Annotated in this window: 46 protein-coding genes and 2 tRNA genes (1 of these 48 running past the window's edge); 21 read left to right on the top strand and 27 right to left on the bottom strand. The window is 68.4% G+C overall.

The features are described from left to right. The first annotated feature begins 123 nt into the window (after positions 1–123). The 8 genes from AC1RM6_RS16085 (at position 124) to AC1RM6_RS16050 (ending at position 10,047) form a co-directional block, all read left to right on the top strand. Positions 124–804 (top strand): DUF4159 domain-containing protein, encoded by a 681-nt coding sequence (locus tag AC1RM6_RS16085; protein ID WP_493102928.1) that lies wholly within the window; start codon positions 124–126, stop codon positions 802–804. A gap of 43 nt (positions 805–847) precedes the next feature. After that, positions 848–1,840, top strand: a complete 993-nt coding sequence (locus tag AC1RM6_RS16080) for an AAA family ATPase (RefSeq protein WP_493102926.1) — start codon at positions 848–850, stop codon at positions 1,838–1,840. 14 nt (positions 1,841–1,854) lie between these two features. Then, positions 1,855–2,751, top strand: a complete 897-nt coding sequence (locus AC1RM6_RS16075; protein ID WP_493102924.1) for a DUF58 domain-containing protein — start codon at positions 1,855–1,857, stop codon at positions 2,749–2,751. Further along, a complete protein-coding gene (locus tag AC1RM6_RS16070) occupies positions 2,748–3,893 on the top strand; it encodes a BatA domain-containing protein (protein ID WP_493102922.1) in 1,146 nt (381 codons plus the stop codon). Before AC1RM6_RS16075 ends, AC1RM6_RS16070 begins: the two co-directional genes overlap by 4 nt. Next, on the top strand, positions 3,890–6,031 hold the full coding sequence (locus AC1RM6_RS16065; protein ID WP_493102920.1) for a DUF4175 domain-containing protein: 2,142 nt from the start codon (positions 3,890–3,892) through the stop codon (positions 6,029–6,031). The genes AC1RM6_RS16070 and AC1RM6_RS16065 overlap by 4 nt, the downstream gene beginning before the upstream one ends. Beyond that, entirely contained in the window at positions 6,028–7,854 is a 1,827-nt protein-coding gene (locus AC1RM6_RS16060; RefSeq protein WP_493102918.1) for a carboxypeptidase regulatory-like domain-containing protein, read from the top strand. The genes AC1RM6_RS16065 and AC1RM6_RS16060 overlap by 4 nt, the downstream gene beginning before the upstream one ends. Before the next feature lie 72 nt (positions 7,855–7,926). Next, positions 7,927–8,670, top strand: a complete 744-nt coding sequence (locus AC1RM6_RS16055; protein ID WP_493102916.1) for an HAD-IIB family hydrolase — start codon at positions 7,927–7,929, stop codon at positions 8,668–8,670. A 153-nt stretch (positions 8,671–8,823) separates the two neighbouring features. Beyond that, complete coding sequence (locus tag AC1RM6_RS16050) at positions 8,824–10,047, top strand: dipeptidase (protein WP_493102914.1); 1,224 nt, start codon at positions 8,824–8,826, stop codon at positions 10,045–10,047. A 17-nt stretch (positions 10,048–10,064) separates the two neighbouring features. Here the strand turns inward: AC1RM6_RS16050 and AC1RM6_RS16045 are convergent. From AC1RM6_RS16045 to AC1RM6_RS15995, 11 genes are all read right to left on the bottom strand, one after another. Then, positions 10,065–10,141, bottom strand: a tRNA-Pro gene (locus AC1RM6_RS16045). A gap of 94 nt (positions 10,142–10,235) precedes the next feature. Further along, a complete protein-coding gene (locus AC1RM6_RS16040) occupies positions 10,236–11,063 on the bottom strand; it encodes an alpha/beta fold hydrolase (protein ID WP_493102912.1) in 828 nt (275 codons plus the stop codon). Positions 11,064–11,197: 134 nt separating this feature from the next. Beyond that, on the bottom strand, positions 11,198–12,223 hold the full coding sequence (locus AC1RM6_RS16035; protein ID WP_493102910.1) for an aspartate-semialdehyde dehydrogenase: 1,026 nt from the start codon (positions 12,221–12,223) through the stop codon (positions 11,198–11,200). A gap of 109 nt (positions 12,224–12,332) precedes the next feature. Then, positions 12,333–12,725 carry a 50S ribosomal protein L19 gene (gene rplS, locus AC1RM6_RS16030; RefSeq protein ID WP_493102908.1) on the bottom strand — a complete coding sequence of 131 codons (393 nt, stop codon included), beginning with the start codon at positions 12,723–12,725 and terminating at the stop codon, positions 12,333–12,335. A gap of 1 nt (position 12,726) precedes the next feature. Next, a complete protein-coding gene (trmD, locus tag AC1RM6_RS16025; RefSeq protein WP_493102906.1) occupies positions 12,727–13,467 on the bottom strand; it encodes a tRNA (guanosine(37)-N1)-methyltransferase TrmD in 741 nt (246 codons plus the stop codon). Beyond that, the gene (locus AC1RM6_RS16020; protein ID WP_493102905.1) at positions 13,464–13,844 is read right to left on the bottom strand and encodes a type II toxin-antitoxin system VapC family toxin; all 381 of its coding nucleotides are present in this window, start codon (positions 13,842–13,844) and stop codon (positions 13,464–13,466) included. The genes trmD and AC1RM6_RS16020 overlap by 4 nt, the downstream gene beginning before the upstream one ends. Further along, positions 13,837–14,124, bottom strand: coding sequence for an AbrB/MazE/SpoVT family DNA-binding domain-containing protein (locus AC1RM6_RS16015; protein WP_493102903.1), 288 nt, complete (start codon positions 14,122–14,124; stop codon positions 13,837–13,839). Before AC1RM6_RS16015 ends, AC1RM6_RS16020 begins: the two co-directional genes overlap by 8 nt. A gap of 61 nt (positions 14,125–14,185) precedes the next feature. After that, complete coding sequence (locus AC1RM6_RS16010) at positions 14,186–14,464, bottom strand: hypothetical protein (RefSeq protein WP_493102901.1); 279 nt, start codon at positions 14,462–14,464, stop codon at positions 14,186–14,188. 76 nt (positions 14,465–14,540) lie between these two features. Further along, positions 14,541–15,905: a PEP-CTERM-box response regulator transcription factor gene (prsR, locus tag AC1RM6_RS16005; RefSeq protein ID WP_493102899.1), complete on the bottom strand. Its 1,365-nt coding sequence runs from the start codon at positions 15,903–15,905 to the stop codon at positions 14,541–14,543. Next, positions 15,902–17,989, bottom strand: coding sequence for an XrtA/PEP-CTERM system histidine kinase PrsK (gene prsK / locus AC1RM6_RS16000; protein WP_493102898.1), 2,088 nt, complete (start codon positions 17,987–17,989; stop codon positions 15,902–15,904). The genes prsR and prsK overlap by 4 nt, the downstream gene beginning before the upstream one ends. Positions 17,990–17,998: 9 nt before the next feature. After that, entirely contained in the window at positions 17,999–19,387 is a 1,389-nt protein-coding gene (locus AC1RM6_RS15995) for a TIGR03013 family XrtA/PEP-CTERM system glycosyltransferase (protein ID WP_493102896.1), read from the bottom strand. Between the two features lie 100 nt (positions 19,388–19,487). Between AC1RM6_RS15995 and AC1RM6_RS15990 the strand changes: the two genes are divergently transcribed. Continuing rightward, positions 19,488–20,585 (top strand): mannose-1-phosphate guanylyltransferase/mannose-6-phosphate isomerase, encoded by a 1,098-nt coding sequence (locus AC1RM6_RS15990; RefSeq protein WP_493102894.1) that lies wholly within the window; start codon positions 19,488–19,490, stop codon positions 20,583–20,585. A 141-nt stretch (positions 20,586–20,726) separates the two neighbouring features. Beyond that, entirely contained in the window at positions 20,727–21,077 is a 351-nt protein-coding gene (locus tag AC1RM6_RS15985) for a response regulator (RefSeq protein ID WP_493102892.1), read from the top strand. 51 nt (positions 21,078–21,128) lie between these two features. On the opposite strand, the gene AC1RM6_RS15980 is transcribed toward AC1RM6_RS15985, so the two are convergent. From AC1RM6_RS15980 to AC1RM6_RS15955, 6 genes are all read right to left on the bottom strand, one after another. Further along, positions 21,129–22,433 carry an amidohydrolase gene (locus AC1RM6_RS15980; protein WP_493102949.1) on the bottom strand — a complete coding sequence of 435 codons (1,305 nt, stop codon included), beginning with the start codon at positions 22,431–22,433 and terminating at the stop codon, positions 21,129–21,131. An 8-nt stretch (positions 22,434–22,441) separates the two neighbouring features. Then, positions 22,442–23,050: a DUF4893 domain-containing protein gene (locus tag AC1RM6_RS15975; protein WP_493102890.1), complete on the bottom strand. Its 609-nt coding sequence runs from the start codon at positions 23,048–23,050 to the stop codon at positions 22,442–22,444. A gap of 80 nt (positions 23,051–23,130) precedes the next feature. Beyond that, entirely contained in the window at positions 23,131–23,796 is a 666-nt protein-coding gene (locus AC1RM6_RS15970) for a methyltransferase family protein (RefSeq protein WP_493102889.1), read from the bottom strand. A 13-nt stretch (positions 23,797–23,809) separates the two neighbouring features. Beyond that, positions 23,810–24,595 carry a 3-hydroxybutyrate dehydrogenase gene (locus AC1RM6_RS15965; RefSeq protein ID WP_493102887.1) on the bottom strand — a complete coding sequence of 262 codons (786 nt, stop codon included), beginning with the start codon at positions 24,593–24,595 and terminating at the stop codon, positions 23,810–23,812. A gap of 23 nt (positions 24,596–24,618) precedes the next feature. Continuing rightward, positions 24,619–25,755, bottom strand: a complete 1,137-nt coding sequence (locus tag AC1RM6_RS15960) for a patatin-like phospholipase family protein (RefSeq protein WP_493102885.1) — start codon at positions 25,753–25,755, stop codon at positions 24,619–24,621. Positions 25,756–25,903: 148 nt separating this feature from the next. Next, positions 25,904–26,812 (bottom strand): DUF2171 domain-containing protein, encoded by a 909-nt coding sequence (locus AC1RM6_RS15955; protein WP_493102884.1) that lies wholly within the window; start codon positions 26,810–26,812, stop codon positions 25,904–25,906. A gap of 239 nt (positions 26,813–27,051) precedes the next feature. On the opposite strand from AC1RM6_RS15955, the gene AC1RM6_RS15950 reads away from it, so the two are divergent. The 4 genes from AC1RM6_RS15950 (at position 27,052) to AC1RM6_RS15935 (ending at position 28,671) form a co-directional block, all read left to right on the top strand. Next, a tRNA-Ala gene (locus AC1RM6_RS15950) sits at positions 27,052–27,127 on the top strand. Between the two features lie 58 nt (positions 27,128–27,185). Then, positions 27,186–27,884: a uracil-DNA glycosylase gene (gene ung / locus AC1RM6_RS15945; protein WP_493102882.1), complete on the top strand. Its 699-nt coding sequence runs from the start codon at positions 27,186–27,188 to the stop codon at positions 27,882–27,884. A 73-nt stretch (positions 27,885–27,957) separates the two neighbouring features. Next, the gene (locus AC1RM6_RS15940; RefSeq protein WP_493102879.1) at positions 27,958–28,392 is read left to right on the top strand and encodes a pyridoxamine 5'-phosphate oxidase family protein; all 435 of its coding nucleotides are present in this window, start codon (positions 27,958–27,960) and stop codon (positions 28,390–28,392) included. Positions 28,393–28,452: 60 nt separating this feature from the next. Beyond that, complete coding sequence (locus AC1RM6_RS15935) at positions 28,453–28,671, top strand: hypothetical protein (protein WP_493102878.1); 219 nt, start codon at positions 28,453–28,455, stop codon at positions 28,669–28,671. Positions 28,672–28,680: 9 nt separating this feature from the next. Here AC1RM6_RS15935 and AC1RM6_RS15930 read toward each other — a convergent pair whose 3' ends face one another. The 3 genes from AC1RM6_RS15930 to AC1RM6_RS15920 form a co-directional block, all read right to left on the bottom strand. Beyond that, positions 28,681–29,283, bottom strand: a complete 603-nt coding sequence (locus tag AC1RM6_RS15930; RefSeq protein ID WP_493102876.1) for a permease — start codon at positions 29,281–29,283, stop codon at positions 28,681–28,683. 111 nt (positions 29,284–29,394) lie between these two features. Then, the gene (locus AC1RM6_RS15925; protein WP_493102874.1) at positions 29,395–29,952 is read right to left on the bottom strand and encodes a 2'-5' RNA ligase family protein; all 558 of its coding nucleotides are present in this window, start codon (positions 29,950–29,952) and stop codon (positions 29,395–29,397) included. A 2-nt stretch (positions 29,953–29,954) separates the two neighbouring features. Next, a complete protein-coding gene (locus tag AC1RM6_RS15920) occupies positions 29,955–30,506 on the bottom strand; it encodes a 2'-5' RNA ligase family protein (protein ID WP_493102872.1) in 552 nt (183 codons plus the stop codon). Positions 30,507–30,702: 196 nt separating this feature from the next. Between AC1RM6_RS15920 and AC1RM6_RS15915 the strand changes: the two genes are divergently transcribed. From AC1RM6_RS15915 to AC1RM6_RS15900, 4 genes are all read left to right on the top strand, one after another. Continuing rightward, positions 30,703–31,011, top strand: a complete 309-nt coding sequence (locus AC1RM6_RS15915; protein ID WP_493102870.1) for an alkylphosphonate utilization protein — start codon at positions 30,703–30,705, stop codon at positions 31,009–31,011. 238 nt (positions 31,012–31,249) lie between these two features. After that, positions 31,250–32,170: an intradiol ring-cleavage dioxygenase gene (locus AC1RM6_RS15910; RefSeq protein ID WP_493102868.1), complete on the top strand. Its 921-nt coding sequence runs from the start codon at positions 31,250–31,252 to the stop codon at positions 32,168–32,170. Positions 32,171–32,329: 159 nt separating this feature from the next. Then, positions 32,330–33,709 (top strand): DUF1800 domain-containing protein, encoded by a 1,380-nt coding sequence (locus tag AC1RM6_RS15905; protein ID WP_493102866.1) that lies wholly within the window; start codon positions 32,330–32,332, stop codon positions 33,707–33,709. Positions 33,710–33,711: 2 nt separating this feature from the next. Continuing rightward, the gene (locus AC1RM6_RS15900; protein ID WP_493102864.1) at positions 33,712–34,863 is read left to right on the top strand and encodes a DUF1501 domain-containing protein; all 1,152 of its coding nucleotides are present in this window, start codon (positions 33,712–33,714) and stop codon (positions 34,861–34,863) included. Here the strand turns inward: AC1RM6_RS15900 and AC1RM6_RS15895 are convergent. The 5 genes from AC1RM6_RS15895 to AC1RM6_RS15875 all read right to left on the bottom strand — a co-directional run bounded on the left by AC1RM6_RS15895 (position 34,860) and on the right by AC1RM6_RS15875 (position 42,449). Further along, the gene (locus tag AC1RM6_RS15895) at positions 34,860–35,639 is read right to left on the bottom strand and encodes an arginine deiminase family protein (RefSeq protein ID WP_493102862.1); all 780 of its coding nucleotides are present in this window, start codon (positions 35,637–35,639) and stop codon (positions 34,860–34,862) included. The genes AC1RM6_RS15900 and AC1RM6_RS15895 overlap by 4 nt on opposite strands. Before the next feature lie 22 nt (positions 35,640–35,661). Then, positions 35,662–36,648 (bottom strand): sulfotransferase, encoded by a 987-nt coding sequence (locus AC1RM6_RS15890; RefSeq protein WP_493102860.1) that lies wholly within the window; start codon positions 36,646–36,648, stop codon positions 35,662–35,664. Beyond that, complete coding sequence (locus AC1RM6_RS15885; RefSeq protein ID WP_493102858.1) at positions 36,645–37,811, bottom strand: glycosyltransferase family 4 protein; 1,167 nt, start codon at positions 37,809–37,811, stop codon at positions 36,645–36,647. The genes AC1RM6_RS15890 and AC1RM6_RS15885 overlap by 4 nt, the downstream gene beginning before the upstream one ends. Next, positions 37,804–39,006, bottom strand: coding sequence for a CDP-glycerol glycerophosphotransferase family protein (locus AC1RM6_RS15880; protein WP_493102857.1), 1,203 nt, complete (start codon positions 39,004–39,006; stop codon positions 37,804–37,806). Before AC1RM6_RS15880 ends, AC1RM6_RS15885 begins: the two co-directional genes overlap by 8 nt. Before the next feature lie 227 nt (positions 39,007–39,233). Next, entirely contained in the window at positions 39,234–42,449 is a 3,216-nt protein-coding gene (locus AC1RM6_RS15875; RefSeq protein ID WP_493102855.1) for an autotransporter domain-containing protein, read from the bottom strand. A 221-nt stretch (positions 42,450–42,670) separates the two neighbouring features. On the opposite strand from AC1RM6_RS15875, the gene AC1RM6_RS15870 reads away from it, so the two are divergent. From AC1RM6_RS15870 to AC1RM6_RS15860, 3 genes are all read left to right on the top strand, one after another. Continuing rightward, entirely contained in the window at positions 42,671–43,183 is a 513-nt protein-coding gene (locus tag AC1RM6_RS15870; protein ID WP_493102853.1) for an RNA polymerase sigma factor, read from the top strand. A 69-nt stretch (positions 43,184–43,252) separates the two neighbouring features. Then, on the top strand, positions 43,253–44,185 hold the full coding sequence (locus tag AC1RM6_RS15865) for a FecR family protein (protein WP_493102851.1): 933 nt from the start codon (positions 43,253–43,255) through the stop codon (positions 44,183–44,185). Next, the gene (locus AC1RM6_RS15860; RefSeq protein WP_493102849.1) at positions 44,182–46,617 is read left to right on the top strand and encodes a TonB-dependent receptor; all 2,436 of its coding nucleotides are present in this window, start codon (positions 44,182–44,184) and stop codon (positions 46,615–46,617) included. Before AC1RM6_RS15865 ends, AC1RM6_RS15860 begins: the two co-directional genes overlap by 4 nt. A gap of 110 nt (positions 46,618–46,727) precedes the next feature. On the opposite strand, the gene AC1RM6_RS15855 is transcribed toward AC1RM6_RS15860, so the two are convergent. Both AC1RM6_RS15855 and AC1RM6_RS15850 read right to left on the bottom strand, forming a co-directional pair. After that, entirely contained in the window at positions 46,728–48,095 is a 1,368-nt protein-coding gene (locus AC1RM6_RS15855) for an efflux transporter outer membrane subunit (RefSeq protein WP_493102948.1), read from the bottom strand. A gap of 177 nt (positions 48,096–48,272) precedes the next feature. Next, positions 48,273–48,774, bottom strand: the 3' portion of a protein-coding gene (locus AC1RM6_RS15850; protein WP_493102847.1) for an efflux RND transporter periplasmic adaptor subunit. 392 nt of this gene lie beyond the right edge of the window; the window shows 502 of its 894 coding nt (coding positions 393–894); the start codon falls outside the window, past its right edge; it ends in the stop codon at positions 48,273–48,275.

Genomic DNA, 48,774 nt, shown 5'->3' with positions numbered 1-48,774 from the left:
CCCCCCCCCCCCCCCCCCCCCCCCCCCCCCCCCCCCCCCCCCCCCCCCCCCCCCCCCCCCCCCCCCCCCCCCCCCACGAACGGATTTGGTTGCAGCGTGACTCGCGCTGAGTTTTTGCGCCTGATGGCGGGCGGACTGGCGAGCGCCCTGCTTGCCGGTTCCGCCCGCGCAGCCATTGCCAAAGGCGCCGCCTACGACTTCTGGTTCACCCGGCTCAAATATGATTCGGGCGACTGGGACGTCGACCAGCGCATGCCCGCCAACATCATCACCTCGCTGATCGACTATACGACGCTTCGGGTCGATCCGAAGGAGCATGTGCTGGCGCTGGCCGACAGCAAGATGCTGGCGGCCCCCTTCTGCTATCTGGCCGGGCACAAGCTGGTCGAGTTCAACCCCGCCGAGCGCCGCAATTTCGAGCTTTACGTTCGCAGCGGCGGCTTCGTGCTGGTCGACGACTGCAACCATGACATCGACGGGCTGTTCGCCAAGTCGTTCGAGGCGCAGATGGCGAAGATCTTCGGCGGCAAGGCGCTCAGGAAGCTGCCCGCCGGCCATCCGCTCTACCGCAGCTTCTTCACATTCGACGGCCCGCCCAACACCGGTTTCGAACTCAACGGCTGGGGCGACGATCTCGTCCACGACTATCTCAAGGGCATCGAGATCGATGGCCGGCTCGGGGTCCTCTACAGCAACAAGGATTATGGCTGCGAGTGGGACTATGACTGGCGCAACAAGCGCTTCCTCGCCGAAGACAATACGAAGTTCGGGGTCAACATCGTCATGTACGCGCTGACCTCATGATCCTTCCGACGCCCCCCATTCCAACCCGTCACAGCGAGTGTCCATGACCGACCTCTCCGAATCCGCCATCCAGGAAAAGCTCGCCGGGCTCGGCGAACTGCGCCGCGCGATCGCGCAGGCGATCGTCGGCCAGGAGGCGGTGGTCGAGCAATTGCTGATCGGCCTGCTCGCCGGCGGCCATTGTCTGCTTGAGGGCGTGCCCGGGCTCGGCAAGACCCTGTTGGTGCGCTCGCTCGGTCAGGCGCTCCATCTCCAGTTCCGGCGGGTCCAGTTCACCCCCGACCTGATGCCCAGCGACATCCTCGGTACCGAGCTGCTCGAGGAGGATCATGGCACCGGCCACCGCCATTTCCGTTTCCAGCCCGGGCCGGTGTTCACCAATCTGCTGCTCGCCGACGAACTCAACCGCACGCCGCCCAAGACCCAGGCGGCCTTGCTCGAGGCGATGCAGGAGCGCACCGTCAGCTATGGTGGGGTCACCCACGAACTGCCCTCGCCCTTCTTCGTGCTCGCGACCCAGAATCCGCTCGAACAGGCGGGCACCTATCCGCTGCCCGAAGCGCAGCTCGACCGCTTCCTGCTCCACATCCGCGTCGACTATCCGACCGAGCAGGAGGAGCATGACATCCTCGCCCAGACCACCGGCCGCGCCGGCGGCGAGGTGCCGCGGGTGATGGAGGGCGCCGAGGTGCTGGCGCTGCAGGCGCTGGTCCGCCAGGTCCATCTCAGCGAAGACCTGCTGCTCTGGATCACCCGGCTGGTGCGCGCGAGCCGTCCCGGCGACGGGGTCGCCGAGGAGGTCCGCAAATATGTCAAATGGGGCGCCGGTCCCCGCGCCGGCCAGTCGCTGGTGCTCGCCGCCAAGGCCCGCGCGCTGCTCCAGGGGCGGCTCGCCGCGACCCGCGAGGACATCGTCGCGCTCGCCGGGCCGGTGATGCGCCACCGGCTGCTGCTGTCGTTCGCCGCCGAGGCCGAGGGCAAGAGCGCCGACGACGTCGTCGCCGCCTTGCTGCGCAGCGTGCCGATCGCCGCCTGAGCGCCCACGCCGCGATGGCTCCTGACCTGATCCCGCCCGACGTCCGCAGCCGGCTGAAAAGCCTGCGGCTGGTGTCGCGCCGCGCGGTCGGGGCGCACGGGATCGGCCTGCACAACAGCCATAGCCGCGGCGCCGGCCTCGAATTCGCGCAATATCGCGCTTATGAGCGCGGCGACGAGCTGCGCCAGATCGACTGGAAGCTCTACGGCCGCTCGGACAAATTCTTCGTGCGCGAGGCCGAGCGCGAGAGCCCCTTGTCGCTGTGGATCCTGATCGACGCCAGCGCGTCGATGGCGCAGGCCGACGCCGCCCGCCCGGACTGGTCGCGGCTCGATGCCGCACGGTCGCTCGCCGCCTGCCTCGCCGATCTGGCGATGCGTCAGGGCGATCGCTTCGGGCTGATCGCGCTGTCCGACGCCGGACTGCGGCTTGCCGCGCCCGCGACCGGCCTGCGCCAGCGCGACCGGCTGCTGATCGAACTCCAGGCGCTGTCGGCACAAGGCGGCTTTCCCGCCGAGGCGCAACTCGGACCGCTGTGGGACCGGGTCGGCGCCAACGACCTCGTCGTCATGCTGTCCGACTGTTTCGACCCGGCCTGTGCTGCACTCATGCTGCGGCTTGCTGCGGCCCGGCGCGAGGTGCTGGCGATCGAGATGCTCACCGTCGAGGAGCGCGATTTTCCTTTCGCCGGCGGCCACCGCTTCCGCAATCCCGAAACCGGCGAGGAACTGCTCGGCGACGGCCCGGCGCTGCGCGGCGAGTTTCTCCGCCGCTTTGCCGCGGCCCGCGCCGCGCTCCATGCCGAACTCGACGCCGGCGGCGTCCGCCATGTCGACTATATGCTCGACCAGCCGCTCGACCTGCCGCTGCGGCGGCTGTTCGGCGGGCATGACGCGGCCGAATATTCATGACCGCCGGGCTGCTGCTGCCCGCGGGGCTCGCCGCCTTGGCCGCGCTCGCGCTGCCGCTGCTGATCCATATCGCCCGCGCCAGCGAGCAGCGCCCGATCGACTTCGCTGCGCTGCGCTGGCTGCGGCAGAAGCCGCGCCCGCGCCACCGGCTGCGGTTCGACGAGTGGGCGCTGCTCGCGCTCAGGCTGCTGCTGCTTGCCTTGCTCGCGCTGTGGCTGGCACGGCCGGCGCTGTTCGACGAGGCCGGCAAAGCTACCTACGTCCTGGTCGCGCCGGGCGCCGACCCGACCGCCGCCGCCGCGATCGTCCAGGCCGATCCGGCGCCGCGCTGGCTCGCCCCCGGCTTTCCGCCGCTCGACCGGGTGCCTCCCGCCGGGCCGCTGCCGCTCGCCACCTTGCTGCGCCAGATCGATGCCGAGACCCCGCCCGGCGCGCGCCTGACGGTCATCGTCCCGACGACCTTTGACGGCGCCGATGCCGAGCGGCCGATCCTGTCGCACAAGGTCGATTGGCGGATCGTGCCGGGCACCACGCCGCCATTTGCCCCCGCCCGATCGGCAGACCCGCTACGGCTGACGATCCTCCACGCCGCCGATCATGCCGCCGACCTGCGCTATCTCCGCGCGGCGGCGATCGCCTGGAGGGCACCGCCACCGGTGGTCGCGCAAAGCGGTTCGCCGATCCCCGCCGATACCAGCATCCTACTGTGGCTCGCCGCCGGACCGGTGCCGCGTCTGGTGACCGACTGGGTCGCACGGGGCGGGACGGCGCTGCTCAGCGCAGATGCCACCGTCGCCTTGCCCGGTGCGTCGGTCTATTGGCGCGCCGATGACGGCACCGCGCTCGTCGAAGGCGCCGGGCTGGGGCAGGGCCGCATGCTGCGGCTGACGCAGCCGCTCAAACCCGCAGCGATGCCGCAACTGCTCGATCCTGCTTTCCCCGATCGGCTGCGCGCGCTGTTCGATCCACCCGCGCCGCCGCCCGGCCGGGTGATGGCGCGCGACTATCGGCCGGGCGCGGGCGCCGCGGCCTTCCCGCAGCCGGCACGCGAACTCCGGTCGTGGCTTGCCCTGTTGATCGCGGCGCTGTTCGCCGGCGAGCGCTGGCTGGCGACCCGCCGCAGTCGCGGGATCGCGCCATGAGCGCCGAACTGTGGCTGCGCCCGGCGCGCCGGCGCGGCCTCGCCGACGACCTGCTGACCGCGGCGCCGCTCGCGCTGATCGCGATCGCGGCGGCATGGCGCTGGCAGGGGATCGCGCTCGCGGTCCCGACCGCCCTCATCCTGTTTGCGTTCGCTGTGGCCGGCGCGATCGTCCGTGCGCGCCGGTTCGACCGGCGCTGGCTGATCCGCAGCCTCGACGCCCGCCATGGCGCGATCGAGGACAGCGCCGGGCTGCTGTTCGCCGACGACGCGACCCTCGGCCCGCTCCAGCGGCTGCAGCGCGCGCGGATCGAAGCGCGGCTGTCCGACGACATCGCCACGACGCTGCGGCCCGACTGGTCGGCGCGCCGGATCGCGATCGCCTGGGGCGTCGGCCTCGCCGCGCTCGCGGCGATCCTCGCCTGGCCACCGGCCTCGCCCGAAGTCGCGCTCGCGCCCAGCGCCGAGGGCGGGCCGGTGGTCCCCGGCGTGCCGCGGCTGACAGGTCAGCGGCTGCGGGTGGTGCCGCCGGCCTATACCGGCCTGCCGCCGCGCGACGAGCCGGGGCTCGACGTGAAGGCGCCGCAGGGTTCGCGGCTCGAATGGACGTTGCGCTTCGATCCGCAGCCGGGATCGGTCGCGCTCGCCTTTCATGATGGCGGCCGGCTTGCGGTCGTGCACGACGGCGCGCTGTGGCGCGCCGCGCGGACGCTCGACCGCTCGCTGCTCTACCGGGTCGTGCCGCAGGGCGCCGACGCGCGGCGGCTGCCGCTGCACCGGCTCGACGCGATCGCCGACCTGCCGCCGCGGATCAAGGTGATCGCCCCCGATCGCAGCCTCAGCCTGATGAGCCCGGGCCAGCGGCGCTGGCCGCTCATGTTCGAAGCGAGCGACGATTATGGCGTCGCGCCGACGGCGCGGCTGCGGATCGTCATCGCCCAGGGAGAAGGCGAGAATATCAGCTTCAAGGAGCGCAGCATCGACGTCGCCGGCACCGGCCCGGCCACCCGTCGCCGGTTCGCGCCCGCGCTCGATCTGGCGGCGCTCGATTTCGCGAGCGGCAGCGATCTCGTCGCGCAGCTGATCGTCACCGACAACCGCGCACCGGGGCCCCAGGTCATGCGCAGCGCCAGCCTGATCCTGCGCTGGCCGTCGAATCTCGGCCAGGAGGCGACCGGGATCGAGGGCGTGGTCAAGAAGACGCTGCCCGCCTATTTCCGCAGCCAGCGCCAGATCATCATCGACGCCGAGGCGCTGATCAAGGCGAAGCGGGGGCTGACCCCGGATCGCTTCGTCACCAAGTCCGACGCGATCGGGGTCGACCAGCGCATCCTGCGCATGCGCTATGGCCAGTTCCTCGGCGAGGAGGCCGAGGGCGGCGGCAAGGCCCCGCCGACGTCGGATGCGCCCACGTCGGACGCTCCAACCGCCGACGCGCCCGCGTCGAACCGGCCGGTCGCCGACGATCATGATGCCGGCGCGCCACCGGCCGGCCCGGCCTTCGGCCGCGCGGAAAATGTCGTCGCCGAATATGGCCACACCCATGACGAGCCCGAAGCGGCGACGCTGCTCGACCCCGAGACCCGCGCCACCCTCAAGCAGGCGCTCGACCAGATGTGGCAATCCGAGCTGCGCCTGCGCCAGGGCCAGCCGCAACAGGCGCTGCCCTTCGCCTATAAGGCGCTCGGTTTCATCAAGCAGGTCCAGCAGGCGACCCGCATCTTCCTCGCCCGGGTCGGCCCCGAACTGCCGCCGATCGACGAGAATCGCCGGATGACCGGCAAGCGCGAGGGGATCGCCAGCCGCACGCTGGCGCTCACACCGCAACCCGGCGACGACCAGGCGCCCGCCGAAGCCTGGCGCGCGCTCGACGACGCCCCGGGCGGCCATGGCGGCGCGCTTCCGCTCGACGCGCTCGAACGCTGGCTGCACGCGCATCAGGATCGGGTGCCCAATCCTTTGTCGTTCGTCGGCGCGATCGATGCGGTGCGCGGCGATCCGGCCTGCCTCGCCTGCCGCCGGCATCTGCGCGGATTGCTGTGGAGCGCGCTGGTGCGGCCGCCCGCCGGAGTCGCCCGCCGCGCCGCGCCCGACGCGGCCGGACGGCGCTATCTCGATGCGCTGGGGGGCGGCCGATGATCCTCGTCGCGCTGCTGGCCTTGGCGGCGCTGCTCGGCTGCGTCCGGCTGCTGCTGTGGCAGGATCGCGCCGATCCGGCATCACGAGCGAAGCCATGGCGTCTCGCGCTGCTGCTTGCCGCGCAACCGATCCTCGCCGCTACGCTCTACGCGATGTTCGTGCCCCCCGCGATCGGCGGCGACCGTGCGACCCTGGTCGTGCTCACCCGCGGCGCGACCTTCGATCTTGCGCAGGAAAGCGGCGATCGGGTGATCGCGCTGCCCGGCGCGCGGACCCTGGCGGGGGCCGAGCGGGTGCCCGATCTCGCGACCGCGTTGCGGCGCTATCCCGGGGTCGCGCGGCTGTACATCGTCGGCAACGGGCTCGACCCGCGCGATCGCGACGCCGCTATGGGGCGTGCGATCGATTTTCACGCGCCGGCGCCGCCGCGTGGACTCGTCCGGATCGATCCTCCCGGCCGCATCGCCCCCGGCGCGGCGTTCACGGTGAACGGCGTCGCCTCCGGCGTGGCCGGCGGCACCGTCGAACTGATCGATCCGGCGGGACGGCGCGTCGATGTCGCACCGGTCGGTCCGGACGGCGGCTATCGGCTCGGCGGCACCGCGCGTGCTGCGGGCGCGGCCCTGTTCACGGTCAGGTTGCGCGATTCGGGGCGCGCGCTGGTCGAGGAGGCGGCGGTTCCGCTGACCGTCGCCGCCGATCCCCCACCCGCGGTGCTGCTGCTCGCCGGAGCACCGGGGCCCGAAATCAAATATCTGCGCCGTTGGGCGACCGATGCCGGGCTGACGCTGCGGGTCCAATCGAGCGCGGGCGGTGGCATCCTGCTCGGTGACGCTTCCGGGCCGCTGACCGCGGCGACCCTGCAGCGCTACGATCTCGTCATCCTCGACGAACGAAGCTGGGCCGGGCTTGGGGGCGGCGAACGCGCCGCGCTCGACCAGGCGGTCGCCGGTGGGCTCGGGCTGCTGCTGCGGGTCACCGGACCGCTGCCCGACGCGGTGCGGCGCCAATGGCAGGCGCTCGGCCTGACGGTCGCGGGCGGCGGCGAGACCGTTGCGGTGGCGCCAGCGACCGCCGCCCCCGATGCCGAGGGCGCGGCGGCTCGGCGCGGGCCCGGGACGAACGACGCACCCTCGACGATCGTCGCGGGTGGCGAGCCGGTCGATCTCGCGCGCCGCGTCGTCACCGTCGGCGGCGACGCGCTGGTGCCGCTGCTGCGCGACGCGCGCGGCATGCCCTTCGCTTATTGGCGGGCGCGCGGACGCGGCCGGGTCGGGCTGTGGACCCTCGACGACAGTTACGCGCTGGTCCTGTCCGGGCGTGGCGATCTCCATGGCGACTATTGGGGGAGCGCGGTCGCGACGCTGGCGCGCCCGCGCGGCGATCCCGCGCCGGCGATCGACCCGCTCGCCCGCGCCGGGCAGCGGCTGATGCTGTGCGGTGCTGGCGCGCGCGCACGGGTGATCGCACCCGACGGCAGCGTGGCCTCGCCGGTCGCCGATCCCGCGTCCGGATGCGCCGCTCTCTGGCCCGCTCGCGCCGGCTGGTATCGGCTCGCCTTCGCCGATCCCAAGGCATCGCCGCAGGCCTTTCACGTCTATCCGGCCGATGCCCTGCCCGGCGTTCGTGCGGTCGAGACCGCACAGGCCACCGCGCGCCTCGCCGCCGACGCGCGGACGGTGGCAGCCCATCCCGACGCGACATCCCGCCCCGGCCCGTCCTGGCCGTGGTTCCTGCTCTGGCTCGCGCTGTCGGCGGGGCTGTGGTGGTTCGAACGGTCGCGCTTCGGGCGATCGGGTGGCGGAACCTCATCCCGCACATGAGGGTTGCGCCGATGCGGGACCCCTCGCTACCGCTGGCCATCCTCTGTCGGCTTTCCCTATCCGGAGCATATCATGAAAGAGTTGGTTGCGTTCGACCTCGACGGCACCCTCGCCGAAAGCAAGCAGCCGCTCGGCGATCCGATGGGCGAGGCGCTCGCCGATCTGCTTGGGGTCGCGCATGTCGCGGTGATCTCGGGCGGCGACTGGCCGCAGTTCGAAAAGCAGGTCGCCAGCCGCTTGCCGGAGCGAGCCGATCGCACCCGGCTGTGGCTGATGCCGACCACCGGCACCAAGCTCTATCGCTATGACGGCGTCTGGAAGCCGATCTATGCCGAGCTGTTCGACGATGCCCAGAAGCAGAAGATCCTGACCGCGTTCGACGCGGCGCTGGTCGCGACCGGCTTCGTCCCCGAACAGACCTGGGGCGAGCGGATCGAGGATCGCGGCAGCCAGATCACCTTTTCGGCGCTGGGACAGCAGGCGCCGATCGAAGCCAAGGAACATTGGGACCCCGATTTCGCCAAGCGCAAGGTGATCCAGGCCGATCTGCGCCAGCGGCTGCCGGGCCTGTCGATCAATATGGGCGGCGCCACCTCGATCGACATCACCCGCGAGGGCGTCGACAAGGCGTACGGCCTCAAGAAGCTGAGCGCCGAAAGCGGCATCGCGCTCGACGCGATGATGTTCATCGGCGACGCGATCTTCCCCGGCGGCAACGACTATCCCGCCAAGGAACTCGGGCTCGACACCGTGCGGGTGCGCGACCCCGAAGAGACGCTGTCGGTGATCGCCGCGATCGTCGCCTGCCAGAAATAATGCGCCAGCCCGAGCGGCGCCTGAGCCTATCGATCGAGGATGCGTCAGCATCTTCGAGATCGCATATCAGCAGCGATGGCGGGTGCGCCCGCCTCGCTCGTCTCAAGGATCATGGTTCGTCTGTGACGGCGATCTCATCGACGGACTATGACCATGAAGCGATATCTGCCGGCGGCTCTCTGTGCGGCGCTGCTCCTGCCCACGCCGATCTCGGCGCAGGCGGTGCCGAAGGCGGCGGCGCGGCTGCACCAGCGGCTGATCACCCTCGACACCCATCTCGACACGCCGGCCTCGCTCGATCTGCCCGGCTGGTCGATCGAGGAAGGCCATGATGTCCACAAGGATTACACCCAGGTCGATCTGCCGCGGATGAAGAAGGGCGGACTCGACGGCGGTTTCTGGGCGATCTACACCGCACAGGGGCCGCTGACCGCCGAGGGCTATCGCAAGGCACGCGACTTCGCGGTGATGCGCGGCGTGTCGATCCGTGAAATGGTCGCCGCCGATCCCGCCAACTTCACCCTTGCGCTCGCGGCGAAGGACGCCGCGCCGATCGCGGCCTCGGGCAGGCGGATCGTCTATATGTCGATCGAGAACGCCTATCCGCTCGGCGAGGACGTCTCGCTGATCGACCTGTTCTACGCGATGGGGGTGCGGGTCTCGGGCTTCGCCCATTTCGCGCACAACCAGTTCGCCGACAGCTCGACCGACCCGTCGAAAAAGCCGAAATGGGGCGGACTCAGCCCGCTCGGCAAGGATCTGCTGCGCGAAATGAACCGGCTCGGCATCGTCCCCGACGCCTCGCACAGTTCGGACCAGGTGCTCGACGATCTGCTCGCGCTGTCGACCACCCCGGTGCTGCTGACCCATTCGGGCTGCAAGGCGGTCTACGACCATCCGCGCAACATCGACGACGATCATCTCCGCGCGCTGGCGGCCAAGGGCGGGGTGATCCAGATGAATGCCTATGGCAGCTATCTGCGCGCGATCAAGCCCAACCCCGAACGGCAGAAGGCGATGATGGCGCTGTTCGGATCGATGCGCGAGGGCGCGAAGGTTTCGGCCGAGAAGCGCGCCGAACTGCTCGCGAAGCGCCAGGAGATCGATCGGCTCTATCCCGACACCGACAGGCCGACGTTCGACGATTTCATGGCGCACATGCTCCACGCCTTGAAGGTCGTCGGCCCCGACCATGTCGGCATCGGCCTCGACTGGGACGGCGGCGGCGGGGTGGTCGGCATGGAGGATGTCGCCGCCCTGCCGAAGATCACCGCGGCTCTGCTCAAGGCGGGCTATTCGGAGGGCGACATCGCCAAGATCTGGTCGGGCAACGTCCTGCGCGTGCTGGCGGCGGCCGAGGCGGCGAAGGCGCAATAGCCTCAACAGGGGGGAAGTGGTCGGGGAGACAGGATTCGAACCTGCGACCCTCTGGTCCCAAACCAGATGCGCTACCAGCCTGCGCCACTCCCCGACTGGGGCAGGCCTTAGGTTCAGCGCGGCAGGAGCGCAAGCCTTGTGTCACATTGCCGGCCTCCCGCGGTCGCTGCGAGAGGCCGGCAAATGGTTCAGCTCCGCGCGAATGCCAGCAGATCGGCGTTCAGCCGGTCCTGATGGGTCGAGGCGAGGCCGTGCGGCGCGCCTTCGTAGATCTTCAGTTCGGCGTTGGGGACGATCTTCGCCGACAGCAGCCCGGCATTGCCGATCGGGACGATCTGGTCGTCGTCGCCATGGATGATCATGGTGGGCACGTCGATCGCCTTGAGATAGTCGGTATAGTCGACTTCGGAAAATTCGTGAATGCAGGCATATTGGCCGGCGATCGATCCGGCCATGCCCTGCAGCCAGAAGGACTGGCGCAGCCCCTCGTTGGTGTTCGCGCCGTCGCGGTTGAAGCCGTAGAAGGGCACCGCGAGGTCGAGATAGAAGGCCGAGCGATTGTCGGCGACCGCCTTGCGGATGCCGTCGAACACCGCGACGTCGAGGCCGTTCGGATAGGCTTTGCTCTTCGCCATCCGCGGCGGCACCGCGCCGACCAGCACCACCTTGGCGACCCGGGCGGTGCCGTGGCGGCCGATATAATGGGCGACCTCGCCGCCGCCGGTCGAATGGCCGACCAGGATCGCGTTGCTGAGGTCGAGCGCGTCGATCACCGCCGCGAGATCGTCGGCATAGGTGTCCATGTCGTTGCCGAAGCCCGGCTGGTCCGACCGGCCATGGCCGCGACGGTCATGCGCGACGACCCGGAAGCCGTTCTGCAGCATGAACAGCATCTGTCCGTCCCACGCGTCGGCCGACAGCGGCCAGCCATGCGAGAAGACGACCGGCTGGGCGTCCTTGCTGCCCCAGTCCTTGTAGAAGATGTTGGTGCCGTCGGCGGTGGTGATGAAGCTCATGGCGGGTCTCCCTTGGTGATGGGAGCCTGATGCCGGGTTCACGGCTTTCGGTGCAGCCGGATAAAAAGGAACGAACTTTTCTAATTAGTGGAAATGGCGGATGCCGGCCGTCGCGCCCGCATCCGTCATCGGGTTCAATCCTTCTTGAGGTGCCGGCGGCCAAGCAGTTCGGCGATCTGCACCGCGTTGAGCGCCGCGCCCTTGCGCAGATTGTCGCTGACGCACCAGAGCACGAGGCCGTTTTCGACGGTCGGGTCTTCGCGCACGCGGCTGACGAAGGTCGCGAATTCGCCGACGCACTCGATCGGGGTGACGTATCCGCCATCCTCGCGCTTGTCGACGAGCATGATCCCGGGCGCCTCGCGCAGGATTTTCTGCGCGTCCTCGGCCGACAGCTCATTCTCGAACTCGATGTTGATCGCTTCCGAATGGCCGACGAACACCGGCACCCGCACGCAGGTCGCGACCACCTTGATCTTCGGGTCGAGGATCTTCTTGGTCTCGACGACCATCTTCCACTCTTCCTTGGTGAAGCCGTCGTCGAGGAAGACGTCGATGTGCGGGATCACGTTGAACGCGATCTGCTTGGTGAACTTGTGCGGAGTCGCCTGGTCGCCGACGAAGATGTCGCGGCTCTGCTCGAACAGCTCGTCCATGCCGACCTTGCCCGCGCCCGACACCGACTGATAGGTCGAGACGACGACCCGCTTGATCTTCGCGGCGTCGTGGAGCGGCTTGAGCGCGACCACCATCTGCGCGGTCGAGCAGTTCGGGTTGGCGATGATGTTGCGGCGCTTGTAGCCGTCGATCGCCTCCGGGTTCACCTCGGGGACGATCAGCGGAACGTCGGGGTCCATCCGGTAGAGCGACGAATTGTCGATCACCGTGCAGCCGGCGGCCGCCGCCTTGGGGGCGTAGATCGCGGTTCCGGCCGATCCGATCGCGAACAGCGCCATGTCCCAGCCGGTCCAGTCGAAATGCTCGATATTCTGGACCTTGATCAGCTTGCCGGTCTCGCCGAAATCGACCTGGACGCCCTGGCTGCGCGCCGAGGCAACGCAGGCGATCTCGTCGATCGGGAATTCGCGTTCGGCCAGGATGTTCAGCATTTCGCGGCCCACATTGCCGGTGGCACCCGCGACGACGACCCGATAGCCCATGATGATTCCTTAGATCTCGCTGCCGATCTCGGCAGCGGTGCAGAAAAACAAACGGCCGGTCTCCCGTGGGAGCCGGCCGTTTGCGATATAGGTTAGCGGAAGCGAAAAATCAGGCTTCCTGCGCCTCGGTGGCGGTCGGCTTGTTGTCGCGACGCTCGGCGATACGCGCCGACTTGCCGCGGCGGCCGCGCAGATAATAGAGCTTCGCACGACGCACGACGCCCTTGCGGACGACGTCGATCGAATCGATGTTCGGCGAATAGAGCGGGAAGACGCGCTCGACGCCTTCGCCGAACGAGATCTTGCGGACGGTGAACGACGAACCCATGCCCTTGTTGGCGCGGGCAATGCACACGCCTTCGTAATTCTGGACGCGGCTGCGCTCGCCTTCGACGACCTTCACGCCGACGCGCAGGGTGTCGCCCGGACGGAAATCGGGAATCTTCTTCGATTCGTTGAACTTGGCAATCTGCTCGGCTTCGAGCGTCTGGATGAGGTTCATCTCATCTATCCTTCTTCTGTCGCCGCGCACCAGAGGGAGACTGGACCCGAGCGCCCTCATGGCGCTCCCAAAGATCCGGCCTCCTTAGCCTTGTATCGGTCTCGGCCATGGCTTTTCGCCATGCCTCGATCCTCGCATGATCCCCAGATCGCAGCACTTCGGGGATCGTGCGCCCTTCCCATTCAAATGGTCGGGTATAATGCGGATATTCCAGGAGCCCGGTTTCGAAGCTCTCGTCATCCCCGCTATCGGGGGCGCCCATTACGCCGGGAAGCAGCCGAATGCAAGCATCGAGCAGGGTCAAAGCCCCCATTTCCCCGCCCGAAAGGATATAGTCGCCGATCGAAACCAGCTCGATCGGCCGTGCCTCGAACAGCCGTTCGTCGATTCCCTCGAATCGGCCGCACATTATCGTCACCCCCGGCCCCGCGGCGATCGCGCGGACCCGCTTCTGGGTCAGCGGCGCGCCGCGCGGGGTCATCGCCAGCACCGGCGCCTGTGGCTGGCGTTCGATCGCGGTATCGACCGCACGCGCCAGCACGTCGGCGCGCATCACCATCCCGGCGCCGCCGCCGGCCGGCGTGTCGTCGACCGAGCGGTGCCTGTCGGTGGCGAAATCGCGGATCTGCACCGGATCGCACGCCCATTTGCCTTCGGCGAGCGCGCGGCCGGCGAGCGACACGCCGAGCGGCCCGGGAAACATCTCGGGATAGAGGGTGAGGATGGTGGCGGCGAAGGTCATGTTCGGGTCCAGTTCTCGACCCGCAATCCCGCCAGGTCGGCAAAGTCGATTTCGTCGTTGGTGACCAATGTCATATCCAAAGCAAGCGCGTGCGCGGCGATCAGCCGGTCGTAGCGCCCGCTTTTGAAGGGCAGACGCGCATAGACCAGGGCGGCGGTCCGGTCGAATGGCAGCACCGGGATCAGCGTGAACAGGGCTTCGGCCTGCGCTTCGGCCTGGCGGGCCCGGGCACCGATCATGACCTCGGCATAGGCGACGGCCGAGGTCACGACCTCGCCAGGCGCCAGTGCCTGCACCCGGTCGAGCGCCGGGCGCGAATGCCCGCCGAGCAGATAGATGCAGATATTGGTGTCGAGCAGGAACAGCGGTTCAGTCACGCGCCAGCCGCTTTCCTTCCAGCCGCTTTCCTTCCCAGTCGGGTTCGCGAGCCTCGAGCCGACGATCTTCGGCGGTCAATGGCTCGAGGCCGGGTATCGAGCCATAAATGCCGGCCAGATCGATGTGTGTGGGCTGCGGCTCGACGGGCGTGAAGCTATACCCGCCGCGCTCTTCGCGAACGAGGACCTCGGTTCCTTCGGCCAGACCCAGCGCCTTGGGCAAACGCAACGCGACCGAATTGCCCGATTTGAAGATGCGGGCCCGAAATTCGCGATCCATGCGGCGCTCCGTATATACACGATGTATATACGGCACCCGCTCATATCGCAATGATGGTCGATCAGAGAACGCGCTTGGCGACCTGGTCGGTGCACAGGGCGAGCAGCGCGCCGGCGACAAGCAGCATCGCCAGCATGATCCCCCAGCCACCGATCAGCGACGCGTTGCGGGAAAACAGCAGCGCGCCGAACATCACCAGGGGCGGCAGCAGCACCTGGACCGTCGCCGACACGAACCGGACCGGCGGCGGCACCCCCTTCTTGCGGGTGCGGACCACGCCATAAGCGACGAGCGCCAGATAGGCGGCGCCGATGGTCAGGAAGATCGAGGCAGGATCCAAGGCGATTCACTCCGGTTCGCCGGCGGCAGGGGATGCCCGGCCGGCGCGACGGCGATGGAAGCCGCGGGCGCGGCGGTCAAGTCTCGATCCCGTGCTGGCGCAGCAGGTCGTAGAGGGTCGGCCGGCTGATCCCGAGCATCTTGGCGGCGTTCGAGATATTGCCCTCGGCACGCAGGATCGCACGGGTGATCGCGGTGCGATCGGCCTGCTCGCGCGCGGTCTTGAGGTTGAGGAAGCCGCCATCCTCATTGCCCGGGATGAGATCGAGATCCTCAGGGGTGATCAGCTTGCCGTCGGCCATGATCACCGCGCGTTTCAACCGGTTCTCGAGCTCGCGGACATTGCCCGGCCATTCCCAGCCGTCGATCGCGGCGAGCGCGTCGGGGGTGAAGCCCTTGACCTGCGAATGCATCTCGCGCGTGAAGCGCTTGAGCAGTTGCCGCGCCAGCAGCACCGCGTCGCCGGGGCGCGCGGCGAGCGCGGGGATGGTCAGCACGATCTCGGCGAGCCGGTAATAGAGATCCTCGCGGAATCGCCCCTCGGCGATCATCGTCGTCAGATCCTGATGGGTCGCGCACACGATTCGCGTGTCGACCGCGATCTGCCGGCGGCCGCCGACCCGCTCGATCACCCGCTCCTGCAGGAAACGCAGCAGCTTGACCTGCAGCGGCAGCGGCACGTCGCCGATCTCGTCGAGGAACAAGGTGCCGCCCTGGGCGAGTTCGATCTTGCCCTCGGTGGTCTTGACCGCGCCGGTGAACGCGCCCTTTTCGTGGCCGAACAGTTCGGCCTCGAGCAGCGTCTCGGGGATCGCCGCGCAGTTGATCGCGACGAACTGGCCACCGGCACGCGGCGAAGCGGCATGGATTCCGCGCGCGATCACCTCCTTGCCGGTGCCGCTGGCGCCGAGCAGCATCACCGACACGTCCGCCCCCGCGACGCGCTCGGCGGTGCGGATCAGCTTGAGCATCGCCGGGTCGCCGGTCATGAACCCGCCGAGCAGCGAGCGGCCGCTGCCTTCGGCCGCCAGCCGGGTATTTTCCTGTTCGAGCCCGTGCAGTTCGAACGCGCGGGCGACGATCAGGCCGAGCTCGTCGATGTCGACCGGCTTGTGGTAATAATCATAGGCGCCCGAGGCCACTGCCCTGAGCGCGCCCTCGCGTGCGCCATGGCCCGAGGCGACGATCACCTTGGTGTCGGGCTTCAAGGTCAGGATCGCGTCGAGCGTGGCGAAGCCCTCGGTGGTGCCGTCGGGATCGGGCGGCAGGCCGAGGTCGAGCGTCACCACCGCGGGTTCGTGCAGGCGCAGCGCGTCGATCGCGCTCTTGCGGTCGCCCGCCAGCACCACCTCATAATCCTCATAGGCCCAGCGCAACTGACGCTGGAGGCCCTCGTCGTCCTCGACCACCAGCAGGCGGGGCTTGCGGGGCGTGCTGCTCATTGCTGGGCCTGTTGCTGTTGCGCGCGCTGGATCGATCCGGCGTAGGCGGGGACGTTCGGGGTCGGCAGCAGGATCGTGAAGCGGCTGCCCTCGCCCTCCTGGCTCTCGACCTCGATCCGCCCGCCCATCGCGGTCACCAGCGATCGCGCCTCGAACGCGCCGATCCCGAAACCGCCATCCTTGGTCGAGGCGAAGGCGTGGAACAGGCGCGAGCGGATGAATTCGGCCGACATGCCATGGCCATGGTCGATCAGCTCGATCATCGCGTCGGCGCCGCGCCGCGACAGGATGATCTCGACCGGCGCGTCGTTCGGGCTCGCCTCGACCGCATTCTGGATCAGATGACCGAGCGCCTGGTGGAAGCGCGCCGGATCGACCAGCGCGACGATATCGGACCGGCCCTGGACCTTGATCCCGCGGCCGGCAGCGATCGCCTCGATCAGCGGCTTGAGCGCATGGGGGGCGGGTTCCTGCGGGTTGCTGCGATGATGCTGGGACAGGCGCGCGAGCAGTTCGTTCATCTTGCCGACCGACGACTGCAGCGTCGCGATCATGTCGGCGCGGAAATCGGGATTGTCGGCATGGCGCTCGGCGTTGCGGGCTAACAGGCTCAATTGGCTCACCAGATTCTTCACATCATGCATGATGAAGGCGAAACGCCGGTTGAATTCGTCGAAGCGGCGCGCATCGGACAGGGCTTCCTGGCCGCGCGCCTCGGCAAGATAGCTGGCGACCTGCCGTCCCGCCAGCCGCAGCAGATCATGATCCTCCCAATCCAGCCCGCGCCCGATCGCCGGCTGTTCGAGCAGCACCGCGCCGACCAGCCGGTCGAAATGGATCAGCGGCACCAGGATCCAGGCGCTGGGCTCGCCCAGCATCCAGTCGGGCAGCAGCATCGGCGGCGGCGCGGCGGCATCGCCGTCGCGGACCGCGGCCAGCTCGATCACCTGCCCGCTCATCTGGAGGAAGCCGGCGAGCGATCGGCTGCCCGCGCGCTGGGGCGCGCCGAGTTCGCGCCAGCCCCAGCGTGCGGCGATCTCCAGCCCGCCATCCTCGGCGGTCATCATCAGCAGACCGCCGGGAGCGTCGGGAATGTCGGCGATCGCCTGGACCATGCGTTCGGCAAGCGGCGGACCGCTCTGCCCGGGGCGGCCGAGCGTGTCGGTGAACTGCCGCCATTCGACGCGATAGTCGTAGCGGTGCTGGAACAGATGGCGCGCCAGCCCGCTCTTGAGCCCGCTGCGCAGGCGGGTCGAGGGGAACAGCATCAGCGCCAGCGACGAGAAGCCGATCGCGACGGTGATCTGCCCGAGCATTTCGAGATTGCCGCTGAGCGCCAGCAGCCGCGCGACCAGCACGACGATCGCGGCATAGGCGGCCATCGCCAGCAGCGAGGCGCTGCGAAAGGTGATCGATCGCGACGGCCGGACCAGCGCGACGTCGGCATAGCGGCTGATCGTCACCAGCAGCGGCGCGAGCAGCGCCAGCACGAAGCCGCGCAGCGCGAACAGTTCGGGCGGCCAGTGCTGGAGCAGATAGGCGACCAGCGACAGGTTGAGGTCGAAGGTCCACATCACCGCCAGCGCGCCCATCGGCAGCGCGATCCCCCAGCGCGCCTCGGGCGACGAGGCCGAGAAGAGATTGTGGACCAGCACCAGCGCGCCGACTTCGCTGGCGATGCGCAGCGCCAGCACCGCGACGAAGATGCCTTCCTGGATGCGCGGACTGCCCTCGAACACGATCGGCAGCAGCCGCACCAGGATGCCGGCGAGCAGGGTCAGCGCCACCCCGCCATAGATCGCCATCGGCAGCGCCTGCGGCCGCCGCCTTGCGCGCGGCTGCGGGTGGATCGCGAACATGAAGCCAAGCCAGCCGAGATCGGCCAGATTCTGGGTGAGACCCGCAGTCACCCCGGCGGGGCCGCGGGTCGCCACCGCCAGGCACCAGATGGCGGTCGCGCCGCAGGCGATCACCAGCATGATCCGCGGCGCGCCGCCCTGCCGCACCGTCGCCTGCCACAGCACCAGCGCCGCGAACAGGAAGGCGGCCAGCGCATGCCCCCATTGGGTGACGAGGGCGACCATTGAACGCGCCTAGCGCGCGCCCTCCGCCCAGAGCAGCACGCGCATCGTCTGGAGGATGATCAACACGTCGAGGAACAGGCTGTAATTCTTGGTGTAATAGAGGTCATATTCGAGCTTGTGGCGCGCATCGTCGAGGCTGGCGCCATAAGGATAGTTGATCTGCGCCCAGCCGGTGATGCCAGGCTTCATCATGTGCCGCTCGGCATAATAGGGAATCTTCTCCTCGAGTTCGGTCACGAATTGCGGCCGTTCGGGGCGCGGGCCGACAAAGCTCATCTCCCCCTTCAGCACGGTCCACAATTGTGGCAGCTCGTCGACCCGGATCAGCCGGATGATCTTGCCGACCCGAGTGACCCGGTCGTCGCCCTTCTGCGCCCAGATCGCCTTGCCGCCGGCCTCGGCATCCTTGCGCATCGACCTGAGCTTGAGGATCTCGAAGGTCTCGCCATAGCGCCCGACCCGGACCTGGCGGTAGAAGGCCGGCCCCGGGCTTTCGAGCTTCACCAGCAGCGCGGTGACCAGGATGATCGGCGAGGCGAGCAGCAGCAGCAATGCGCTCACCAGCAGGTCGAAGCTGCGCTTGAGCACCAGCGAGGCCGACCGTCCCGACGAGAAGCCATCGGAGAAGATCAGCCAGGAGGGCTGGACGCTGTCGAGGTCGACGCGGCCGGTCTCGCGCTCGAGGAAGGTCGACAGGTCGCTGACATGGACCCCGGTGGTCTTGAGCCGCAGCAGATCGTCGAACGGGATATTGTCGCGCTGCTCGTCGAGCGCGAGGACGACTTCGTTCGCTTCGCTGTTGTCGACATATTCGCGCAGCGACGGGATGACGGTGCGCGAGACCGCGCTGTCGATCTCGGCGGGGGCGTCCTTCATGTCGATGATGCCGGTGATCAGGAAATTGGCGCCCGGACGCTTCGACAGTTCGAGGACACGCTTGGCCCGCCGCCCGGCGCCGAGCAGCATCACCCGCCGCTTGAAGCTGTCGCCGCCGGCGAACCCGCCGAGCAGCACGCGGACCATCAGCAGCAGAACGAACGCGATCAGCATCGAATAGAGCGAATTGGATCGCCACAGCGTCAGTTCGGGCAGCAGGAAGAACAGCAGCGAGATCAGGATCGCGCCCAGCGAGATGCCGACGAGCAGCCGCGCCGCGGCAAAGCGCAAGGCCTGCAGCGATTCGGCCGAATAGACCCCGACCCCGATCATCGCCGCCTGGATCGCGAAGGTGAAGCTCAGCAGCTGCGGCAGGCGGTGGTAGAAGGGGTCGGCGACCTTGCCGATCTGCTGGAGACGCAGCACCCAGCCCGCCTCGGCGGCGAGCAGGAGCACCGCAAAATCCGCGAAGCAGAGCAGCAATACGCCATAAGCGACATAATGTTTGAACAGTCTGATCATGATACGCGCACTTTGTGGATTTCCCCCAAATCCTCACTTGGCCTAAAGCCATGCAACCACATGCCCCGCCCAGCGATTAAGAGATATCCACAACGCGCCGATGGAGCCAAATATTTCTACAACCCTGATCACGCCGGTCATCCTTTCTGGAGGATCGGGCACGCGGCTCTGGCCGCTTTCGCGCTCCAAACGTCCCAAACAGTTGCTGGCGCTGACCGGCGAGCAGACGATGTTGCAGCTCACCGCAGGCCGTTGCGCCGATCAGGCGCGATTCGGCGCGCCGATCGTCGTCACCAACAAGGATCATGCCGAGGATATCGCGCGGCAGATGGCGGCCGGGGGACATGCCCCGTCGGCGGTCATTCTCGAACCGGCCGGGCGGAACACCGCGCCCGCGATCGCGCTGGCGGCGATCGAGGCGCGGGCCGATTCGGCCCTGCTGGTCATGCCCAGCGATCATGTGATCACCGACGTGGCGGCTTTCCACGACGCCATCGCGAAAGCGCTGCCACTGGTCGACGACGGCTGGCTGGTCACCTTTGGCATCACGCCGCACATGCCCGAGACGGGCTATGGCTATATCCGCCGCGGCGACGACATCGCGGACGGGGTGCAGCGGGTTGCGGCGTTCGTCGAGAAGCCCGATCGGGCGCGTGCCGAGGCCTATCTGGCCGATGGCAGCTATAGCTGGAACGCCGGCATCTTCCTGTTTCGTGCCGATGCCTATCTGACCGCGCTCAATCGACACGGGCCGGCAATGGCCGCGGCCGCGCAGGCGGCGATGGCGGGCGCGGTCCGTGACGGAAGCTTCATCCACCCCGACCCGCAGTCGTTTCTCGGCTCGCCGTCCGAATCGATCGACTATGCGGTGATGGAGAAGGACGACCGGGTGGCCGTGGTGCCGGTCGACATGGGGTGGTCGGACGTCGGCAGCTGGGATGCGCTGCACGCATTGGGCCTCGACGACACCGACGGCAACGTCATCAGCGGCGATGTCGTCGCGATCGACACCCGCAATTCGCTGATTCGCAGCGAGGGGCCGCTGGTGACGATGGTCGGCGTCCACGACCTGATCGTGGTTGCAACCCATGATGCGGTGATGATCCTGCCGCGCGGATCGAGCCAGGAGGTCAAGCGCATCGTCGACCGGCTCAAGGCGCGCGCGCACATCACGCTCGACAAGCCGTTCGCGGATTGACGGCAACGGATACCGCCGGGGATGGGCGTTTCGGCAAAGACGCAATTGCGTGCGCCGCGAAACTGCTCCATTCTCGCGGGGTTTCCTCCATGGCCGAACACAGGGATTGCCACATTGAACCAGCCCCCCGCGGGTACGCGCGTGCTCATTGTCGAGGACGATTCGATCATCGCGATGACGGCCGAGGACATGCTCGAAGAGGTCGGATGCGAGACGGCCGCCGTCGCCGCCACGCTGTCCGAAGCATTGGCGCGCCTCGACGACACCAGCTTCGATCTCGCGCTGCTCGACCTCAACCTGAAGAGCGAATCGAGCCTGCCGGTCGCCGCGCGTCTGCGCGAGCGCGGCACGCCGTTCATCTTCGCGACCGGCTATGACGGACTGCCTGCCGATTCGGGTTTCGCCGACGCGCCGTTCATCTCGAAGCCCTATCGGCTCGAGCAGCTTGCCGCCAAGATCGCCGATACGCTGGCGGCGTCGACCGCGGGCTGAGACGCTGCCTGGGAATACGCCGAAAGCGCATCCCTCAACAAACCATAAGCCCTATTTCTTCTTGAGGACGTCGAGCGCGGCCGTGGTCATCGCTTCGACCGCGGTCGAGATCGTCGCCTGCGGATCGGGCGCCCAGAACGGGCTGTGGATCGACGGCAGCTTGGTGACGTCGCCCTTGACCGCGTCCCATTTGGCCTGGGGGACGCCGCCGACCCAGAACAGCAGCGACTGGATCGAGGTGTCGGCGAGATAATATTCGCTGAAATCCTCGCCGCCCATCTGCGGCTTGGTGGTGACCACCCGGTCCTTGCCGAAGCGCGCGGTGAAGACGTCGGCGATGTGGGTCGTCAGCGCGTGGGTGTTGAAGGTCGCCGGGGTGAACTGATCCTGCTGGGTCACCACCGGCATCAGATCGTCGGGCAGGCCGGCGGCGATCGCCTCGCCCTTCGCGATCCGGGCGATGCCGTCGAGCAGATGCTGTCGCACCTCGGGCGTGTAGCTGCGCACGGTCAGTTGCAGCCGCGCGTCGGCGGGGATGATGTTGTGCTTGGTCCCGGCCTGGAAGCTGCCGACCGTCACCACCCCCGATTCGAGCGGATCGGTCTCGCGCGAGATCAGCGTCTGCAGCGTCGTCACGATCCGCGCGCCGAGCACGATTGGATCCTTGGCGAGGTGCGGATAGGCGCCGTGGCCGCCGACCCCCTTCACCAATATGTCGACCGAATTGACGTTGGCCATCGTGTAGCCGTCGACATAGCCGATCGTCCCGGCGGGCAGGCTCGCCGAATCATGGAAGGCGATCGCGACGTCGGGCTTGGGAAAGCGCTTGTAGAGCCCGTCCTTGAGCATCGCCCGCGCGCCCTGGCCGATCTCCTCGGCGGGCTGGCCGATCATCACCAGCGTGCCCGACCAGCTCGCCTTCATCGCCGCCATCCGCCGCGCGATGCCGATCCAGCTCGTCATATGGGTGTCATGGCCGCAGGCGTGCATCACCCCCGGGGTCTGGCTGGCATAGTCGACCCCGGTCTGTTCGGTGACCGGCAGCGCATCCATATCGGCGCGCAGCAGCAATACCGGGCCGGCGCCGTTCTTCAGTACCGCGACCACGCCGGTGCCGCCGACGCCGCTGGTCACCTCGAAGCCGGCCTTCTTCGCCTCGGCGGCCATGATCGCCGCGCTGCGCCCTTCCTTCAGGCTCAGCTCGGGATGGACGTGGAGGTCCTTGTAGATGGCGATCAGCGAAGGCATGTCGGCCTCGACCGCCTTGTTCAGCGGGTCCGACGCCGCCACCGCCGGCGCCGTCATCGCGAATGGCGCGAGCGTCGCGGCGAGCGCCAGCAGCGGCAGGCGAAACATGGTGGTCATCAGGGCCCCTTCGGTGTCAGTTCGATGATGTCGATCAGCGATTCCCAGCGCGGATAGGGAAAGGCGATCCGCCAGCGCGCCGGCCCGACCCGCTCGACGATTCCGGCCATGTCGCGCTCGGCGTCGCGCGCATAGGGCAGCGGCCGGGTCTCGTCGCCGAGCATCAGCGCGCCGAGGAAGATCATCCGCTGGCCGTCGTCGGAATAGATGGTGCCGACCGGGCGCTGCGATCCGTCGATCTTGGCGAAGCGCAACACCGGGCCATCGGCGGTGATCCGGCAGGTGAAGGCCGGATAGGCGACATAGTTGAGCTGCCCCTTGGTCTGGGCGCCCATCTTGATCACCCGGCATTTATAGTCGCCGGGGCCGAGGTCGGCGGTCTTGAGCGCGAGATCGGGCTTGAGCAGCATGCCTTGCGCGCTGATCTGCGGTCCGCTGCCCGCCGCGGTCGCCTTGTCGATCCCCGCCATCCAGGCAGTGCGCCATTTGGCGAGCCGGTCGCGGTCGGCCCCGGTGACGACCGCGCGCCAGTCGCCGACCGGCGGCTTGGGGGCCTCGGGGGTCTTGGGGCGTTCACCGCCGCCGCAACTGCAAAGCAGCCCGAGCACGGGCCCGAGCAGGGCGGTTCGGATCGGCCATGGGGCCGGTCTGGTCGGCGGCAAGGCGGGCAGATCCTTCCGGTGTGAAATCACGATGATCGAGACTGCCCGGCATCGGTGCGGTTGGCAAGCCACGGTCGCGGCAGCAGCATCGGGACCCGGCGGCGATAGCCGGCATAGGCGTCCTCGCCGAGTTCGGCGGCGAGGAAACGTTCCTCCTCGCGCGCCTTGAGCCAATAGCCGGCGACGAACAGCGGCAGGCCGACGATCGCGGTGACATTGGCGCGGATCGCGACGGTGGTGACCGCCGCGGCGATCAGCCCGGTGTAGATCGGGTGGCGGACGATCGCATAGGGGCCGGTATCGACGACATGATGATCCTGCTTGCGGGTCAGCGATGCCGACCACAGCCGGCCGAGGTGGAGGCGCGCCCACCAGGCGAAGCCCGCGCCGGCCGCCGCGAGCAGCACGAAACCCCATCGCGCGGCGAATGGCAGCCGCCACAGCGGCATCCACAGCGCGGCCACCGTCGCATCGATGTCGGCCGCCGGACCCCGCGGTAGCACGTAAACCAGCAGCAGCGCGAAGCCGGCGAAGGTGAACGGGCGATAGCGCCACTCGCGCGCCGCCGCCGGCCTGGCCACGGTCCTGTCGGCCCACGCCGCCGCGACGATCCACGACAGGCCCCACAGCGCCCAGATCGCGTATAATGCGACGAGCGCCGCGCGCATCAGCGCGCCACCGACCGGCACCATGCCGCAGCCGGCGTCACTGTGCGGTCCAGCCGCCGTCGATCGAGATGTTCGATCCGGTGATGCCCGCTGCCTCGTCGCGGCACAGATAGAGCGCCATCGCCGCGACCTGTTCGACGGTGACGAACTGCTTGGTCGGCTGGCCAGCGAGCAGCACGTCGTTCATCACCTGCTCGCGGGTCATGCCGCGCGCCTTCATCGTGTCGGGGATCTGCTTTTCGACCAGGGGCGTCCACACATAGCCGGGCGAGATGCAGTTGGCGGTGATCCCGAAGGTCGCGGTCTCGAGCGCGACGGTCTTGGTGAAGCCGGCCAGGCCATGCTTGGCGGTGACATAGGCGCTCTTGAACGGCGAGGCCGTCAGCGAATGCGCCGAGGCGGTCTGGATCAGCCGGCCCCATTTCTTCGACTTCATATAGGGCAGCGCCAGCCGGGTGGTGTGGAAGGCGCTGTTGAGGTTGAGCGCGATGATCAGGTTCCATTTGTCGACCGGAAATTCCTCGACCGGGGCGACATGCTGGACGCCGGCATTGTTGATCAGGATGTCGACCCCACCGAACGCCTCGGCGGCCTGCGCCATCATCGCTTCGATCTCTTCGACCTTGGTCAGGTCGTGGCCGCTATAGAGCGCCTTCGCCCCGCTCGCCGCCTCGAGCGCGATCCGTTCCTGCTCGATCGCCTGCGCGTCACCGAAGCCGTTGATGACGACGTTGGCGCCTTCGCCCGCCAGCACCTTGGCATAGGCCAGGCCGATGCCCGAGGTCGATCCGGTGACGAGCGCAGTCTTGCCCTTCAGGAACATGGAAATCTCCGTCCGTTAAGATGTCAGCGTGGGGTGAGGTCGAAGGCGGCGACCTTGCCGTCATAGATGTTGCGCGCGATCACCGCCGACTTGGTCATGGTCTCGGCGATCGCCTTGCGGCCCGCCTCGATATGCTCGGCCATCGTCCGCGCCGAAAATTCATAGTCGCGTGCCCCGCCTTCCCAGGCATTGGCACGGTAGATCAGCTGGACCAGGCTCAGCCCATATTCGTGGGTCATCGCCCTGACCGCGGCGACGTCGGGATCGTCGGCCATCGCCGCGGGCAGCTTCTTCAACAGCCGCTGCACCGCCTGATGTTCGCGGCGCAGCTTGAGCATCTGCGCCGAGACCTGCCGGGTCCGGCTCGAATATTGGATTTCCTTGGCGCGCGCGATCACGTCGCTCATCGTCCGTGGCGCCTCGTGCTGGGCGGCGAACAGGTCGACCTGGAAGACGAGCATGTCGGCCTCCTGATTGTCGACGACATGGGTGAGCGGGGTGTTCGAGACGATGCCCCCGTCCCACCACAGGCTGCCGTCGATCTCGACCGCGGGCAGCCCCGGCGGCAACGCCCCCGACGCCATGATGTGGCGCGCGTCGATGCGGTCGGTGCGGTTGTCGAAATAGCGGAAATTGCCGCTCTCGACCTCGACCGCGCCGACCGAGATCCGCATCGGGCCGTTGTTGAGCAGGTCCCAGTCGACCAGCTCGTCGAGGGTCTCGCGCAACGGCGCGCTCGAATAGAAGCTGGTCGCGCCCTCGCTGCCGGGCGGCGCCAGATAAGGCGAGAGCAGCCGTGGCCGGAAGAAGCCGGGCACCCCCGTCATCGCGACGGTCGCCGCCGCCATCTCGTGCAGCATCTCGCGCCCGCCGTCGCCGCCCCAGAACGGAAAGCTCGGCAGCGCGCCGGTCAGCCGCGTCCAGAAGGCCTTGAGCCGTTCGAGGCGCCGCTCGCACGGATTGCCAGCGATGATCGCGGCGTTGACCGCGCCGATCGAGATGCCGGCGACCCAGTCGATCTCGATCCGCGCAGCGTCGAGCGCCTCGTAGATGCCGACCTGATAGGCGCCGAGTGCGCCGCCGCCCTGAAGCACCAAGGCGACCTGGTCGGGCAGCGGCAATCCGGTGGAACTATGCTTGCGCGGCGCGACATCCGCCATTTCGAACCCGATCCGACTCTCGATATGTTGCGGCGCATCAAGCGCGTTATCGCGGCAAAGTTCCAGCGAAAAAGGGCCGACCCTAACGGCCGGCCCTTCCTCTCCCGGCGGCCCTCAGGGCCGCTCAAGCGCTGCGATCGATAATTGATCAATATGTGCCGGAAAAGGCCCGGTTGAGAATGTGCGGGCCGTCGCTGTGCTCGGTGTCCTTCCACGCCGCCTTCGCCTGGGCGGCGGTCCGGTTGATCTCGACCTTGTCGCCGACCTTGACGATCCACGACGACGGGATGCTGTGGTGATGGCCGCCGGCATCCTTGTCGGTGCGGGTCAGCAGGATGATGTCGCCGCGGACATGGTCGACCGTACCGATATGCTGGCCGTCGGATCCGACCACCTCCTGATGCTCCTGGATCTGGCGCAGCGACGAGCGCTGGCCGTCGCGGTTGGTGCGCCATGACCCGAAATCATCGTTGAAGCGCGACTGATGCTCACGGCGGTAATCGGCATAGTCGCGGTCGAGATCGTCGATCTGCCGCTGGCGCCATGCACGATAATTGGGATCGCGCCCCCAGCCGTCGTGATCGGGACCGGCGCCCAATCCGTAGCTGCTGGTCGCACCGGCACCGCGGCCGACCCCATAGGTCGCCCCGAAGCCGGCGTCCCAAGGGGCGGCACCCGCCATCAGCGGATCGACCGCGCCATAGCCCGATCCGTAATAATCGGCATAGCCATTGCGATCGGCGCTACCGTAGCGACGCTCATAGTCGCGCTGCTGGATACGCTCGTCCCAGCGGCGGCGGCGCTCGGCCTCCTCGTCGCCGAACCAGGACCGCACTTCGTCACCGGCACGGTCGAAGAAGCCACGATCGTCATAGTCATAGCCGCGCGGTCGCCGGTCGCCGCCGAAACGCTCGTCGGCGGTCCGGTTGTCGTCGAACCGGTCGGGCCGGCGCGCTTCGCGGTCGCGATAACCATAGGGTGTGTCCTGACGGTAGCGGCGATCGTCCTGATAGCGGTCGCGATGGCCTTCGTGGCGGCCGCCTCGTTCATAACCCATTGCATCCTCCTGATATTCTAAAAGGCGACCGGGCGGCGTCAAAGGGGAAAGCCGCCGCCCGATCTATGGGTGCAAAACGTCTCGAGCTGGGCGCCGTTCCTGCGGGACCGACCAACGGGGGCGGCACAGCGGCGGACCGTTGTGGCGCGGAACAGGGTCGTCGAGAGATTCGGTATCGGGGTGCAATCAGGGCATTGCATCGGCCATGCCGTGTCGCTAGAGGAGGCGCCGGCTGGTGCGGGGCTGTAGCTCAGATGGGAGAGCGCTGCAATCGCACTGCAGAGGCCAGCGGTTCGATTCCGCTCAGCTCCACCAGCCATCCTCCTTTGCAACATCGCTTTTCTTGCCTGCGATATTGCGTCATGGGGTCACCATGGCCGATGGTGTGAAACTCCACGAAAGCTGGCGCGAGCCGCTCAAACCCGAATTCGAGAGCCCCTATATGGCGGCGCTCAAGAGCTTCCTGCTCGCCGAGCGCGAGCAGGGCAAGCGGGTGTTCCCGGCGGGCGGCGAATGGTTCCGTGCGCTCGATCTCACCCCGCTCGACTCGGTGCGGGTCGTGATCCTCGGCCAGGATCCCTATCACGGGCTCGGCCAGGCGCATGGCCTGTGCTTCAGCGTGCGGCCCGGGGTGCGGCCGCCGCCGAGCCTGGTGAACATCTACAAGGAACTCCACACCGACCTCGGCCTCGCCCGGCCCGATCATGGCTTTCTCGAACATTGGGCGAAGCAGGGAGTGCTGCTGCTCAACAGCGTGCTCACCGTCGAGATGGGGCTGGCGGCCTCGCATCGCGAGCGTGGCTGGGAGCGGTTCACCGACGCGGTGATCCGGCTGGTCAACGCCAAGGCCGATCCGGTCGTGTTCATGCTGTGGGGCAGCTACGCTCAGAAGAAGGCGGCCTTCGTCGATTCGACCGACAAGGGCGGGCGCCATCTGGTGCTGAAGGCCGCGCACCCCTCGCCGTTGTCGGCGCATAACGGCTTTTTCGGCTGCCGCCATTTCTCGAAGGCCAATGGCTTTCTCGAGGCGCATGGGCTGGCGCCGATCGACTGGTCGCTGCCGCCGGTCTGATATTGCGCCGGTCGGGCGGAGCCCGGTCGCCCGTTCCGCGTTCTTGGAATCGAAACCAAGAAGGAGAGCGATGATGGCGAGCAGAACCCTGGCCGATCTGTCCGAAAAGATGCGCGACATCGATTTCACGATGTTCTCGACCCGCACCGAAGGCGGCGCGCTGGGCGCGCGGCCAATGAGCAACAATCGCGAAGTCGATTATGACGGCGACAGCTATTATTTTGCCTATGACGATGCGCTGATGGTCGACGACATCGCCCGCGACCCGCAGGTCGGACTGAGCTTCCAGGGCTCGTCGGGCGTGCTGTGGCAGCGTCCCTTCTTCGTCGCGGTCGAAGGGCGCGCCGAACTGATCCACGACAAGGGCCGATTCGAGCAACATTGGACCAAGGGGCTCGATCGCTGGTTCGAGGACGGCGTCGACACGCCTGGGCTGGTGATGATCCACGTCCATGCCGAGCGCATCCATTATTGGGATGGCGAGGACGAAGGCGAATTGCGGGTGTGAGATCGGCCGAGGGCGAGCGGCGGCCTTGTGCCGCCGCCGCGCCCGACCGATATGGGGATCATGAACCTGATCTCGATCCTCATCGGCCTCGTCGCGCTCGGTTTCGCGATGGTCGCCTTCGTGCCGCTGCTCGGCTGGCTCTATTGGTTCATCATCCCGATCGCGCTGCTGGGACTCGGGATCGGCTCGCTGGCGCGCGGTACCGCCGGGCGCAATCTCAACATGGTGGTGATCGTCGTCGGCGTGATCCGGCTGATCATCGGCCACGGCATCTTCTGACCGGACGTATCACACGCCCTTGTTGAGCAGAGCCTCGACCGCGTTGATGTCGCCCGCGGTGAAGGCGAGGCCGCTCGGCTTGTCGGCAGGCGCGGCGTAGAAGAAGAAGGGGGTGCCGAAGCCGCCGCCCTCGATCAGTTCGTTGGCGATATTGGTCGCCGCCGCCTGCACCTGGTCGGCGATCGCCGGATTGTCCGAGTCGGCGCGCGCGGTCAGCTTGCCCGCCATATATTGCTCATATTCGGCGGCGGTGGTGGTCGAACGGTAGAGATAGTTGAGGATGTGGCGATCCTCGCCCGGCCAGGGGTAGACGATGTAGCGCATCTCGAGATGGCGAAAGCCGTTGGCATAGAGATGATGCACACCCTGGCAGACCAGGCAGCTGCGGTTGGTGAACATATAGCAGACGTCGCCCGACGGATTGCCCTCGCTGGCGGGCGCGCGGATCGCGGGAAGCGACTGGATCAGCGGCCAGAAGGTCGCGAGCGCGCGCTGGAGCGGATCGTCCTCGAGTTCATATTGCAGGACCTGCGCCTGCAGGACGCCGAGCGGCATGGTGCCAAGAGCGAACGCCGAACCCAGCGCCAGCAGTCGTCGCCTGTCGATTTCCATGACCGTCCCACCCACGCACCGCAACATCCGCCGAGCTTTTGCCTCACGGCGACTGTTGCGTCCATCCCGAGCGATCAGACGGGTGAAGCGCCTGCGACCGCCAGCGATCGTTCAGAACAGGCGCAATTGTTCGGAGAGCGGCCAGCGCCCGAGCGCAACATGTTCGGTGATGCCGACCAGACTGTGGATCAGCACCAGATCGCCCGCATGCCAATGGATCGGCCTGATCGGACCGACCTTCGGTTCGAGCGGCCCATAGCCCAGCGTGACATGCGGGTTGAAATTCCAGCCGCGTCGGGCGCGAATTTTCCGGCCCTGCCGCATTGCGGCCAGTTGCGCATGGAGGTCCTTCAACGCGGCGGTCCCCGTCGGTGCGAGCGCGCTCGTCCCGTTCCAGCTCGTCGACCGGGTCAGGTGGAAATCGAACGCGGCGACCGATATCGCCTCGGCGACGGCGGTCATGTCGTCGACGAGCATCGCCGAGGGCGGCGTCGCCATGTCGTCGATCATGTCCAGCGTCAGGTGGAAACGATCCTTGCGTATCCGCCCGCCGACGAAGGTCTGGCGTCTGCATTCGAGATCGATCCGGTCGGCGACGATCACCGGCGGCAGCAGCGCGAAGAAGAGCTGGTGCAGCGGTTCACGCGCTGCTGCAGCCCGCGCCGCCACGATCAGTCTCCGAGCGCCCAGCGGGCCAGCACGCGATGCTCGGTCAGGCCCAGCAGGCTGTGGATCAGCACGACCTCGTCGGCACGCCAGCTGATCGGCCAGATCTGCTTGCGATAGGTCTCGCGGGCGCCATAGGCGATCGTCACATGCGGATCGAAACGATAGCCGCGGCGCGTCCAGCCGGGCACCGCCGCCATCGCCAGCCCGAGCTTCTCCTGGAACGCCTTGAGCACCGGCATATGGTCGCCGGGTCGCAGCACGACATGGTCGCCATTGCTGACCGCCTCCTGCAGCGCGATCCTGAGCGGCGGACCACTGAGCGCAGAAGCCGCCTCGATCACATCGCCGACCAGTTCGGTCGAGGGCATGAACGGCAGGTCGAGCGGGAACAGCGTCATGTGCAGCCGATGATCGAGCATCCGCGTGCGCACCGGCCCGATCATATCGCGGATCGCGCCGATCTCCTCGATCGCCCCCTCGGTCGGGCGCAGGGCGAAAAACAGGCGGTGAAAGACAAGTTGCTCAGGATCGTCGTGCCGTCGGAGCTGCGTCATCGGGATACTCCCTCTTCGCGTTCGTGCCGCCCGCCATATGGAACAAAACAGGAACATTGTCCAGTCTTTATCCACAGCCCCAACGAATGGCGACTCGCGGGGTTCACTGCTCAGCCAAATTGGCTGTGGATAAGCTTCGCGTGGCTTTGGCGGCGCGGCCATGTATGCCGCGTCCGGCTATCGAGAGGACCGAAGAATGCAGGGTGAAGACGAAGATTTCGTCTATGACGAGGCGAGCGGCGAATGGATCAGCGCCGCCGACGCGCGGGCCAAGGCGACCGACGTCGACGGCATCGAAGTCCGCGATGCGGTGGGCAATCTTCTCGCCGACGGCGATCAGGTGACCCTGATCAAGGATCTCGTGGTCAAGGGCGCCGGACAGACATTGAAGCGCGGCACGCTGATCAAGTCGATCCGCCTGACCGGCGATGCGCAGGAAATCGACTGCAAATTTGACGGGATCAGGGGCCTCGTCCTGCGCGCGGAGTTCGTGCGCAAGCGCTGAAGGCGCGTTTGGGTGCGCCTTTGGCGCATGCCGCCTCGAAAATGCGCTCTTCCGCGCATTTTCCAAACAGGCTTTGAGCGCCTGCGCGACCGTTTGTAACAGAAGATGGCAGGCCGTCGTTACCTTGCCGCAAGGTTGGGACATCCACGCGCAACGGCGCCGGCGCATCTGGTCGGGAGAGGAGCGCGGGTGGACCCCCATCGATATCCGCGCTCCTCACCACCGGAGAGGCGTTGGCATGAATCACGACATCGAAGACCATGATCGCGGCCTCGCGCACGATCTCGAGATCATCGCACGGCAGATGATGGGCCGCCGCCGCGCGCTCGCCCTCTTCGCCGGCGCCGGCACCAGCGCGTTGCTCGCCGGCTGCGGCGGGGGCGGTGGCACCGATTCGAGTTCGTCGACGACCGCGTCGACGTCGACGACGAGCACCACCACGACCGGAACGACGACCACCACGGGCACGACCACCACCACAGGTACGACCACGACGACGACCGGCCAGTGCATCGCCGATCCGGCCGAGACCGCAGGACCCTATCCCGCCGACGGCACCAACAGTTCGAGTGGCTCGACCAGCAATGTCCTGGTGCAGAGCGGCGTCGTGCGCAGCGACATCCGGGCGAGCTTCATCAGCTCGACCACGGTCGCCCAGGGGGTGCTGACCACGATCACCCTGACCGTCGTCAACGTCAACAACAGCTGCGCGCCGCTGTCGGGCTATGCCGTCTATCTGTGGCACTGCAACGTCGATGGCAATTACTCGCTCTACAGCGTGCCGACCGAAAGCTATCTGCGCGGGATCCAGGTCACCGACGCCAATGGCCAGGTCACCTTCACCACCATCTTCCCCGCCTGCTATTCGGGCCGCTACCCGCATATGCATTTCGAGATCTTCTCGAGCCTGTCGGGCGCGACCAGCGGCCGGGTCGCGCTGCTGACCTCGCAGCTGGCGATGCCGCGCGACGTCTGCAACACCGTGTTCGCGACCAGCGCCTACAGCAGCAGCGTCAGCCGCTTCGCCAGCGTGACCACGTCGAACGACAATGTCTTCGGCGACAACACGACGGCGCAGATCGCGGCGATGACCCCGACGATGACCGGCAGCGTCGCGGCGGGCTATGTCGCGACCGTGACGATCGGCGTCGCGCTCTGACCGGCTCCCATCGCCGGCCCGCATTTTTTCCCTTTCGCTGGCGGTAAATCGACACCGTTCAGCTCAGCGCAATCGCCAGACGCGCATCGACGCCGTAGGAAATCGAACCTCCGGCAAGAAAGAAGCGACGGATTTCCGCCGCTTGTGCGTTGAAGCCCTATGAAGGATATCGACACCGCCATCGCGCTCAACCGTTTCGGTCTCGGCGCGCGTCCCGATCAGCCGCCGCCGGCCGACCCGAAGCGCTGGCTGCTCGACCAGTTCGGCCGCTACGAGGTGCGCCCGGCGGCGTGGGCGGCGATGCGGTCGACCCCCGACCTCGCCCGCGACTTCACCGACGACCGGATGGACATGAAGACGTCGACCGGCGACGCGAAGATGGCGGTGCACAAGCAGCTGCGCGACGACAGCATGGAAGTCTACCGCCAGGGCGTGAACGCCCGCGGCGCCAGCGCGATCATGACCTCGACCCCGTTCGTCGAGCGGCTCGTCCATTTCTGGGCCAATCATTTCGCGCTGTCGGCGGAGAAGCTGGCGATCCTGCCCTATATCGCCTCATTCGAGGCCGAGGCGATCCGTCCCAACGTCCTCGGCAAGTTCGAGACGATGCTGCTCGCGGTCGAACGCCATGTCGGGATGGAGCTCTATCTCGACCAGGATCGCTCGGTCGGCCCCGACAGCCCCTTCGCGGTGCGCGCGGCGGCGACCGGCAAGAAGCGCGGCCTCAACGAGAATCTCGCGCGCGAGATCATGGAGCTGCACACGCTCGGGGTGCGTTCGGGCTATACCCAGGCCGACGTCACCGAACTGGCCCGGGCGATGACCGGCTGGGGGATTGGCGGGCTCGGTCAGGCGCCGCGCACCGACGGCGGCCAGCCCGGCACCTTCCAGTTCCGCGCGGGGCTGCACGAGCCCGGCCGCCGCACGATCCTCGGCAAGGTCTATGATCAGCAGGGCGAGGCGCAGGCGCGGGCGATCTTCCACGATCTCGCGCTGGCGCCGGCGACCGCCAACCATATCGCCACCAAACTCGCCCGCCATTTCGTCGCCGACGATCCGCCGCCGGCGCTGGTGCGCCGACTGTCCGACGCCTATCGCGCCAGCGGCGGCGACCTGCCGACGCTGTACCGCACCTTGATCGAGGCCCCCGAGGCCTGGGCGCCGGCGCCGACCAAGTTCAAGACGCCATGGGACTGGTTCCTGTCGGTCGGGCGCGGCATCGGCATGCGCGAGCTCGGCGAGGTCGACGTGTCGCGGGTGATGCAGCAGCTCGGCCAGCCGGTGTGGAAGCCGGGATCGCCGGCCGGCTATGACGACATCGCCGCGAGCTGGGCCGCGCCCGATGCGCTGGTCCGCCGGGTCGAGGTCGCGCAGCGTTTCGCGTCGCGGATCGGCGACCGGCTGTCGTCGGACAAGCTCGCCCCGCAACTGCTCGGCGGCACGCTGAGCGAGGCCACTGCCAAGGCGATCGCCGGGGCCGACAGCCCGCCGACCGGGCTGGTGCTGCTGTTCGTGTCGCCCGAGTTCCAGAGGAGATGACGATGAATCTCGACCGTCGCGCCTTTCTTCGTTCGGCCGGCCTCGGCGCGGGCCTGTTCTTCGTCGCCCCCCAGCTCGCGATGGCGGTCGCGCCGGGCAAGCGCCGCTTCGTGTTCGTGATCCAGCGCGGCGCCGCCGACGGGCTCGACACCGTCATTCCCTATGCCGATCCGAGCTATGCGAAGCTGCGCGGCGCGATGGCGATCGATCCGGCGACCGCGACCAAGCTCAACGGCAGCTTCGCGCTCCACCCCTCGCTGGTCGAGACCGCGAAAATGTACCAGCAGGGGCAGGCGGCGTTCGTCCATGCGGTCGCCTCGCCCTATCGTGACCGCTCGCATTTCGATGCGCAGAATGTGCTCGAGACCGGTGGTCTGAGCCCTTATGCGATCAAGGATGGCTGGCTCAACCGCTTGGTCGGGCTGATGCCGCGGCGCGAGGACGAGGCGATCGCCTTCGCCTCGACCCTGCCGCTGGCGATGCGCGGCCCGGTGAGCGTCGCCTCCTACGCCCCCTCGGCGTTGCCGCAGGCGACCGACGATCTGCTGATGCGGGTCGGCCAGCTCTACAATGGCGACACCCAGCTCCACGGCCTGTGGTCGGCGGCAATGGAAGCGCGCGGCCTCGCCGGCGACAGCGGCGCCCGTCAGGATCCGGCGAGCCTCGGCCGGCTCGCCGCGACCTTCCTGTCGAAACCGAACGGGGTGCGGATCGCGATGCTCGAAATGGGCGGCTGGGACACCCATAGCGGCCAGACCGGCCGCCTCACCCAGCAGCTCAAGCAGCTCGACGCGATGCTCGCGGCATTGCGCACCGGACTCGGCCCGGCGTGGAGCGACACCGTCGTGCTGGTCGCGACCGAATTCGGGCGCACCGCGGCGGCCAACGGCACCGGCGGCACCGATCATGGCACCGGATCGGCGGCGCTGCTGCTCGGCGGTGCGCTCAAGGGCGGGCGGGTGATCGGCGATTGGCCGGGCCTCGCCCCCTCGGCGCTGCTCGAGGGCCGCGATCTCAAGCCGACCACCAATCTCGACGCGCTGATCGCCGGCACCGCCGCCGAAACGCTCGGCCTCGACCCGGCGCTGGTCGCGCGCACATTGTTCCCGACCGGCACGGTCAGGCCGGTCGAGGCGATCGTGCGGGCGGCTTAGGCCTTCCAGCGGAGCGAGAGGCAGGTCAGTCCGGCGTCGATCCGTTCGATATGGCTGGTGTCGACCGCGATCAGGTCGTAGCCCGCCTGGGCCAGCCGGTCGGCGGTGCGGCGATGCTGGCCCGGGACGATCAGCCGGTCGTTGATCCGCAGCACATTGGCGGCGGGCAGTTCGGCGGGATCGACGATGATCAGCCGGAAGCCTTCGAACAGCCCGCTCGCCGCGGCGGCGGGCGTCGCCACCATCGTCTCCTCGTCGGCGAGGCTCGCCTGGGTCTTGAGGTGGAGCGCGACCCGCGGCGGATCGACGATCCGCGCGGTCCTGCCGAAATCCTCGAGCAGCCTGGCGAGGGCGGCAGCGCCGGCGCGATCGGTCCGCTCCGACAGGCCGATCATCACGCAGGCCGGAGTGACGAGGATATCACCGCCATCGACCTGCCCGGCCGCCACCGCCTCGATCCGCCCGAAGCGTTCGGCAAGCGCCGCGTGGAGCAGCGCCGCCTCGCCACGCCGGCTCGGCGCGCCCGGGCGCAGCATGATCGCGCCCTCGGTGAACACCAGCGCGGGATCCTCGACGAAGATCGCGTCGGGATGCGCATCGACCGGATCGAGCCGCTCGACCGCGACCCCGGCTTCGGTCAGTGCCGCCGCATAGGCCATATGTTCGGCGAGCACGCCCGCGAAGGTCGGCCCAGGGCCGTCATGGGCGCGCAACCCGTCGACGACCGAGGGCGAGGGGTGACGGACGATGGCCCGGTCGAAATCGAAGCAGCGCATCGCCCCATCTAACCGAACCGCGTCAGGATGCGTAGAGCCGCTGCCATCGGCTGGGTACCGGCGTGGGCACGCTGGAGAATGTCGCCGCCGGCCAGTGCCCGCCGATCCGATCGGCCAGCACGCGGTTGCCGTCGCGATATTCGGCGTCGATCATCGTCAGCAGGTCGGGGCCGAGCAGATCGCCGGTGCCGAGCGGGCGGCCGAAGCGCCCGCTCGCGCCGGCGCGGCGCATCAGCCGGCGGCTGGTCTTGTACCAATAGGGGATGTGGACCAGGCAGCTCTTGTCGGCGACCGCGCGCGCGGTGAAGCGGTTGGCGATCCGCATCGCGATCAGCAACGCCCGGCTGAGCGCGGGATTGGCGCAGCCGAGGTCGAGCCGCTCGATCGGCACCTCGAGGCCATGGTCCCGCGCGAAACCCCGCAGGAAACCATGTGGTCCGGCGCGGAAATCCTCGTAGCGATAGACATGGACCCGGTCGCGGCCGAACAGCGCATCATAGTGCGCGATCAGCCGGTGATAGGCGAAATGCTCGAAGCGGAAGCACGGCACTTCGTCATGTTCGGGGGCATTGGGGCTGAGCCAGCTGCGCCCGAGCAGATAGCGGTGGATGCCATGGGTGCCGCCGCCCTTCACATATTGGAGATAGGCCGACGCGATCGCATCGGCTTGGTTGCGCACGACGATGACGATGCGCGCATCGGGCAGCGCCGCCTTGATGCGATGACCGACGTCCTTCGACAGGCAGCCGGCGAGCCCGCCATTGTGGAGCCCGCCGCTCAGATTCTCCTCGCACAGGATCGCGCGGTCGAGATCGGGGCCGAGCCTGCGTCGAGCGGTCGCGCCGTCATATTCGAAGGCGCCGGGAGTCAGCAGCGCGGCGCGGACCTGGCGCTGTGCGATATAGCGACGCCCTTCGACCGCGGGATAGAAATGCCGCTGAAACCAGGTCGTCGCGGTCTTGTGATAGCCGATATGGACGATCGGCCCGGTCGTCGGATGAGCGCTCATGCCGCGGCCCTTGCCGGACCCGGACAGAACAGGCGGCTCGAGACCGTGATCGCACCGAGGCAGATCAGGCTGTGGCGCTGCCATGACAGATTTTCGGCGGCCCAGCGGCGCGCGCGCTCGCCGACCGCCGCGCACAGCGCGCGATCCGACAGCAGCGCGGTGAGCGCGTCGTGGATCGCCTCGACCGACCGCCCGTCGACGACGAAGCCGGTCTCGCCGTCGCGGATGAACTCAGACGGGCCGCCATCCTTGCCGACGATGCAGACCAGCCCGCGCGCCATCGCATCGGCGACGCTGATCCCGAATCCCTCGATCTCGCGCCCGTCCTCGAGTGCGATCTGCGGATGGAGGAAGATGTCGGCCTCGGCCTGGAGCTGTTCGAGCAGGATATCGTCGACATAGCCGAGCAACTGGACCTGGCCGCCCATCGCCATATGGTCGATCCGGTCCTGCAGCTGCTCCATCTGCTCGCCGCGGCCGACGATCGCATAGTCGAGCCGGTGGCCGTCATAGAGCGTCGAGGCCACCGCCATCAGCGCGCCGCCGATATTCTTGCGCGGGACCAGCCGGCAGACGGTCAGCAGCTGGGCGGGGCCGATACCGCGCGCGAAGATGGTCGGGGCGGGCCGTGCGGGGGCCGGGGCGGTGCCGTTCCAGGCGACGACGATCTTGTCGGCGAGCTGCGGCAGCCGCTCGAGCAGCAGTGCGCGGGTGGTCTCGCTGACCGCGACGATCCTGGTCGCGCGTTCGAGCACGAAGCGCATCAGCCGGAACGCCGCCCCGCGCGGCCGGCCGATCTCGCGGCCATGGACGGTGACGATCAGCGGCACGTCGAACGACAGCGCCGGGATCGCCGCGCGCCAGGTGCAGGCATGGATCGCCTGCGGGCGCGGCATCGTCTTCCAGGCCTCGCGCAGCGCGCGCGCCAGTTTGGCATAGACGCCGAGCCGCGATCCCGGGCCGACGTCGATCAGCCGGTTGTCGCCCTGCTGCGCCTGCCTCGGGCCGATCGACGACTGGATGAACATCGTCACCGTCCAGTCGAGCTCGGCATAGGCCGATCCGACTTCGCGCGCGTAGGTCTGCACCCCGCCCTCGTCGGGGGCGAACACCCGCGAGACCATCCAGATCGCGGAGCCCGTCGACGCTGCGCGCTCAGTCATGACGCGCCCGGCGCAGCACGAAATCGCCGATCGCGCGGGCGGCGCGGGCGGCGCTGCTCTGGTCGCGAATGTCGAACGTGTCGCGCAGCCCCCTCCACTGCGCGGGCAGGTAGACGTCATGGTCGGCGCGGGCCCTGTCGACCGCGTCGATCAGCCCGGCGGCATCGTCGAGCACCGGCCCATAATACCAGTGGCGGTAATTGGGATCGTCCTCCCACGCCGCCTCATGCCCGTTGAGGAACAGGCAGGGGCGCGGCATCTGCATATATTCGTAGATCTGGCTGCTGACGTCGCCCAGATAGACGTCGGCGATCGCCGGATAGGTCATGTCGCACGACATCGTGCTGCCCAGATCGACATGGATATTGGGCAGCCCCGCGAACGGCGCCAGCGCGCGTTCGGCCTGGGCGCGCTCGCGGCGATTGTCGAACAGCTTCACATGCGGCGCGACGATCAGATTGTAGCGCGGGTCGCCCGCGAACTTGCGCACCACCTCCTCGCCGAACGCGAACCAGGACGACAGCCGCTTGTTGCAATGCGGGTTGTAGAGCACCGTCGGCCGGTGCTCGGCGAACAGCCTGGGCAGGGTCGGGCGCAGCCAGTCGACCGCGTCGAACTTGGGATAGCCGACCACCGCATGCGCCCCTTCACGGATCAGCCCGGCCTCGAGCATCCGCCGCTGCTGCTTCTCGCCCGCGACCAGTGCGAAATCGAACTGGCGGATGCGCCTGTCATAGCCGACAGCGCGGTCGCCGGCGCCGTGCGCGGTGTGCACGAACAGCGGCCGGTGCACGCCGAGATGGCGCAGCAGCAAAGACGTGCGCTCGGGCACGACGATCGCGTCGAACTGCGCCAGCCGCCGCGCCGACGCGGCGAGCGTCAGCAGCTTGGGCGGGATCGACGATCCGGTCATCCGCGCCATCGCCTGCAGCCGCGGGCCGCCGGCGACCTCGAACTGGATCGGCCCAGCCTGCGCCGCATCGACCAGCCGGCGGGCGAGGTCGACATGCGCCTGGGTCGCCGCGAGCATGCACACGGTGAAGCGCGGATCGCGCGACATCTCGATCGCGATCGGCGCGACGTGCAGGACCTGGTGGACCTGCGCGTTCAGGAAGAAGCAGACGCGGCGCGGGGCGAGGCGCGTCCAGCCCATGGTGGTCGACGCCACCAGCTCTTGGCTTTCCAGGAAGGTCATGCTGCTTCTCCGATCGGGGGAGCAACAGAGTGGGACGCGCGCGTATCGCGCGAATGTCCGCTTTTTTGCGCCGACATTGCGTCGATGAAATCTTTCGGAGGGTGCGACGGCCTCGCCTACTCCACAGACTCCAAATCCCGTTCGTGTCGAGCGAAGTCGAGACACGCTATGCTACCGCGGGGTGTCTCGACTTCGCTCGACACGAACGGATCAATCGGAACCCCCGCTTACAACCCGATCCGCAGCGACGCCCGCACCGCCAGCGCGGTGCGGCTCTGCTGCTGCTCGGCGCTGACCTCGCCGCCGATCCGGAAATCCTCGTTGCCGCCGGTCACCCGCACCCGGCCGAGATAGCCGCTCGCGCGCTCCTCGGCGGTCAGCCGATACTGGTCGCCGTCGGTATAATTTGCGACAGTGTCGCCCAGCGCGCCGGCGAGGATCTGTCGGCGGCCGCCCTCGATCTCGATTCGCGAGAAGCTGCCCTCGCGTTCGTTGCGGCTGAGCTCATAGCCGATCGCGACCGTTCCGCTGGCGGCGAGTTCGTCGCTGGTGCGGTGTGCGATCGACAGGTCGAACGCGGTGCCGCCGCCGCTCTCGCTGTGCGCCTGTTCGCTCAGCCGATAATAGTCGATGCTCGCGACCGGGCGGATCGAGAAGCTGCCGAACCGCGCCTGGTACGAAACCCCGCCGCCGGCCGAGGCGAGCAGCGCCCCCCAGCTGTCCTTGGCGGTGCGCTCGATGTCGTCACCGTCGAGGGTGCCGCTGAAATAGCGGTGGGAGCGCAGTGACAGATGCGCGATCGATCCGCGGGCATCGGCGTGGAGGCCGCCCCACTCGCCGCTCCAATAGCCGGTCAGCTCGAACTGGCTGGCGAACAGATTGTTGCGGTTGTGCGGCACCGTCACCTCGTCGGCCATATAGGCGAGCGACACCCCGACCCGGCCGAGTCCGCCGATCCGCTGGTCCATGCCGCCGCCGAAGCCCCAGCCGCGCGCGGTATAACCTTCGTTGGCGTCGAGCTTCTTGGTCGTCGTCCAGCCGATCTCCTGCAACCAGAAGCCGGTGCTGCCGAACTGGAAGCGCGGGGTGCCGTCGTCGGCCGCGGCGCGCGCGAAGGCGCGCGAGCCCTGGGTCGCCGCCTCGAACACCCCGCCCGATTCGATCGGCATCATCTGCGCATAGGCGTTCAGGAACGTCGATTGGGTGGTCAGGCTGGTGAACACCCCCGCCATCTCGTCGTCGGTGCCGAGCGCCTTGTAGATCGCGTCATAGGCGGCGGCGCGCGACCGGGTCAGGCCGAGCTCGCTCGCGCTCTTGCGGCGCAGGTCGACATTGACGAAGCCGGCGCCGTCGTCGGCGCTGATCGTTCCGACATACAGATAAGGCAGGTTGGTGGTCACCGCCGCCAGGCCGGCACTGCCGGTCAGCGTGCCCGCGGTCAGCACGGTGAAGCTCTGCGCTCCGTCGACCAGGCTCGAGACGCTGATCGACAGCTTGGCGCCGCTCGCGATGCTGGCCGTGCCGGCGACGTCGAACCGGGTGCTGGTGCCCGCGACCGGATCGACGGTGATCCCCAGCACGCCCGCCGACCCGATCGACAGCGACGACAGCGCGACCGTCGGCGTTCCGGTCAGCTTGAGGCTGCCGTTGGTCAGGCTGAGCGCCAATCCGCCGCCGCTGTCGATCGCCCCGCTGAAGCTGGCGCCGCCGTCGATCGTCAGGCTGTTCGCGCCCGCGCCGAAGCTCGCGGTCCCGCTATAGGCCGAGGTTCCCGCCAGCGTCAGACTGTCGTCGCCCGCGCCGAGGTCGAGATCGCCGGTCAGCACCGTATCGCCGCTCAGCGCGATCACATCGTCACCGGCCCCGGTCGAGATCGCGCCGGTGATCCTGCCGTCGGACGCGCTGATCCGGTCGTTGCCCGATCCGGTCAGGATCGCGCCGGCGATCACCGGCGCGGCGGCGTCCGTGACGCTGCTCAGCGACTGGTCGATCGACACGCCGGAACTGTTGGCCGACAGATCGATCGCGGTCGCCGCCGAAATCGTGCCCTGGTTGACGATCGCGGTCAGGCTGCCGCTGAGGTCGGCGATGCCGGCGGCGGTGCCGGTACCGAGTGTGGTGGCGCTGATCGTCCCGCTGTTGGTGAGGCTGGAGACGGTCGCGCCGCTGCGGATCAGCACCGCCCAGGACGAGATCATGTCGCTGCTGGTACCCTGCGCGGTGATCGTGCCGCTGTTGACGATCGCCGGCACCGACGCGCCCGCACCGATGTCGATCGCGGTCGCGCTACCCGCGACCGTATAGGCGCCGATCGTCCCGCTGTTCGAAAGCCCGCCGGCGATCGAGACCGTACCGCCGAGCCCGCCGATCTGCAGCGCGGTCGCGTCGAACGTGCCGAACGTGGCATAGGATTCGATCAGCCCCTTGTTGACCAGGCCGTAGGCAATGCCCGACACCGCCCCGATCGCGATCGCATTGCTGGCCGATCCGATCCGCAGCGCCGGGGCGCTGCCATAGGAATAGATCGCGTTGGTGCTCTCGCTGCTATCGGCGACCCCGTCGCCATCCTCGTCGGTGTTGCCGGTGTCGGTATCGGTCGGCGGCGCGTCGAGCAGCACCCCGCCGCTGACGCTGCCGGCGATGCTCACCGCCGGTCCGCCCTGCAGCAGGTCGTCGGCATCGAGCGCGGCCAGCGCGGCCGAGGTGGTCACCGAGGTCGATCGATAGCCGGTTGCGGTCGTGGTGCCCTGCAGGGTCAGCGACCCTGCGATGTCGCCGTCGATCGCCAGCGCGGTCGCGTTGGCCCCGACCACCGACACTGTGCCCCCCATCACCACATTGCCGGTGACGCGGTTCAGGTGGATGCCATAGCTGTTGTCGCCGGTGACCGCGATCGTTCCGCTTTCGGTCAGGTTGCCGACCAGCGTCCCGTCGATCGCGATGCCCGCCGACGCATTGCCCTCGATCGTCGTCGTGCCGCTGTCGACGATATTGCCGGTGAAGCTGCCGGTGCCGGCGATGTGGACGCCATAGCGCCCGGTGCCGGTCGCCAGCGGGCCGTCATTGTCGCCGTCGCTGTCGCTGTCGGTCGCGGTGGTCGATTCGGTCAGGCTGATCGTGCCGCTGTTGGTGATCGTGCCGGCCAAGCCCGTTGTGCTGGTCGTCGTCGCGCCGATGCCGGTGGCATTGTCGACATCCTCGAAGCTGATCGTGCCGGCGTTGGTGACGCTGTTGTTGCTGTCGATCGTCACCGCTGTGCCGGCGGTGGGCTTCACGCTGCCGGCGCTGGTGATGCTGATGTCGTCGGCGGCGCCCGACGCGGCGGTCGACGTGCTCAGATTGGCGGTGCTCGCGGTCGATATGCTGGTGGCCGCCCACGCCGCGGGGGAGGACGTCATCAGCGCCACCGGCGTGAGGCAGGTGGCAGCGAGCAATGTGCGCATGGGGGCTCCGGGCTGGTTGAGCCCCGACCCCTGGTCGCATCGCTTTGCCTATCCATGTCGAAATATTGCGAAATATTTCGGCGCCGATGCATATTGCGCAAAAGCGTCGAGCGGAAACGCCTGACGCTCGTCGAGCGGAATCAGTGGTGCGTCGATCCGCGGGCGTGTAGAGCGCCGCCGCTGCTAGGCGGTGTTGCCACAGAGGACAGATAAGCCGCGCGATGACGAGTACCGGGCTGGAAGCGATATTTCTGGAAAACCGGGACCGGCTGCGGCGCTTCCTCGTCGCGCATGGCGCGGGCGATGCTGCCGACGATCTGTTGCAGGAACTCTGGCTGAAGATCGCCGCCGCTCCCGACGGGCCGGTCGCCCAGCCTTTGTCCTATCTCTACCGCGCCGCCAACAATCTGATGCTCGACCGCTATCGTTCGACCCAGCAGGCGGCCAAGCGCGATTCGGACTGGACCGACGCCGCGACCACCGCGCCCGGCCGGTCCGACGAACCGTCGAGCGAACGCAAACTCATCGCCCGCGAACAGCTGCGCCTCGCCCAGGAGGCACTCGCCGCGCTCGGCGATCGTCCCGCGACGATCTTCCGCCGTCACCGTATCGACGGCATCGCCCAGCGCGACATCGCCGCCGAGTTTGGCATCAGCCTCAGCACGGTCGAGGCCGATCTGCGTCGCGCCTATGCCGCGATGATAGAATTGAGGAAAAGATTCGATGACGGCTGAAACGTCAAGGTTCGGCCGCATCGGCTCCGTCTCTACCTGCGGAGCATCATGATGGCGCAGGACAAGGATATGATCGACGATCGGGCGCTCGAATGGGTGATCCGCCTGCGCGACCCCCAATTCGACGATTGGGAGGGGTTCGAGGCGTGGATGGCGGCCGACCCGGCCCATGCCGACGCCTATCATATGATGGCGATCGCCGACGCCGATATGGCCGAGCTGCTGGCAGCCGAACCCATGGCCGAGCCGGCGGCGCTGCCCGACAATGTCGTGCCGTTGCGCCCCGCGCCCCGGGCCACCCGCCGCTATTGGCTCGGCGGCGCGATCGCCGCGTCGATCGCAGCGGGGGTCGGTTTCCAGATGGTCGGCCTGCCGTCGTCGACCTACCAGGTCGAAACCGCCGCCGGCGAGCGCAAGACCGTGACCCTCGCCGAGGGCACGAGCATCACGCTGAACGGCGGCACCCGCCTCACCCTCGATCGCAAGGATCCGCGTCATGCGACCCTCGATCGCGGCGAAGCGGTGTTCGCGGTGGTCCATGACGCCGCCCGCCCGTTCCGGGTCGCGGTCGGCGATGCCGAGCTGCTCGACGTCGGCACCCGCTTCAATGTGCTGCGCGAGGATCATGCGACCAGCGTCCAGGTCGCCGAAGGCGCCGTCGTCTACAATCCGAAGGCCGAGGCGGTCCGCCTCGATCCCGGCCAGACGCTGAGGGTCGCCGACGGCGGCGACAATGTCGTCCTCGGCCATGTCGCCCCGGCGGCGGTGGCGGGGTGGAAACAGGGTCGCTTCATCTATGACGGCCAGCCGATGGCGGCGGTCGCCGCCGAGCTGACCCGCTATTTCGGCCAGACCGTCCGGGTGTCGCCCGCGGTCGCCGCCAAGCCGTTCCGCGGCGTGCTGAGTCTGGGCGCCGGCGACGATGTCGAACATCTCGGCACCCTGCTCGACGTCGATGTCCGGCGCGACGGCGCCGACTGGGTTCTGTCGCCGCGCAGGTGAACCGCCCGGGGGCCGTCCTTGCCGCGATCCTGATCGCGGCCGCATCGCCTGCCACCGCCGCGGGCAGGCCGACGCTCGACCTGCCGGCCGGGCGGCTCGGCGACGCGATCGCGGCCCTTTCGGCACAGGCCGGCGTCAGCGTCGCGGTGCCCGATAGGAGCTTGTGGAACAGCCCGGTCGCGGCGCTATCGGGCCGGATGTCGGTCGATACGGCGCTGCGCCGGCTGTTGCGCGGCAGTGCGGCGAAGGCGGTGGCGCTCGGCGGCCCCAACTGGCGGATCGTACCGCGCGTTCGCCCCGCGCCCCGGCCGGTTCCCGTCGCCGCGCCCACTGCTGCGCCCGACGATCAGGGCGATCCGATCATCGTCACCGCCAGCAAGCGCGACACCCGCCTGCGGGATTTCGCCGGCTCGGTCAGCCTGATCGACGGTCGCGATCTGAGTTTCGGTGGCGAGCAGGGGATGGAGTCGGTGCTGTCGCGGCTTGCCAGCCTGTCCTCGACCCATCTCGGCGCCGGCCGCAACAAGCTGTTCATCCGCGGCATCGCCGATTCGAGCTTCACCGGCCCGACCCAGGCCACCGTCGGCCAATATCTCGGCGACATGCGGCTGACCTACAATGCCCCCGATCCCGATCTGCGGATGCAGGACATCCGCACCGTCGAGGTGCTCGAAGGGCCGCAGGGCACGCTCTACGGCGCCGGCGCGCTCGGCGGCATCATCCGCGTCGTCCCCAACCGCCCCGATCTCGCCGCCATCGGCGCGACGCTGTCGGGCGGGGTGTCGGCGACCGCGCATGGCGATCCCGGCGGCGATCTCGCCGGCATGATCAACCTGCCGGTGCTCACCGACCGGGTCGGGCTGCGGCTGGTCGGCTATGGCGTCCAGGAAGGTGGCTATATCGACGATGTCCTGCGGCAGAAGAAGGACATCAACCGCACCCGCATCGCCGGGGGCCGTGCCAGCCTGCGCGTCGATCTCGGCGACGACTGGTCGGTCGATCTCGGCGCGGTGGTCCAGGACAATCATGGCCGCGACAGCCAATATGCCGACCGCGCGCTGGCCCCGCTCAGCCGCGCCAGCAATGTCGCCGGCGGCTTCGACGCCAGCTACCGGCTCGGCCAGATTGTGATCGCGAAGAGCTGGGACGGGCTGTCCTTCCTGTCGTCGAACGGGCTGGTCCGCCAGCATCTCGACGAACGTTATGATGCGACCCCGCTCGGCGGCGCCAACCAGCTGTTCGTCCAGGCCAACCGCACCCGGATGTTCGCCAGCGAGAACCGGCTGTGGCGGCCGATGCAGGGCGGCTATGGCTGGGTGCTCGGCGCCAGCTTCACCCATAACCGCACCCGGCTCGACCGGTCGCTCGGGCCCGAGGACGCCCCACTCCCGGTCACCGGGGTCACCAACCGGGTCAACGAGGGCACGCTCTATGGCGAGATCAGCGTCGAGCCGATCCGCGGCCTGACCTTCACCGGCGGTGCCCGCGTCACCCGCTCGAAACTGGCGGGCGAAGGCGAGGACGTCTCGCCCGCGATCAGGGTCGCGCTTGCGACCCTCGGCACCACCGCCAGCCGGCGCGAGAATATCGTCCTGCCCTCGGCGGCGGTGTCGGCGGCGGTGCTGCCCGGCGTGCTGCTCTATGCCCGCTATCAGGAGGGGTTCCGCCCCGGCGGCCTCGCGATCGAAAGCGCGTTCGTCCGCCGCTTCCGCAACGACCGGGTCGCGACGATGGAAACCGGCCTGCGCTATGGCGAGCGCGGCCGCGATCCGTTCGACCTGTCGGTCAGCCTGTCCTATACGCGCTGGCAGAATATCCAGGCCGACTTCATCGACACCGCCGGCCTGCCCAGCACCGACAATATCGGCGATGGCCGCATCTATTCGCTCGCCGCCGCGGTTGGCTGGCAGCCGATCCCGGCTTTGCGGCTTGACGCCGCGCTCACCTACAATGACAGCCGGGTCACCGATCCCTCGCCGACCTTCGTCGCCGCGCTCACCCGGCTGGCCGCCACCGGCACCTTCACCCCGGGCGCCCCAGTGATCGACGGTTCGATCAGCGGCCCGATATCGGGCAACGCGATGGGCCGCATCCCCAATGTCGCGCGCTTCACCAGCCGGATCGGCGCCGATTACCGCGTCGAACTGAGGAATGATCTCGACCTCAGGGTCAATGGCTGGCTGCGCTATGTCGGCAAGTCGCGGCTCGGGCTCGGTCCGGTGCTCGGCGAGACCCAGGGCGACTATTTCGACAGCGCGCTGACCGCCCGCATCGGCCGCGCCGATCTCGGCCTGTCGATCGGCGTCACCAACCTCACCGACGAAATCGGCAACCGCTTCGCGCTCGGCACCCCCTTCGTCGCCGGCTCGGGCGCCCAGCTCACCCCGCTGCGGCCGCGCACGATCCGCCTGGGCATCGACGCGGGCTTTTAATTCTAAGCCCCTCCCTTTCAAGGGAGGGGTTGGGGTGGGTCGCGAGCGTAGCGAGCGTCCGCGCTCGAACCGAGAGGGCCTTCAGCGGTTCCGAGCGCATGTCGGCCCTCCTATTGCCAACCGCCCCCCAACGCCAGAAACACCCCGATCTGGTCGTCGACCAGCTGCGCTTCCGCCGCCGCCTTCGCCGCCTCGGCGCTCGCCAGGCTGCGTTGTGCGTCGAGCAGCGACAGGAAATCGCTCCGCCCGAACCGGAACAGCCGGTCGGCCTGCTCGGACGACAGCGCCGCGCTGTCGCGCGCCTTGGCGAGCGCGGCGGCGCTGTCGCGGTCGCGGGCATAGCTCTCCAGGCTGGTCTCGGTCTGGCGCAGCGCCTCGAGCATCGTCCCGTCGAAATGCGCCAGGTCGGCGGCGGCCTGGGCATCGGCCTGCGCAATCCTGGCCTTCACCACCGGCCGGTTGGGGAAGGACCAGCTCAGCAGCGGCCCCAGGCTCATCCCGAACGACGAACCCGATCCGATCGCGCGCGCCGGCCCTGCCAGCCCGATCGACCCGCCCAGGCTGATCTGCGGATAGAGATCGGCGGTCGCCACCCCGATCAGCGCGGTATCGGCGGCCAGCGTGCGTTCGGCGGCGCGGATGTCGGGGCGGCGGCGGATCAGCGCGGCGCCGTCGCCGACCGGCATCGGCTGGCCGAGCGCGGGCAGCGTCGCGCAATCGGCGATCTCGCGCGGATAATCGGCCGGCGGCCGCCCGAGCAGCGTCGCCAGCAGATAGAGCGCGGCCTGTCGCTTCGCCTCGAACGCCGGCAGGCTCGCTTCGCTCTGGTCGACCGCCGCCTGCGCCCGGCTGACGTCGAAGCTGGTCCCGCGTCCGCCGCGCTGCAGGCGGTGGGTGACGTCGAGCGTGTCGCGCTGCAGGCTTACCACCTTGCGGTTGACGCCCAGGCTGTAATTGGCGGCGCAGACATCGGCATAGGCCTTGGCGGTCGCCGCCGCGACGCTGACCCGCACCGCGTCGCGCGCGGCTTCGGTCGCTTCGGCATCGGCCTGCGCCGATTCGATCGCCCGCTTGATCTTGCCGTTCAGGTCGAGCGGATAGGCTGCCGACAGCCCGATATCATAGCCGACCACCCCGGGCAGGCTGCCGCCGGTGCCCGAACTCCGCGCCAGCGTCGCGCCGCCGCTGATCCCGGTCGTCACCGTCCGCCCCGCCTGGGCCTCGCGCACCACCGCATCGGCGCGGCGCAGATTGGCGTCGGCGGCGCGCAGGTCGGCATTGGCCGCCAGCGCCTGTTCGACCAGCGCGTCGAGCTTCGGATCGGCATAGAGGCGCCACCAATGATAGGGCAGCGGCGCCTGCGCGAAGGCGGCGCCTTGCGCGGCGGCGAACGCCCCTTGTGCGGCGGGCCGGCTGTCGATGGCATGGTCGGGCCGGTGGTAATCGGGGCCGGCGGTCGCACAGGCGGCGAGGAGCATCGGCAGCAGCACAGGCAGCAGCCGACGTGTGGCCCCGACCTTCTTTTTCCGTTCGTGTCGAGCGAAGTCGAGCATGGGTCGCGCAGCGAACCGTGCTGCACGACCGCGAGGTGTCTCGACTTCGCTCGACACGAACGGGAGGGAATCTAAGCCAATCCGAATGAGGCGGCACATCGCTCAGCCCCTCCGCACGCCGGTCTGCGCCGTCTCGGGCTGCACCGTCACCGTCGCGGTGCGGCCGGCGATCAGCCGGATGTCGCGCGGCACCTGCAGCAGCTTGACCCGCACCGGAATGCGCTGGGCGAGGCGGACCCAGGAGAAGGTCGGCTCGACCGTCGGCAGCAGATTGTCCGAATCCGACCGGCTCGAATCGTTGATCCCCGATGCGATGCTCTCGACCCGTCCCTGCAGGTCCTGCGCCTCGCCCATCAGCCGCACCGTCACCGGCGCGCCGGGGTGGATCAGCGGCAGCTTGGTCTCCTCGAAATAGCCCTCGACCCGCAGGCTGTCGCGGTCGATCAGCGCCATCGCCTGCTTGCCCGCCGCCAGATAATCGCCCGGATGCAGATCGAGATTGGTGACCACCCCGTTGACCGATGCGGTCACCCGGGTGCGGCGCAGGTTGAGCTCGGCGGCGTGCTGGCTCGACATCGCCTCGGCCAGCGCCGCGCGCGCGGTC

The sequence above is a fragment of the Rhizorhabdus sp. GW822-FHT03C02 genome (assembly GCF_058801765.1).
This window is presented reverse-complemented; position numbering and strand designations above follow the sequence as displayed.

Coding starts and splice junctions, on each gene's coding strand:
- AC1RM6_RS15865 (WP_493102851.1), top strand. CDS start 43,253: ATGATCGACGATCGGGCGCTCGAATGGGTGATCCGCCTGCGCGACCCC.
- AC1RM6_RS15915 (WP_493102870.1), top strand. CDS start 30,703: ATGCAGGGTGAAGACGAAGATTTCGTCTATGACGAGGCGAGCGGCGAA.
- AC1RM6_RS15910 (WP_493102868.1), top strand. CDS start 31,250: ATGAATCACGACATCGAAGACCATGATCGCGGCCTCGCGCACGATCTC.
- prsR (WP_493102899.1), bottom strand. CDS start 15,905: ATGAGCAGCACGCCCCGCAAGCCCCGCCTGCTGGTGGTCGAGGACGAC.
- AC1RM6_RS15955 (WP_493102884.1), bottom strand. CDS start 26,812: ATGGGTTATGAACGAGGCGGCCGCCACGAAGGCCATCGCGACCGCTAT.
- AC1RM6_RS15940 (WP_493102879.1), top strand. CDS start 27,958: ATGGCGAGCAGAACCCTGGCCGATCTGTCCGAAAAGATGCGCGACATC.
- AC1RM6_RS15885 (WP_493102858.1), bottom strand. CDS start 37,811: ATGACTGAGCGCGCAGCGTCGACGGGCTCCGCGATCTGGATGGTCTCG.
- AC1RM6_RS15875 (WP_493102855.1), bottom strand. CDS start 42,449: ATGCGCACATTGCTCGCTGCCACCTGCCTCACGCCGGTGGCGCTGATG.
- rplS (WP_493102908.1), bottom strand. CDS start 12,725: ATGAACCTCATCCAGACGCTCGAAGCCGAGCAGATTGCCAAGTTCAAC.
- ung (WP_493102882.1), top strand. CDS start 27,186: ATGGCCGATGGTGTGAAACTCCACGAAAGCTGGCGCGAGCCGCTCAAA.
- AC1RM6_RS15960 (WP_493102885.1), bottom strand. CDS start 25,755: ATGGCGGATGTCGCGCCGCGCAAGCATAGTTCCACCGGATTGCCGCTG.
- trmD (WP_493102906.1), bottom strand. CDS start 13,467: ATGACCTTCGCCGCCACCATCCTCACCCTCTATCCCGAGATGTTTCCC.
- AC1RM6_RS15980 (WP_493102949.1), bottom strand. CDS start 22,433: ATGTTTCGCCTGCCGCTGCTGGCGCTCGCCGCGACGCTCGCGCCATTC.
- AC1RM6_RS16070 (WP_493102922.1), top strand. CDS start 2,748: ATGACCGCCGGGCTGCTGCTGCCCGCGGGGCTCGCCGCCTTGGCCGCG.
- AC1RM6_RS15965 (WP_493102887.1), bottom strand. CDS start 24,595: ATGTTCCTGAAGGGCAAGACTGCGCTCGTCACCGGATCGACCTCGGGC.
- AC1RM6_RS15990 (WP_493102894.1), top strand. CDS start 19,488: ATGGAGCCAAATATTTCTACAACCCTGATCACGCCGGTCATCCTTTCT.
- AC1RM6_RS15995 (WP_493102896.1), bottom strand. CDS start 19,387: ATGATCAGACTGTTCAAACATTATGTCGCTTATGGCGTATTGCTGCTC.
- AC1RM6_RS15920 (WP_493102872.1), bottom strand. CDS start 30,506: ATGACGCAGCTCCGACGGCACGACGATCCTGAGCAACTTGTCTTTCAC.
- AC1RM6_RS15870 (WP_493102853.1), top strand. CDS start 42,671: ATGACGAGTACCGGGCTGGAAGCGATATTTCTGGAAAACCGGGACCGG.
- AC1RM6_RS15895 (WP_493102862.1), bottom strand. CDS start 35,639: ATGCGCTGCTTCGATTTCGACCGGGCCATCGTCCGTCACCCCTCGCCC.
- AC1RM6_RS15970 (WP_493102889.1), bottom strand. CDS start 23,796: ATGGTGCCGGTCGGTGGCGCGCTGATGCGCGCGGCGCTCGTCGCATTA.
- AC1RM6_RS15900 (WP_493102864.1), top strand. CDS start 33,712: ATGAATCTCGACCGTCGCGCCTTTCTTCGTTCGGCCGGCCTCGGCGCG.
- AC1RM6_RS16065 (WP_493102920.1), top strand. CDS start 3,890: ATGAGCGCCGAACTGTGGCTGCGCCCGGCGCGCCGGCGCGGCCTCGCC.
- AC1RM6_RS16080 (WP_493102926.1), top strand. CDS start 848: ATGACCGACCTCTCCGAATCCGCCATCCAGGAAAAGCTCGCCGGGCTC.
- AC1RM6_RS16055 (WP_493102916.1), top strand. CDS start 7,927: ATGAAAGAGTTGGTTGCGTTCGACCTCGACGGCACCCTCGCCGAAAGC.
- AC1RM6_RS15930 (WP_493102876.1), bottom strand. CDS start 29,283: ATGGAAATCGACAGGCGACGACTGCTGGCGCTGGGTTCGGCGTTCGCT.
- AC1RM6_RS15880 (WP_493102857.1), bottom strand. CDS start 39,006: ATGACCTTCCTGGAAAGCCAAGAGCTGGTGGCGTCGACCACCATGGGC.
- AC1RM6_RS16035 (WP_493102910.1), bottom strand. CDS start 12,223: ATGGGCTATCGGGTCGTCGTCGCGGGTGCCACCGGCAATGTGGGCCGC.
- AC1RM6_RS16075 (WP_493102924.1), top strand. CDS start 1,855: ATGGCTCCTGACCTGATCCCGCCCGACGTCCGCAGCCGGCTGAAAAGC.
- AC1RM6_RS15935 (WP_493102878.1), top strand. CDS start 28,453: ATGAACCTGATCTCGATCCTCATCGGCCTCGTCGCGCTCGGTTTCGCG.
- AC1RM6_RS15890 (WP_493102860.1), bottom strand. CDS start 36,648: ATGAGCGCTCATCCGACGACCGGGCCGATCGTCCATATCGGCTATCAC.
- AC1RM6_RS16050 (WP_493102914.1), top strand. CDS start 8,824: ATGAAGCGATATCTGCCGGCGGCTCTCTGTGCGGCGCTGCTCCTGCCC.
- AC1RM6_RS16085 (WP_493102928.1), top strand. CDS start 124: ATGGCGGGCGGACTGGCGAGCGCCCTGCTTGCCGGTTCCGCCCGCGCA.
- prsK (WP_493102898.1), bottom strand. CDS start 17,989: ATGGTCGCCCTCGTCACCCAATGGGGGCATGCGCTGGCCGCCTTCCTG.
- AC1RM6_RS16015 (WP_493102903.1), bottom strand. CDS start 14,124: ATGGATCGCGAATTTCGGGCCCGCATCTTCAAATCGGGCAATTCGGTC.
- AC1RM6_RS16060 (WP_493102918.1), top strand. CDS start 6,028: ATGATCCTCGTCGCGCTGCTGGCCTTGGCGGCGCTGCTCGGCTGCGTC.
- AC1RM6_RS16040 (WP_493102912.1), bottom strand. CDS start 11,063: ATGAGCTTCATCACCACCGCCGACGGCACCAACATCTTCTACAAGGAC.
- AC1RM6_RS15905 (WP_493102866.1), top strand. CDS start 32,330: ATGAAGGATATCGACACCGCCATCGCGCTCAACCGTTTCGGTCTCGGC.
- AC1RM6_RS15855 (WP_493102948.1), bottom strand. CDS start 48,095: ATGCTCCTCGCCGCCTGTGCGACCGCCGGCCCCGATTACCACCGGCCC.